The organism is Bordetella trematum (assembly GCF_900078335.1).
GTDB lineage: Bacteria > Pseudomonadota > Gammaproteobacteria > Burkholderiales > Burkholderiaceae_B > Bordetella > Bordetella trematum.
In genome coordinates, this window is sequence record NZ_FKBR01000009.1 from 237,225 (window position 1) to 293,626 (window position 56,402).

The window sequence follows — 56,402 nt, forward strand, 5'->3', positions numbered from 1 at the left end:
AGAAGAACGAAACTATAATGAAAGCGGGAAAGGGGGGTTACCGTCGTTCCACGCATCGAAAACAAGTCCGTCACGGCTCGCGCCCGCAAGAGACGGCAGGTGCGCATCCATCCAACATCACTTCAACACCTAGGGGATCATTCTAGGAAAGAGAGGCATGGAACTCAGTTCTGCTGCATTCTGGATCGCTTTGCTCCAGATTATTTGGGTCAATATTCTGCTGTCCGGCGACAACGCCGTCGTGATTGCGCTTGCTGCCCGTTCGCTACCCCCGCACCAACAGAAGCAGGCCATCTTCGTGGGCTCGGCGGCGGCCATCATCATGCGTATCGTGCTGACCCTCGTGGCGGCAAAACTGTTGCTGCTGCCCTGGCTGAAGCTGGTGGGCGCGCTGCTGCTGGTCTATATCGGCGTCACCCTGTTGATGCCCGAGAATGAAGACGAGGGGGCCGGCAAGGAAAACGGCGGTCTGTTCGCCGCCATCCGTACTATCATGATCGCCGATCTGGTGATGAGCCTGGACAACGTCGTGGCGGTTGCCGCTGCAGCCATGGGCGATACGACGCTGCTGGTGCTGGGCCTGGCGATCAGCATTCCGCTGGTTATCTTCGGCAGCACGCTGCTGCTCAAGGTCATCGAACGTTTTCCGGTCATTGTCTGGGTGGGCGCCGCGCTGCTGGGCTTCATTGCTGGCGAACTGCTGGTGGGTGATCCGGCATTGCAAGGGCCTGTCGAACGCATCGATACCGCGCTGGGGGTGACGCATCACCAGTTCGGCCTGATGTGCGGTGTGCTTGGCGCCATACTGGTGCTTGCCCTAGGAAAGTTTTTCATCAGCCGTCAGAAGGCTGACTGAAAGCTGAATTACAATCAGGGGTTGTGCCGCAACTTTCCCTCAGAAGGAAAGGGCGGCCGCCCTGGGCATCTCTCACGGGCGGCTTAGCGGTGGATTTGCTATCTATGCCTTTGGGAGTGACAAGTGCTTGAGTTTTTTCAGACCCTCAGCTGGGCTGCCGTCTTTCAGATCATCCTGATCGACATTCTGCTCGGTGGTGATAACGCGGTTGTGATCGCGCTGGCTTGCCGTAATCTGCCGCCCAAGCAGCGCATGCAAGGGATTCTCTGGGGGACGGCCGGCGCCATTATTCTGCGCGTGGTGCTGATCGCTTTCGCGCTGACCCTGCTCAATATTCCTTTCCTGAAGATCGTCGGTGGCGCGCTGCTGCTGTGGATCGGTATCAAGCTCATGGTGCCGGAAGACGACGGCCATGGAAACATCCAGGGCGGCGTGTCCATCATGGCAGCGGTCAAGACGATCATCGTGGCCGACTTCGTCATGAGCCTGGATAACGTCATCGCCATTGCCGGTGCGGCCCAGAACGCCCACGCCGATCACCAGATCGGCCTGGTGGTCTTCGGCCTGGTGGTCAGTGTGCCCATCATCATCTGGGGCAGCACCCTGGTGCTCAAGCTGATCGACCGCTTCCCGCTGGTGGTGATGTTCGGCGCCGCATTGCTGGGCTGGATTGCCGGTGGAATGCTGGTTACCGACGTGTTTGTCGTGAATCAAATTGGCGAACAGCCGCAGATGGTTAAAATTGCCGTGGAAGTCGTCGGTGCGCTGCTCGTCGTTGGCCTGGGCCACTGGCTGGCAAGTCGCAAGAAAAAAGCCTCCAAGGAAACCTCTAATGAGTCTGCGTAAGACTAAAGATCAGCAACAATCCGAATCCGGCCTGAGCCTTCTGCAAGGCCTGTTCATCCTGGCGCTCATCGGCGTGGTGGCTACGGTCGCCGCGTCGGCCTTCCTGTGACGGCACACGTGCCGTTGCCGCAGCGCCTGGTAATTGCTACCCGCGCCAGCCGGCTTGCCCTGTGGCAGGCCGAGCATGTGCGTGACCGCCTCCGCACGCTGTATCCGGCGTGCGAAGTCGAACTCCTGACCTTGACCACGCGGGGCGATCAGATCCTTGATCGCACCCTTTCCAAGGTCGGGGGCAAGGGTTTGTTCGTCAAAGAGCTGGAGCATGCATTGCTGGACGGCCGCGCCGACCTGGCAGTGCATTCGCTCAAGGATGTCCCGGTGGACATGCATGCGCCATTCGCGCTCAGCACCATCCTCGAGCGTGCAGATTGCCGCGATGCCTTCGTCTCCGGACGCTACGCGTCGCTGGACGAGCTGCCCGCAGGGGCCGTCGTGGGCACCTCCAGCCTGCGCCGGGAGGCGCAGATCCGTGCAGCCCGGCCCGAACTCGTCGTCAAACCCCTGCGCGGCAATCTCGACACCCGCCTGGGCAAGCTTGATGCGGGTGATTACGATGCCGTGGTGCTGGCAGCGGCCGGCCTGCAACGCCTGGGCCTGACGGAACGCATTCGCCAGTACCTCGAACCGTCGCAGAGCCTCCCGGCGGCCGGGCAGGGCGCGCTGGGTATCGAAATCCGCGATGACCGGCTCGATATGCAGGCCTGGCTGGCGCCGCTGGCCTGCGCCCATACGACGGCCTGCGTCAGCGCAGAGCGCGCCGTTTCGCGTACGCTGGGCGGTTCCTGTCAGGTGCCCCTGGCGGCGTTTGCCCAGCTTGAGGGCGAGCGCCTGCAGATCGACGCACTGGTCGCCAGTCCGGATGGCAAGCGCATGCTGCGTGCGTCACGTACGGGTTCGCCCGCCGATGCGGAGCGTCTCGGCATCGAGGCCGCTCAGGAATTGCTGAGCGCCGGCGCCGACGCCATCCTGGCGGAATTGCTGCAAGACCAGCCGGCGGGTTGACCGCCAGGAGGGCTCCATGAGCGCTCTTGTCATCCTCACGCGTCCGGCCGGGCGCAACGACGGGCTGGCCCACGCGCTGCGTGAGGCTGGCCGGTCCGTCTATGTCTGGCCGGCCTTGCGTATCGATCCGGTCGAGGTCGCCCCGTCTGCGGTGCCCAGCCCCGACGATTTCGACCTCGCGGTATTCGTATCCGGCAACGCCGCCCGCCTGTATTTGCGCCAGGCCTTTCCCGCGGGAGGGCAGTGGCCGGCATCCTGTGCGGCCGCGACCGTCGGCCCGGCCAGCGCACAGGCGCTCCGGGATAGCGGTTTTTTTGGCGCAGAAACAACACTTATTCATCCCGGCAGCCAAGCTGCCACCCATGATTCCGAAGCCCTCTGGCAGTGCCTGATGGCCCGTCCGTTGCCGCGTCGTGTGCTGATCCTGAGGGGCACGCAGGGGCGCAACTGGCTGGCCGACCGCCTGCGTGCGCATGGCGTCGAGGTGTTCATCCATGCGGTTTATGCGCGTCAGCCCCAGGCCTGGAGCGCGCAGCAAGTGGCCCAGGTACGTCATTGGGCTGCCACGCAGCAGCACCCCAACTGGTTGATCACCAGCGGTGAAAGCATCGATGCCATTGCCGCTCAGGCCGCCGGCGCCGGCGTGCTGGGCTGGATGCGGCAGTGCCGCTACCTCATCACCCATCCGGTATTGCGGCAGCGCCTGCATGGCGCATTGGGTGGCGATGGGCCGGTCGCAATGGTAAAAGAGTGCTTGCCTGTTGATGAGGCGATTTTCGAGGCTTTAGTTGCAGGGTAATTGGTCGCCTCATGCCATCAACGAATACAATCGCGTCATGACAGACAACACTTCATCTCGTGCGCCGGACACCCCGGCCAGTGGTTCGGCCGAGCATGCTTTTGCGGCTGAAACCGCCAAGCCCGCCAAGCCTGCCCGCAAGCGCGGTGGCTTGCCGGTAGCTTTCATCATCGTCCTGCTGATTGCGATCGGCCTGGGCGCCGCCCTGTGGGCGGCCCGACAGCAATCCGAAACCGCCAACAGAGAGATTGCCAGCCGTCTGGACAAACTGAGCGCCGAACTCGCGCAATCGCGCAGCGATGTCCGTGAGGCCTTGTCGCTGGCGCGTGCCCAGAGTGCCCAGGTGGCCGGGCTCGAGGCCAAGGTGCGCGAGGCGCAAAGCCAGTACAGCACCCTGCAACAGGCCATGGAGAACCTCAATGACGGCACCAGCGATCAGATGCTGGCCAATGACGTCGAGCGCCTCATCACCACGGCCAGCCAGCAGTTGCGTCTGGCCGGAAACGTCAATAACGCCATCGTTGCCCTCGAGAGCGCGCAGTCTCGCCTCGCACGCGCCGACCGGCCGCGTTTCGCCAGCCTTCAGCAGTCGATCGAGGTGGACCTGGATCGACTGCGTGCCGTGCATACCGTGGACATTCCAGCGGTATCCGGGCGTATCGAACGCCTGATGGCGCTGGTCAGCCGCGCCCCCTTGCTGGTGCCTGATGCCGCGGCCCGCAACAGCGTGCCGATGCCCGCGGCCACCGAGCCGCTGCCGGCAGCGCCCCCGGCCGCCGATGCGCTGCCGGCCGATGCCCCCTGGTGGGAGCGCTGGCGCACGGAAATCGGTTCCTGGCCTGGCCGCGCCGGCTCGGCGCTGGCCCATGAAATGGGCGATCTGATCCGCGTGCAGCGGGTCGACCAGCCGGCCGCCGTTCTGTTGTCGACCGACCAGGCCGCCGATCTGCGCTCGGTGCTGCGTCAACGCCTGCTGGCTGTGCAACTGGCCATGCTTATGCGCCAGCCCACGGTCTGGAAAAGCGAGCTCGACAGTGTCGCCGACGTCCTGAACACTTATTTCGATCCCAACTCGGCTGAAACCCGGGCGGCACAGGCGCTGACGCGCGAATTGCTGCAGACCGATATTGCCGTGCGGGTGCCCGACGTGGCGGACAGCCTGAACGGCATCGCCGCGCTGCGCGCCGCGGGCTTCAAGCCCGAAGAGCAGGACTGAGCCCATGCGTACCTGGTTCTGGACCCTGTTGCTGGCCTGCGTGGCCGTAGCCGTGGCTGTCATCCTGCGGGCGCATCCCGGCAATGTGCTGATCATGGTTGCGCCCTGGCGCATCGAGTTGTCGCTGACGCTGGCGGTTTCCTTGCTGGTGGCACTGTTCGTGGCCCTGTATGTCGGGTTGCGCCTGCTGGCCTGGCTGGTGGCGATTCCCGATCGTGTGCGGGCCTGGCGTGGCCGTCGTGCCCAGGCGCGTGATCACGAGCTGCTCGAGCGTGGCTGGATCAGCCTGCTCGAAGGCCGTTATTCGCATGCCGAGAAAGACATGGTCAAGTTGCTTGACCAGACCCGCGTGCGCAACCGTCGCGTACTGGCGGCATTGTCGGCGGCGCGTGCCAAGCATGGTCTTGGCGAATTCGACCGTCGCGATCAGATGCTTGACAGTGCCCGGGAGGCCGCTGGCGATGATGCGGGCCTGCAGGAGGCGACGGCCACTCTGGCGGCCGATATGCTGCTGGATCAAGGCCAGCCGGCGCGGGCACTCGAAGTTCTGGCGCCGCTGCAGGACGGCGGCGTGCGGCATCTGCACACCATGCGTCTGCAATTGCGCGCCGAAACGGCGTTGGGCCATCATGACAAGGTCTTTACCCTGGCGCGCGGCCTGCTGCGGCGTAACGCCCTGGACAAGGCCGAGGGCGAGCAATTGATCGACCGTGCTGCCGCGGCGCGTCTGCGCGCGGGCATGGCCGATGATCAATGGCGCGCCGTCTGGAAAGACCTGAAGGCCGATGAGCGCGTGTTGCCCCATGTTGCCCTGGCGGCGGCTGCCGCTTTCGAGGCGGCGGGTGAAGACAATGAGGCGGCGCGGGTGCTTGAGTCCGCCATTGCGGCCAAGTTCAACCCGGTGCTGGTGTCGGCCTACGCCCGCTGCGAGCCGGCCCAGGTGGCGCGCCGCCTGGCCAAGGCGGAAATCTGGGCTCAACAGCGTCCTGCCGATGCCGAGATGCTCACCGCGCTTGGTCTGCTATGCCTGAATGGCCAGTTGTGGGGGCAGGCGGAACGTTATCTGCAACGCAGCGCTGCGCGTCAGAATGACCCGCAGACGCATGCGCTGCTGGGCAGCCTTTATGACCGCCTCAATCGTCCTGCCGACGCAGCCAAGCATTGGCGCCTGGCCACGGCGGCACGCATTGCCTTGCCCATCCTGGCGCTGGATGCAGCGCTGCCGGCCGCCGATACGCAAGCTGATCCGCGCGGCCTGGATGCCGAGGGCGCCTTTGCCGACGGTGACGAGCCTGCGGTCTATGCCGCCATGGCGGGCGAGTCCGCCGCCGCAGACGCGGCGCTGGCCGAGGTGCCTGCGCCTTCGGCCGTGGATTATGTGCTGGACCCCGATGCCCGTAGTCCGGGCCTGGATGCGGCGCCGCCGCCTGCCGCCGACGTGCCGCTGCGTTCTGCCGTGGACATCGAAGAATACTTCGACAGCGCACCCATCCCCGTCGAGGTCTACGAGACGCCGGCCAGTGGCTATGCAACCTCGTCTTCCGACGAGAGCGATGATCCCAAGGCCGGGCAGACGTCGCCGGCTCGCGGCAAGGTTTGATGATTCTTTTTGGTTTCTACTCAGCAAGGTTTCTATATGAGTTTTGATCGCATCCCCGCCGGCAAGAACCTGCCGGAAGATTTCAACGTCATCATCGAAATCCCGATGAATGCCGACCCGGTCAAGTACGAGGTCGACAAGGAAAGCGACGCGATTTTCGTGGATCGCTTCATGCTGACGGCGATGCACTACCCGTGCAACTACGGCTACATTCCGCAGACCCTTTCGGAAGATGGTGATCCCGCCGACGTGCTGGTGATTTCGCCGTTCCCCATCCAGGTCGGCGCCGTCGTGCGTTGCCGCGCTCTGGGCGTGCTCGAAATGGACGACGAGTCGGGCGGCGATGCCAAGCTGCTGGCTGTGCCGGTTGAAAAGCTCTACCCCCCGTACCGCAACATCAAGTCGTACGAGGATCTGCCGGCCGAAGACGTCGCGCGCATCCAGCACTTCTTCGAGCACTACAAGGATCTCGAAAAGGGCAAGTGGGTCAAGGTCAAGGGCTGGCAGGGTGTCGAAGCTGCGCATCAGGAGATCGTGCGCAGCGTCGAACGCTACGCCAAGGAAGGCTGATTTTCTGCGCTGCCCGCGCGGGCAGCGCCTTCTGCACACGGCAGTCGCGGCCCGGGGTCGCCACTGCCGTGTTTCGTTTCCGCGCCGCCCATTCCGAGGGCCGGGCCACTGCGGTGCCGGCCGAAAAATCGGGATACACTCGCGCATTATTCGCCTTTTCCGCCGGCAGCGCCGGTAAAGTATTCGACGAGGTTTTCGGTCATGGAATATGTCATCCCCCCCATGGAAACGGTCGCTCTGCCGGTGGCTGGCAGCAACGCTGCATTTCCTGTTCGTCGTGTGTATTGCGTTGGGCGTAATTACGCCGAGCATGCCAAGGAAATGGGTTTCACGGGGCGCGAGGATCCGTTCTTCTTCAACAAGCCTGCCGATGCTGTCACGGTGGTGGCCGATGGCGATACGGGCGTGCTGCCGTACCCGCCGCGTACCTCCAATCTGCACTACGAAATGGAACTGGTCGTGGTGCTGAACAAGGGCGGGAAGAACCTCACGGTCGAGCAGGCGGGTGACTGTGTCTGGGGCTATGCGCTGGGCCTGGACATGACGCGCCGCGACCTGCAGGGCGAGGCGAAGAAACTTGGTCGTCCCTGGGAAGTGGGTAAAGGTTTTGATTTCTCCGCGCCGATGGGGCCGGTGCATCCGCGCAGCGTTGTCGGCACCCTCGAGAAAGGCGCGATCTGGCTGGACGTCAACGGCCAGCGCAAGCAATCCAGCGATATCGATCAGATGATCTGGAATATTCCGGAAAGCCTGGCCTATCTCTCGACCCTGTTCGAACTGCAGCCTGGCGATATCGTCTTCACGGGCACTCCCGAAGGCGTGGGCGCGGTGGTGCAGGGCGACGAGATCGTGGGCGGCGTCGAGGGCCTGGGCGAACTGCGCGTGCGCATCGCCTGAGGCAGGAGCGAGCTCATCATGCGTAACAAGCTAGTGCTTACAGCGTTTGTCGTGTTTGGCCTCGTGTTGCAGGGCTGCAATACGGTGGCTGGCATGGGCAAGGATGTGTCCCACGCCGGCAACGCCATTACCCAGGCTGCCGAGCGCTGATGTCCGGGCGGCAGGCAAAGCCTGAGCCAGTGATGAGGGCCCCGTTCAGGCTGTCTGCCGAAACAGCGGCCTGGCTCGAGGCCCGGGCCGAGGCCCTGGATCGGGGCGAGCTTGGCGGCCCGCCTGTGCTGGCCCGGCTGGCCGAGGCACAGGTGTTCGGCCTGGGCGTTGCTCCTGAATGGGGCGGCGCGCCAGGGACGGACATCGGTCATGCGATCGAGGCCATTGCTGACCTGGCGCGCCACTCCTTGACGGCCGCTTTCCTTGCCTGGGGGCAACGCGTCGTGATCGAGACCCTGCTGCGCAGTGGCAATGTGCCGCTGGCCCGCCGCTGGGTGCCGGACCTGATGGCCGCAAGGCTGGCAGGCGCCTCAGGCCTGTCCAATGTCATCAAGTCCTTGGGTGGTTTCGACCGCTTGCGCATCCAGGCGCGTGAAGGCGCAGGGGGCTGGCGACTTGACGGCCGCATCGATTGGATCACCAACGCCCAGCCGGACGCCTTTGTGGCGACGGCGGCCACGGCCTTGCCACAGGGGGGCGTGGCGCTGGTCGCTCTGCATCATGGCCTGCCTGGCCTGCAGCGCTCGGCGGACCTGCCGCTGTTGGGGCTGCGCGGCAGCGCAACCGCCCAGATCGATTTGCAGGATGTCCGGGTGGCTGAGGATCAGGTGTTGCAGGCGGACGCCCGGCAGATCCTGCCCGGCCTGCGTCCTCGATTGGTCGGGCTGCAATGCGGTCTGTCTTTGGGGCTGGCACGGGCTGCGCTGGATGTGGCGCAGCGCGCGGGGTTGCCTGGCAAGGGCTTGCAGCCGCTTTGCGATAAGCTGAACGAGCGCCTGGAGGGGAGTGCGTCGGCGCTGATCAACGGGGTGCGGCAGGACATGTTCGTCTCTCATCCTGCTGCGCTGTTTCGTCTGCGGATCGCCCTGGCCGAGATCGCCCAGCAAGCGGTCGAACTCGAGTTGCAGGCCACGGGCGGGGCTGCCTACCTGATGGCGCCGCACGGGGGCGGGTTTGCGCGCCGTTGGCGCGAGGCCGCCTTTCTGCCCATCGTCACGCCCAGCCTGGTCCAGCTCCGTGCGGAGCTGGCCAAGCTTGAGGCGGCAGCGCAGGGCTAGGGGCTATCCCTGTGCCGGTTTGTCCGAGCCGGTCGGGCAAACCCCCTCGATTGCGCACTTGAGCGCATCCTCAACGGTATCCAGCAGAACGAACTCCAGCTTCTCGCGCGCATGTGCCGGCACATCCTCAAGGTCGCGGGCATTGCGTCTGGGCAGCATCACGATGCGGATGCCCGCCCTTAGCGCAGCGAGGGTTTTCTCCTTGACCCCACCGATTGGCAGCACCATGCCGCGCAGGCTGATTTCTCCCGTCATGGCCACAGCCGGGCTGACTGCTTTGTCGCTCAATAGTGACACCAGGGCCACGAACATCGCCACTCCTGCGCTGGGCCCGTCCTTGGGCGTGGCGCCGGCCGGCACGTGGATGTGGATATCCTGCTTGTCCAGCGCGTCGCCCAGCCAGGTCTTGGCCAGCGTGAGGGCAGTCTGGCCCGATTCCTTCATGACATCACCCAGCTGGCCGGTCAGGATCAGGCGGCCGCTGCCAGGCGTCTTGCTGGCCTCGATGAACAGGATGTCGCCTCCCACCGGCGTCCAGGCCAGGCCGGTTGCCACGCCGGGCACGCTAGTGCGTTGCGCGACTTCGTTCTCGAAGCGTTGAGGCCCCAGGATGGCGGCCAGGTCGGCGCTGTCGATATGCACCTGCCCGGTTCGTCCTTCGGCGATCTGCATGGCGGCATGTCTGAACACCGCGCCGATTTCGCGCTCCAGGTTGCGCACGCCGGCTTCGCGCGTATAGTCGGCCACGATGGTGGCCAGCGCGGCGTCGGTGATGTCGGCCTGCGCTTCGCGCAGCCCGTTGGCCTCGCGCTGGCGCTGCACGAGGTAACGCCGGGCGATCTGGATCTTTTCTTCCTCGGTGTAGCCGGGCAGCGCAATGACTTCCATCCGGTCGCGCAGCGGTCCGGGGATGGTGTCCAGCGCGTTGGCCGTGCAGATGAACATGATATTGGACAGATCGAAATCCAGGGCCAGGTAGTTGTCGCGGAATTTCTGGTTCTGTTCCGGGTCCAGTACTTCGAGCAGGGCGCTGCCTGGATCTCCGTGAAAACCGCCGGCGCCCAGTTTGTCGATCTCGTCGAGCATCAGCACCAGGTTGTTGGTGCCGGCGCGTTTGATGGCCTGGATGATGTTGCCGGGCAGGGCCCCCAGATAGGTGCGGCGGTGGCCCCGGATCTCCGCCTCGTCGTGCACCCCGCCCAGCGCCACGCGCTGAAAGGCGCGATCGGTGGCGCGTGCGATGGATTGGCCCAGCGATGTCTTGCCGACGCCGGGCGGGCCGACGAAACACAGGATCGGGCTGCGTCCCTGGGGATTGAGCTTGCGCACCGCCAGGTACTCAAGGATGCGGCGTTTGATCTTTTCCAGGCCGTAGTGGTCCTCGTCGAGAATGGCGCGCGCCTGCGCCAGGTCGATAGGCGATGGCGTCTGTACACGCCAGGGCAGTTCAGTCAGCCATTCGAGATAGGTGCGCAGCATTGCGCTTTCGCTGCTGTTCTCGCCCATGCGCTGCAGGCGGGAGAATTCCTTGCGTGCATGGCGTGCCGCGTCATCGGGCATGCCAGCCGCATCGATGGCGGACTTGAGTTGCTCCAGTTCAGCTGCGGTGTCTTCGCTGTCACCCAACTCGCGCTGGATCTGGCGCAGTTGCTCGCGCAACACGGTTTCCCGTTGTTTCTCGTCAAACTGCGCGCGCGTGCGCTCGCCGATTTCCTTGGACAGGCGCAGCACCTCCAGGCGTTCGCCCAGCAGGGCGATCACCTTGTCCAGGCGCGGCACCAGATCGATCGTTTCCAGGATGGCCTGCTTGGCCTCCGGCTTGATATCGACCAGGTTGGTCACCATGTCGGCCAGCAGACCGGCCGAATCGATGCTCTGGATGACGGGCCCGAGCTCGGTGGGAACATTGGGCAACAGTTCGATCGCCGAGAGCGCCTGCTGCTTGAGTTGCAGCAGGCGGGCCTCGATCTCGCTGTCGCCGCTGTCGCTTGCCTCCAGGAGCTCGACGCGCGCCACCAGAAACGGCCAGCCATCGAGAAACTCCAGCACGCGGAAGCGGCTCTGTCCCTGGACCAGCAAGTGATGCGCGCCGTCCTGGCCGGTCATGTAGCGGGCGATGGGCCCCAGCGTGCCGATCTGGTGCAGATCGGCCGCAGCGACGACATCCTGCTGGGGATCACGTTGCAGCAAGAATCCCACGGGCTGTTCCGTCTTGACCGCCTGCTGGGCCGCCGCCACGGAAATCTGGCGGCGAACCGTCACTGGCGTCAGCACGCCGGGGAAAAGCACGACGTCACGCAAGGGAATGAGGATGCGGGCATCGTCGGGCAGCGCTCGCAGTTCGGTCATGGTGTTTCCCTCAGTTTGTTCAGGGTCAGAATCAGGCAGCCATCGGCCAGGCGCGGCTCGTCGGGTTCCAGCGTGTGCAGGGGCAGGCGGATACGGCGGCGGAACTGGCCGTAGGGGATCTCCAGGCGATGAATGTGGGCGTTGTAGCCGGCGGGGATCGGGCGCACGCCGCTGACGGTGATGCCGTCAGGGTCGAAGCTCACGACCACCTGATCGGCGCATACCCCGGGCAACGCCACGATTACCAGCAGCTGGCTGGCCGATTCGATGATGTCGACCGGGGGTTCCCAGGCGTGGGACGCGGCCTGGGCAGATTGCAGCATCTGGCGCTGCATGCGTTCTGCCTGGTGGAGCAGGGCCAGCGCATCGCCCCAGATCCACGATGAAAAATCGCGGGATTTCATTGGACTCGAGACCTCTTGGCAGGGTTCAAGCAAATGGCCGGGCTGATGCCTACAAGGCGCCGGACGCTGGTTTCAATATAACTCAGCCATTTCCGCGGCTGAACACCCTGCGCTCGTTCGAACCCTCGGCTGGTGCGAATTGCCGGCTTGCGATGGACTCTCCAGACTGGGTGCTCACCAATCCTCAGAGGAGCATGCCTCATGCAACAGGCAAAACGCCAATCCGGTCAGGCCATGACCGAATACATCATCGTCGTCGCCCTGGTGGCCGTGGCTGCCATCGCCGTCTACCAGTATTTCGGCCAGGTGCTGCGCTCGCAAACGGCAGCCATGGCGCGCGAACTGGCCGGCGAGGACGGCAATGCCCAGATCAAGCAGGCGCAGTCTGCGGCAAGCAAGGCGGCCGCGCAGGCCAAGGCGCGCAACCTGAAGTCCTTCGCCGGCAACGCAGGCGCCAAGTGAGTCCTTGCCCAGCATCCCGGTCGTGGCCCTTGCGGGTCGACGCAGGCCGGCAATGCGGGCAGGCGCTGGGTCTGGGCCTGGTGGTGCTGTCCGTGTTGCTGCTGGCCTGGGCCGGTGCTGCGCTCACCTCGCGCATGGCTGCGACCGGGTTGCGGCTGGGGCAGACGGCCGACGCCGTCGCCTACAGCGGCGCGCTGATGCAGGCCCGCCAACTGAACCTGCTGGCCTACATCCAGCGTGCGCAACTGGCCCACCAGGTTGCCATGGCCCATCTCACGACCCTGGTGGCCTGGCAGCAACTGGCCGCGACACAACGGCGTCGTCGCCTGCTGGGTAATCCGCCAGCCTTCCTGATCGGCAAGTTGTTCGGGCCGCAATTCGGCCTGGCCTATGGCGCGGGTCGTGGCGGTCAGGCGTCTGGTTCCTACAGCGTGGCTTCGCTGCAGGCCTCATTGAAACAGCATGATTCGGTGGTTCATCAGATCCTGGCCCAGGTTGCGCAACAGCAGTGGTCGGCCACCACGGCCCTGCGAGATGCTCACATGGCGCGCATCCTGCAAGCCAACTATCGCCTGCCCGATGGAACCGAAACCAAGGTGCCCGAGATGATGCTGCTGCACGATAGCTTTCCCCGCCTGTTGACGAGCCAATCCCCGGATCACCCTCAGGGCCTGCGGCGCCTCGCGCTGGCGGCGGCAGGCCGCTATCCCTTCCTGAGGGCTCGCGACATGACCCGCAGCAATGCCTGGATCGTGCAGCTGCGCTGCCCGAACCGGCGCCATCAGCTGCGCCGGCGTGGGCGGACCTTCCTGGACGAGCAGGGGAGGTGGGGCGCGTATGACACCTTGTCTTTTCATGCCTTGCGCAGCAATCGCTGGATCGGTTGCTATCTTCGCGAGTACCCCATGGGCTGGGCTGCCAACGGTGCAAGGGTCTGGCGTCAAGGGCGAGATTACGTCGCCAAGCCGCCGGAAGACTTTGCCTTGCTCGATTATTGGCAGTGGTTTCAGCAGCAATCGGGCCTGCTGGCCGGGGCTTGGCGCAACAATCCCTTGGCCAATTCCTACGCGCAGCGAGACGCGACGCGCCCGGGCGGTATGCGTGGCCTGCCCGAGGGCGTGGGGTTGGCAGGCGGCCGGCAAGCAGAGCCGCGGGCCACGTTGGCCGTGGTACTGCGCAATCAGGGCGGATACTCCGATCTGGGTCTGCCACCTGCCGGTTGGCTGCGCTTTGCCCGGCAAAACTGGTTTGCCGACGGGTTTCAGGAGCAATCCTCCCGGGCGGCTGCGGAAACCTATTTCTCCGCACCTCTTGCGGGCCGGAAAGCCGACCGCTCTGCGGTCGTCGCTTCGCTCTGGCAGCCTTATTGGCAGGCCCGGCTGATTCCCTGGCCCACGCCGCAGAAAACCCTTTCCGGGGGCCAGCCATGAAAGCCAGGCGCTTCACGTGGTTCCGCCAAGCCTGCCGCCGGGCGGGCAGGTTCGCCGAGCGTCTCCCAGGTTTGGTGCGCAGGCATGGCAAGCGGGGAGCCTTGCCGATTGATGCCGATATGCCGCCGCCCCGGCGTGCCTGCACGGCGCGTACGCCACCGGCAGCACATCAGACTCGTGCCTATCGGCAAAGTGGTCAGGCCCTGCCGGAAATGCTCCTTCTTACCACGCTGCTGCTTTCGCTCTGGATGGCGGTGGACTACCTGGCGCGCAGCCGCATGGCTGCCATGGAGGCCGCGCAGCTCAGCCGGCGATGGGCATTCGTGGATGCCCAGGGGGGCGACTTGCCTTCCGGTGACGACGTTCAATCCATCCAACGCTTGACGGCCTTGCCTTTTCAGGTCGCCGAGACAGGCGTCAGCCGGCAGGGCAGGCAATTGGCCTCGGATTGGTTGGCATTACCGGCAAGCTGGTCAGTGGTGCAGGCACGTGCGCAGGTCGCCGGGGCCGGCATTGTCCGCCATACGGCGTTGGCGGGCGGTTCGGGGGCCGTCGCGGACGCGGTGGCAACCCAGCTTCGACTGGGCCAGTCGGCGCTGGCTTGGCAAAACGTGGCCAGCGTTTCGCTCGCCCGAGCCCGCCAGGCCGATCTGGCTTTGCGCCCCCTGGACCGGCCCTGGGCCGGGCGCAAGCTCGATCCGGACTGGTTGATGCCGTGGGCTGGCCTGCCTGCGGCCAGCAGGGCCGATCGATGAGGCCGCCACCGTGGTTTGTCGGAGCCAGAGCATCCGGCTGGCGGCGAAGGGTGGGGTGGGGCGCCGCGATAGCGGGGATGGCGCTGCCCGGGGCGGGCTTTCCGGGCGAGAACGTGCCTTGGGCAGATATCCCGACCGAGGCCGCGCCAGGCGGCCCTGCCTGGCTGCAGGTCTCGCTGGCCCCAGGGGGTGCACTGGTGCTCTCGGGCCAGAGTCTGCCGTTGCCGCCAGCGCGTGCGTTGCCCGGCTTGCTGGAAACCCTGCCCGATCTGTCCACCTTGTTTTTGCTTCCCGATCAGTTGTTGCTGAGCCATCAAGCCGGCGACTGCCATGTGCTTGTGCGCGTGCGCGCCAGCGGGGCAGGCAGTGAACTGGGCGAGTCTCGTCTGTGCCCTGGCGCCCCCGTCGGTTCGCTTGACCTGGGTGAGCCGGCGCGCCGCTGGCAGGCCTATGCCGAAGACGGTGTATCGCTGTCGCTGTGGACCCTGCCCCTGGAAATCGAGGCGGCAGGCCGATGGCTGGACGAGCGCCTGCAAGCGCTTGGTTGGCAACGGCTTGATGCCGGGGCTGGGACTGGTCGGTGGCAGCGGAACACGCAGCATCTGGAGGCGTTTCTGACGTCATTGGCACAGGAGAGCGGCATGCTGTTGTTGAAGCAGGGCGTCGATGACTGACGAACAGCGGCGTTCACGGCTGGCCGGTCTGATGGCTTGGGTGTGCAGTCCTGCGGTGCGGCAGCGATGGTCGGGCGGCGTGGCGTGGTTGCTGGCCGGCGGTGCTGCCCTGGCGGCCGGCTGGACGGTGCAGCACTACCTGGACGGCAAGGAGCGGGAGCTGGTCGATCGCAATACGGTGGTGCTGATTCCGCGCCTGGTGGCCGCTGCCGATCTGGCCGCCGGGCAGGTGCTCACCGAGGCCGACCTCGCGCTGCGAGATCTGCCAGCGGCCTGGGCATCCTCGCGCGGGCTGGGCGCGGAGCAGGCCGATCTGTTGCTGGGGCTACGCCTGCGCGTTGCGGTCACGGCGGGTGATCCCTTGCTTCTGGATGATGTCCAGGCTGAGGCGCCGGCGATTGCCGCGCGCCTGGCGCCCGGCATGCGCGCCTTGACGCTGTCGCTGCGCGAGCTCTCTGAAGCGCCGCCAGCGCTGCAGGCGGGGGATCGCGTGGATCTTTACCTGTCCTTGCAACGGCAGGGAAGGCTGTTGACATTGCCGCTGCTGCAGAACGGCATGGTGGTCGCTCCTCCTGATTCCGAGCGAGCCCAGCTGGTGCTGCAGGCCAGCGCGCAGGACGCACTGCGAGTGATTGCCGCGCGCCAGATGGGAGCCCTCACCCTGACACTGCGGGCCGAACAGGAAGGTGCCTCGGCGGGGCCGGCCCAGGCGGTCGATGCGGCCGATGTCCTGGGCCTGCAGGTGCCCGTGATCGAAGAGGTGCCCGTGTTGTATGGCGATGCCGCCCAGGAGGGCACCGACAAGGAGGAACCGTGATGTATCGGACAGGGCTGCAATGGGCGTTTTGCATGGGGCTGGGTCTGACGGGTGCGGTCAGCGCAGCGCCAGTGGCGCTTGACATGGAGGAGGGCAGCACGCGTGTATTGCCGGCCGCCGGGGTCACCCGGATCGCGGTTGGCAGCGGCCAGGTGGCGCAAGCCCTTGCCGTCGACGGCAAGGAGGTCGTCGTGTTCGCCCGCAAGGAGGGCAGTTCCTCCCTGCACATCTGGACGCGATCAGGCGCGGTCAAGGCCTACTCCCTGCAGGTGCGGCCTGCCGGATTCGGGCGGATACGCGCCGAGGTCGAGCAACTGCTTGCCGGCCTGCCGCAGTTGCGCCTGAGCGTGGTGGGGCGTCATCTTGTCATTGAAGGCAGTAGCCTGTCCGATCAGGACAAGGCCCGGGTCGCCGCCATGGCGGCGCGTTACACCGAGGTGCTGGACCTGACGGGTGACGTCGGTTGGGAGCAGATGGTGCTGCTGGATGTGCAGGTGGTGGAGCTGCCGCGGGCGCGGTTGCTGGAGTTCGGCATGCGCTGGAGCAGCACGCCGATGGAAGGGGCGGTGGCGCAGCTGGGCGGGCGCTGGGCAGGGTTGCAGCTGCAGGGAGTCCGCGCGGCTCTGGATGCGCGGCTGCAGGCGCTGGCACAGACGGGCGAGGCTGTGTTCCTGGCGCGCCCCCGTCTGTTGGCACGCAGCGGCTCGCCGGCGACGTTTCTGGCCGGCGGAGAGTTGCCGTATGTCACGGCGGATGACAGTGGCCGCGGCACCACGGTCTTCAAACCCTATGGGGTGGCGCTGACCATCACGCCGCGGATCGACCCGCGCGGCACGATCCGGTCTCGTATCGAGGTCGAGTCCAGCAGTATCGACGCCACCGTGACAGTCCCGGCAGGGCCGGCCATGCGCACCCGCCGGGCATCAACCGAATTCAATGTCCCATCCGGGCAGACGCTGGTGCTGGGCGGATTCCTGGGGCGTGAACAGACCCGTCAGCGCCGTGGGCTTCCCTGGCTGAGCCGTATTCCGATCCTGGGCTTGCTGTTCGGTGAGCAAAGGGAGCAGACCCAGGAGACAGAGCTGCTGATCATCGTGACGCCCTATCTCGTGGGCCCGCAAGAGCCGGCCCTGCAGCGTCAGATCGCGCGCGGCCAGGCCGCTGTGCGGCAGGCATTTCCCGAGCCGCCCCGCTTGTTTGAAGATCCCGAGGCCCCAGCCGCGCTGGCCGACTGGGCCCAGCCCGGGTCTGCGGCCTCCCAGTGGGCACCTGCGCAGGCAAGGCCTGCGGCCTTGCCGCCGGCGCACGCAACCCTTGGGCACACGGAGCCATAATCGATGCGGCTGGAACTGACGCTGCACTTCGAGAACGGACAGGTAAGCCACTTCTCGTGTTGCCTGGAGCCGGGGGCTGTTGTCCTCATCGGCCGTGCCCGCCATTGTGAGCTGCCTATCGCGAGCTGGCGCGTGGCGCGTGAGCATGCCCGGCTGGCCTGGAGCGCGCAGGGCTGGATGCTCGAGGATCTGGGCAGCCTGGCCGGGACCTATGTCAACGGTCTGCGCATTGCCCGCCACGGCCCCTTGGGGCTGGCCGACCAGATCGTGATCGGGCCCTGCCGCTTGCGGCTGGCTGCAGTGGGCGCTGCCGCAGGGCAGGCCGGGGTAGTGACCGACGGGCCGTCGCCGACCTCCGCCCGTGTCGGCGCGAGTCCGGATGAGCGTGCGCCGCAAGGCGGGGGCCTTGCGGCCCCGCTGTGGCCGGCAGAGACGCAGATGCCGACGCCCCTGCCTGCAGAGGACGCGGCCGCCTTGCCGGAACACGCCGGGGCGGCTGCGCTGTCTGCCTGCCGGGTCGCCTTGCACGAGGCACTGATCCAGGCGTTGGATCTCAGGCGCAGGGATGTGTCGGCCATGAGTGACGGGGCCCTGCGGCAAGAGGCGGCCGCCAGCCTGGCGCAGATTCTGCGGGAGGGGCTGGTCCAGGTGCCGGCTTCGGTGGATCGTGATGAGCTCAGCCGGCTGGTGCTGGACGAGGCGGTGGGGCTGGGAGCCCTGGAGTCCTTGCTGGCTGAGCCGCAGATCAGCGAGATCATGGTCAACGGGCATGCACAGATCTACGTGGAGCGGGCTGGTCGCCTGGAAAGGCAGGTCGGCAGCTTCAGCAGCGAGCAGGCCTTGCGGCATGTGCTCGAGCGCATCGTGACGCCCATCGGCCGGCGTATCGATGAGGCTGCTCCCATGGTCGATGCGCGGCTGGCGGATGGTTCGCGGGTCAACGCCGTGATTCCGCCGATTGCCCTGCGCGGCACCTGCCTGACCATACGCAAGTTTCCGGCGCGCCATCTTGCCATGGAGGATCTGCTGGCGGCCGGGGCGCTGAGCCCCGACATGGCGCAGTATCTCGAGCGCAGCGTGCGTGAACGACGCAACGTCGTGATCTCCGGCGGCACGGGAGCCGGCAAGACCACCTTGCTCAACGTACTGTCCAATGCGATTCCGCTCGATGAGCGGGTGGTCACCATCGAGGACGCGGCCGAGCTGCGTCTGGCCCATGAACATCTGGTCGCGCTTGAGGCGCGGCCCGCCAACATGGAAGGCAAGGGGCGCGTCGAGATCCGTGATCTGGTGCGCAATGCCTTGCGCATGCGGCCGGACCGCATCGTGGTGGGTGAGTGCCGGGGGGGTGAAGCCTTTGACATGCTTACGGCGATGAATACCGGGCATGAGGGGTCGCTGACCACGCTGCATGCCAATTCGCCCCGCGATGCCCTGGCCCGGCTGGAGTCCATGGTGCTGATGGCGGGCCTGGACCTGCCGGTTGCAACCGTGCGGGAGTATGTGGCCGCCAGTGTCGACCTGATCGTGCAACAGGCGCGCGGCGCGGATGGCCGGCGCCGCGTGGTCGCCATCACTGAGGTGTGCGGCATGGAAAGCGGCACCATCCAGCTGCAGGACCTCTTTTGCTACCAGACCGATCAGGGGTTCGTGGCGCCGCATTGGCAGGGCTGGCCCGGAGCGTCTCCATGAGCATCCCGCTCACCCTCGCCTTGATACTGGCGCCGCTGTCGGCGGCGCTGATGGCCTGGCAACTGCTGGCGGTCCTGAGGCCGGCCTGGGCCCGCTACCGTGGCGCCTACCAGCAAGGGATGCGGCTGGGCTTGCAGGAGGTATTCGTGTTCGTAGACCCGCGTCAGCTGTGGGGGCTGGCGCTGGCGGGCGCCGTGTCGGCCGGCGGCGTGGCCGGTCTGCTGAGCGGGCAGTGGATGCTTGCCCTGTTGGTGGCGCTGTTGGCTTGGCATCTGCCCGGTTGGGGCCTGGCGAGGGCGCGGCGGCGTCGCCAGCAACGCCTGCTGGCGCAATTGCCGGGCGGCTTGTTGAGTCTGGCTGCCGCCCTGCGCGGCGGCGCCAGCCTGGCGGTGGGCCTGCGGCAGCTGGCGGATCTGGCGCAAGCGCCCCTGGCCCAGGAGGTTGGCCTGATGCTGAGGGAACAGCGCCTGGGCGTGTCTTTCGATGATGCGTTGAGCCGCTGGGAGGCGCGCGCCGGATTGCCCGAGCTGCATCTGGTGACTGCGGCTTTTCGCGTGGCGGGGAGTGCGGGCGGCAATCTCGCGCAAACCCTGGAGAGCATCGCTCAGGCCTTGCAGGAGCAACTGCGTGCGCAAGGGAAATTGCGCGCGCTGACCGCGCAGGGGAGGATGCAGGCCTGGGTCCTGAGCGCCATGCCAGCCGTCTTGGGCATGGTGCTGTACGCCTTGCGGCCCGAGTCGATGGCGGCTTTGTGGCGCACGGCGGCCGGCTGGGTGGTCCTGGCGTTAGTGGCCTTGTTGCAGGTGGTGGGGTGGTGGATGATACGGCGCATCCTTGCCGCCAGCGCCCCATGAGCACGGCTGCCTGGCTGGCGGCGCTGGGGGTCTTTGTGCTGGTTCTGAGAGTGGCGGCCACGTTGCGCAGCGCACGGCCCAAGCCAGAGGGCCTGTCCGCGGTGGAGCGGCTGGCCTGGCCATGGTTGAGTCGGCTCAGTCTGGCCCTGGAGCCGGCGCTGGGGTGGCATTGGCGCGACCGTCTGCGAATCTGGATGAGTCGCGGGCAATGGCCCGCCAGTCTGCCGGTAGCGTGGCTGGCCGCGCGTGGCTTGCTGGCTGGCGCGGTCGGGGCAGCGGCCGGGGCCGCATTGGCGCTCTGGATCGATGCGCCTGCGGGGCATGAGGCCAATGCCGTCGTGGCTGCCGGCAGCGGGCGCTGGGGGCTAGGCTTGGTGCTGGGAGCAGGCGTTGCGGTGGCTGCAGCAGTCTGGCAGATACGTGGGCGCATCCGGCGTCATCAGCGGGCTGTGGCCAGGCAGTTGCCGTTTCTGCTGGATGTGATGACCTTGTGCGTCGAGGCGGGGCAGAGCCTTGCCAATGCTTTGTATCTGGCCGCCCGCTATTGCCCCCCAGGCGCCCTGACTGCCGCATTGTTGCAGGCCTTGAGCGAACAGCGGGCCGGGCGCGCGCAACGCGAGGCCCTCATGGCTCTGGCCCAGCGGCTCGATGTGCCGGGCGTGCATGCCTGGGTGTCGGCGCTGGCGCAGGCCGATCGCTTGGGCGGCGCAGCAGGCCCGGTGCTGCGCGGCCTGTCGCGTCAGTTGCGTGACGAGGCCTATCAGCAGGCCGAGGAGCGCGCCATGCAGGCTCCGGTGAAGATGTTGTTCCCGTTGATGACCTGCATTTTTCCCTGCACCTTTCTGGTGCTGGCCTTTCCTCTGGCGGTGGATTTGTTTGCAGGAGGGGGCTGGTGAGTGGCTGCGGCAAGTGCGAAGCGGGTCAGGACGTATCGCGGCGGGACGGAGCGGCGCCGGATGAATGCGTTGCCAGGCCTTGCCGCGTGCGCCTGCTTGTCGCCTCCGGCGCATGGGGGCGTTTGCGCGGTTTGCTGGGCAGGAGGCGGCCGCTGGGCTTGCGTAGCGGCCTTTTTCTGTACCCGTGTCGGGCGGTGCACAGTTGTGCGATGGCCTATCCGATCGCGGTCTGGTTCATCGGGCCGGACGGGGGCGTGTTACGGGCCTGCCGCTTGTCCCCCTGGCGCTGGCTGTCATGCCCGCGGGCGGTGGCGGTAGTCGAGACCCACGAGCGTCTTCTGGCGGGCGGGGAGGGCTCCCGCTACCGGGTCGAGGAGCAGGCCCGGCGCTGCCTGGGCCGCATGCGGCGACAGATCAGCCGGGTTGCTGGCGATTGACTGAGACGTGGCAGGCCCGCATGGCTTGAGGCGCGGGCAGCAGTCGCAGACGGCAGGCGCAGCGTGGCGGTCTGCAGCGGGCCGCCACAGGCCGCCTGCGCAGCCTTGTGTTCAGGCCGAGGCGGGGTCGCTGTTGTCCAGCGCAGCCGCGTGGTCCTCGATGCCGAAGGTGGTGGTGTAGATCGGATAAAGGGTGCTGTAGAACACGGCGCCGGCGGCAAGCTGGACCGGCATCTGCAGGATGGTCACGATGGTGGCATCCAGCCCGATGGCGACCAGCAAGCTGGCGGCCAGGTCGATGCACAGGAAAACCAAGGCCCATACGACGCCATAGACCAGGAAGGCCCATTTGTTGCGCCAGCAGGCGATGGCCGAGAAGAACATCGCCTGGATCAGGCGCAGGTTGTGCCAAGCGACCAGCGCCGGCGCATGCCAGAACAGGGCTGCCACGATGACGTACAGCACGACAAAGATCAGCAGCGGGGTGCGCACCGCCTCCAGGAAGGGCATGATGTCCTGCTGGATCTGTACCAGGCGCAGCGCGGCCGAGAGCTCGCCCCAGAAGGGGATGAAGGCGACCAGCCCGGCCAGCAGGCCCAGGGCCGCATAGAGCAGGCCCATCAGGAAGAGCTTGCGGAAAACGCCGGGGCGCAGCAGGGGCCGGGGCCACATCGAGGGCACCATGATGCGGCCGGCCGAGATGTGTTTGCAGGCCTCAAGCGCCATCAGGGTGAAAACAGGCATCAATGCGACGAACAGCAGCGGCCCGACGAACTGTGCCCGTGTGGCAAATAAAACGAACAGGCTGAGAGCCATTGCCCAGAAGAACATCGGCATGGGTTGCTTGCCGAAGATCTTCAGGCCGTCTTTGACCCATTGCCAGCCATAGGACGCGGGTAGGGTTGCTGCTTGCATAGATTCCGTGAACTCTCTGGGGACAGATGGCATGCCTAGCGCCCATTATGCGGCGCTGGGCATTTAGGGCAAGGCGGGCAGGGCTGAACGGTGGCGTGCCTGCAACACTCTTTCAAAGTGGCGCGGGTCGTGCGGCTTGAGCGTCTGTGCCGGGCGGGGCAGATGGAAGTCGTACAGGCGCGACAGCCAGAACCGCAGGGCGGCAGCGCGCAGCATGCCGGGCCAGGCGCGGCGTTCGGCCTCCGTGAAGGGGCGCTCCCGGGCATAGGCCTGTAGCCAGGATTGCACCAGCTCGGGCACGAACTCGCCGCTGTCGCGCTCGATACACCAGTCATTGACGGCGACGGCGACGTCGAACAACCAGGTGTCCCAGCCGGCGAAGTAGAAATCGATGAAGCCGCCCATCAGCGGGTTGTCGAAGGTGCCTGCGAACAGGACGTTGTCGCGGAACAGGTCGCAATGCGCCGGGCCTTTGGGCAGCGTGGCGTAGTCTGGGCTGGCTGCGGCGGCCTGTTGGGCGGCCAGCTCGCAGGTGAGCAATTGCGCCTGCTCGGGCGTCAGGAAAGGCAGCACCTTGGGCGCGGTCTGCTCCCACCAGGGCAGGCCACGCAGATTGGGCTGGTGGATGCCGAAGTCGGCGGCTGCCTTGTGCACGCGCGCCAGGGTGGCGCCGGCCAGGGCGCAGTGCCCGGCGCCCGGCGCCGGTTCGTATCCGCCGGGCAGGCGGCTGACGATGGCGGTGGGCTTGCCGTGCAACCGGGTCAGGCGTGTGCCGTCATGCAGCGTCTGCGGCTGGGGCACGGGGATGCCGCGCTCGGCCAGATGGTGCATGAGTTCGATATAGAACGGCAGTTGCTCCTGTGTCAGCACTTCGAACAGCGTCAGCACATACTCGCCGCGCGTAGTGTGCAGAAAGAAGTTGCTGTTTTCGATGCCTGCGGTAATGCCGCGCAGAGAGATCAGCTCTCCAAGGTCGTAGCGGGTGAGCAGCGTGCGGGCGTCGTGGTCGGAGACAGGAGTGAAAACGGCCATTGATGAGCGGGAAAAGGAATTGCAGGAAGGGTGCCTGGCTCCCGCTGGAGCGCGGGGCGCTGCAATTTTAGACCAGTGCTCCGGGTCGTGCCGGGCACGCCGGCGGCGAGCGCCGTAAAATGGCAGGGACTTTCCCCATTGCCTTGAATCGAGCCGTCCTTGAATCCGCCTGACTGGCGACTTTGCGTCGCCCCCATGATCGATGTGACAGACCGCCATTGCCGTTTTTTCCATCGGCTGCTGGCGCCGCACGCCCGTTTGTATACCGAGATGATCACGACCGGCGCCCTGCAGCATGGCGATGTGGCTCGTCACCTGGACTTCGATCCCAGTGAGCATCCTGTGGCCCTGCAACTGGGCGGCAGCGAGCCGGCGGCGCTGGCGGCGGCGGCACGCCTGGGCCAGCAGTGGGGGTTTGATGAAATCAACCTGAACTGTGGCTGTCCTTCCGAGCGGGTGCAGAAAGGGGCATTTGGCGCCTGCCTGATGGCCGAGCCCGAGTTGGTGGCCGATTGCATCAAGGCCATGCAGGACGTCGTGGATGTGCCCGTGACGGTCAAGCATCGTCTGGGGCTGGACTACGACGAGTCGTATGGTTTTGTGCGCGACTTTGTCGGCAAGCTGTATGACACCGGCTGCCGCGTGTTCATCGTGCATGCGCGCAATGCCGTGCTCAAAGGGCTCACGCCCAAGGACAACCGCGAGATCCCGCCATTGCGCTACGACGTCGCGGCACAGCTCAAGCGCGACTTCCCCGATGCGGTGATGGTGCTCAATGGCGGTCTGGCCAACGCGGATCAGGCTTTGCGCGCCGGCGAGGGGTTCGAGGGCGTGATGCTGGGTCGCGCTGCCTGGCATACGCCGCGGGTATTGTCGGAGGTCTCGGCGAAACTCTGGCCGCAGACGGTTCTGCCGACCGATGCGCAGGTGGTGGATGCCATGGTGGGCTATACCTCCAGGCAGGTGGCGCGTGGCGTGCCCTTGCGGGTGATGCTCAGGCCCATGCTGGGGCTGGTGAATCAGCAGGTGGGGGCGCGCACCTGGCGGCGCTTGCTGTCGGACTCCACGCGGTTGAGGGCCAATGACCCTGCCGTGTTGTACGAAGCCTGGCGGGCCCTGCGCCCCGTCATGCGGCGCGACGGTTAGCCAAGGCGTCAGGCCCGGATGGGCTGCGAGGTCGCGCCGCCCTGCGGCGCGACCTCGGGCAGAGCGGGCTCAGGGGTTGCCGCTGGCGCTGTCCATGGGCCATTCGCGGATATAGGCCTTGAGCATGTTGTTTTCGAACTGCTGCGCGGCCACGATGGCCTGGGCCATGTCGTAGAAGGAGATCACACCCAGCAGCGTCGGGCCATCCATGACGGGGATGTAGCGTGCGTGCTTGTCCAGCATCAGGCGCTGGACTTCTTCGGCGCTGGTGTTGGGCGAGACGCTGACCGGCGCATCATCCATGATCGCGCGGATGGTGGTTTCGCCAACGTTGCCTTCGTTTTGATCCAGGTGGCGCATGATCTCGCGGAAGGTAAGCATGCCGGCGAGCATGCCGGACTCCATGATGACCAGCGAGCCGATATCCTGTTCGCTCATGGTGCTGATGGCCACGCTGACCTGGGTGTCCGGGGTGGCGGTGTAAAGGGTATTGCCCTTGACCCGCAGAATTTCACTGACTTTCAACATGATTGTTCCTCCCTGAGGCCGGGCCTCTATTTGCATGGTCTGTTGGTCCCTGTCTCCATTCGGACGCGCTATCGGGGCGACTGGTGGTTTTCCAGTGGCAGGACCGTGACAGAGGGCGTCTCGGGCGGGATGCCGGCAGGCGGCACGGGCTCGATGGCGTTATTTTGCGCCAGGCTGGCCAGTTGTTCCAGTTTGAGGGGCGAATTTCCATCACCCAGTCGTCTGGCCAGCTCGGCCAGGGCCGGATCACGGTGGACGCGGCGCTGGTCGCGATTGAAAAGAAACTGGTCATAGAGCGGGGACAGATCTGCGTGGGCCGGGTCACAGGCGAGCACCCATCTGCTGTCGGCCGTCAGCGCGATCAGGCCCAATTGCTGCAGTTGCTCCAGGACCGCGACAAGTTCCTGCTGGTTGAGCTGCAGTTCCTGGGCGAGGGCCTGCAGAGACAGGCCGGGCGGGCAGAGGCCGCGTGCGGCGAGCAGCTGCTGCAGTACCTGTATTGCGTCGACGAAGGGGGCGCCTGCGGCGCGGTTGATGTCCCAGCGCCCCAGACGGATGAGCGGTGCGCTGGCGGCGATGGCTGCCCCGAACAGCACGACCAGCCAGGACAGGTAGATCCACAGCAGGAAGATGGGCAGGGTCGCGAAAGCGCCGTAGATGATGGTGTAGGCGGGGAAGCCCGTCAGGTAGAACGTGAAGCCGGCCTTCATGAGTTCCAGCGCGATCGCGGTGAAGAAACCGCCTGCGAGCGCGTCGCGCCAGTACACCCGGCAATTGGGCACCACCACGAACAGTGCGGCGAAGCCCAGCCCGGTCAGCACCAGCGGCACGAAGGACACTGCGAGGCTGACCACCCCGGGAACGTCGCTGACCAGCCCCATCGATTCGCGCGCCACGAAGGAGGTCGCCCACAGACTGGCGCCGGTGGCGATCGGGCCAAGCGTGATGATGGCCCAGTAGATCAGGGCCCGCTGCGGCAGCGGGCGTTGCTTGCGTACATGCCAGATGTCGTTGAGCGTTTTGTCGATGGTCATGATCAGCAGCAGCGAGGTCACGACCAGGAAGGCGCCGCCGATCGCCGTCAGGCGCGAGGCCTGGCGTGCGAACTGGTTGAGGTACTCCATGATGTTGTCGGAGACCGCTGGCGGCATGAGATTGTTGGCCAGGAAGTCTTCCAGCGCGAGGCGGAAATCCTGGAACACCGGAAAGGCGGTGAACAGCGACAGCACGACCGCAAGCATCGGCACGATGGCCAGCACGGTCGTGAAGGTCAGGCTGGAGGCGACCTGCAGCAGCCGCTCTTCGTCGACCACGCTGCCGGCGAATCGAAAAGCCTGGGCTGCCCGGGAGATCCGGGAGCGTCGGCGAGGCTCGGGGCGGGGGCTTTCCCCGGCGGTATTGGCGTCAGGGTCCATCGGGGGATAATAGCAGCCTGACTGTCGAATTCGAACCCGATTTCCGCCGGCAGGGCCGGCGTTGCCGCCGTCGCATGCCTGTCGGACCCCGCAGGGAGGGCGCCCATGTTGCGCAAACTAGAAGACCTGGCGCTGGACAACAGCTTTGCCGCTTTGCCGGCGGATTTCTACACCCGCCTGCCGGCGCAGGCGCCTCAGGCGCCGCGCCTGTTGCACGCCAATGCTGCCGCGGCTGCGCTTATTGGCCTGGATCCGGCGCAGCTGCAGAGCGAGGCTTTTCTGGCGGTGGCCAGCGGTCAGCAGCCCTTGCCGGGCGGCGATACGCTGGCGGCTGTCTATAGCGGGCACCAGTTCGGGGTCTGGGCCGGCCAGCTTGGCGATGGCCGCGCCCATCTGTTGGGCGAGGTGCGCGGCCCGCAGGGCAACTGGGAGCTGCAGCTCAAGGGGGCCGGGCGCACGCCATATTCGCGTATGGGCGACGGCCGCGCCGTATTGCGCTCGTCGGTGCGCGAGTATCTTGCCAGCGAGGCCATGCATGGGCTGGGCATCCCGACCACCCGCGCACTGTCATTGGTGACTTCGCAAGAGCCGGTGATGCGTGAAACGCGGGAGACGGCTGCCATCGTATTGCGCATGGCACCCAGCTTCGTGCGTTTCGGCTCCTTCGAGCATTGGGCGTCGCTACGACGCACCGATCATCTGCGCACGCTGGTGGATTATGTCATCGACCGCTTCTACCCCGAGTGTCGCGATGCGGCGGGCGAGCACGGCGACGTGCTCGCCCTGCTGCGCGAGGTATCGCGTCGCACGGCGTCGTTGATGGCCGACTGGCAGGCGGTGGGTTTCTGCCATGGCGTGATGAATACCGACAATATGTCGATATTGGGCCTGACGCTGGATTACGGGCCTTTCGGTTTCATGGATGGGTTCGACCTCGGCCATATTTGCAATCATTCCGACTCGCAAGGGCGGTATTCCTGGAGCCGCCAGCCTTCAGTGGGCTTGTGGAATCTGTATCGGCTGGCGGGCAGCTTGCACGCGCTGGGGGTTGATGCCGATGACTTGCGCGCGGTGCTGCAGGAGTACGAGGCAACCTTCACGCAGGCTTTCCATGCGCGCATGGGGAGCAAGCTCGGTCTGTCGGGATGGCAGGAGGGCGATGAGGCGCTGGTGGATGATCTGTTGCGCCTGATGCATGGCAGCCGGGCGGACTTCACGCTGACCTTTCGCAGTCTGGCGGATGCGGTGCGCGGCGAGACCGGGGCCTTCACGCAACGCTTCATGGAGCCCGAGGCGGCGCAATCGTGGTGGCAGCGTCTGTCCGCCAGGCACGACGCCGATGGGCGGACAGGCGCGGCGCGCGCAGCAGCAATGGACCGCGTCAATCCGCTGTATGTGTTGCGCAATCACCTCGCCGAGCAGGCCATCCGGGCCGCAGCCGAGGGCGATGCCGGCGAGATCGAGCGTCTTCTGCAGGTGTTGAGCAAGCCCTGCGAGATCCAGCCGCATGCCGAGGCTTATGCCGCGCCCGCGCCGGATTGGGCGGCACACCTGGAGATCAGCTGTTCGTCCTGACCCCGTGATCTGTCGCTCCCCCATTTTGAGGAAAGGCCCTAAGCCCAGGTAGAATTTAGCAACATAATGTCAAATGATGATGCCGCGTGGGTGGCGGCGTCGATGATGCGGATCTGGGAGAACACATGCTGGCGGCAGACGGTTTATTGCGCATAGGGCTTCTGGAAGACGACGAGGATTTTCGTGACGAATTGGCGCTGGGCCTGGAAGGGTTCGGCTTCAAGGTCGTTTTCGTGCGGGGAGATTCGGCCTCCTTCTATGAGGCATTGCAGGCGCAGGCCTGCGACATCGTGATCCTCGATGCCAACGTGCCGGGCGACGATGGTTTCTCGGTGGCCACTCGCCTGCGGGCGCATGGCAATCTCGGGATCATCATGTTGACCGGGCGCGGCGCCCTGGAAGATCGGGTGCGTGGGCTGGAGGGGGGGGCCGACGCCTATCTGACCAAGCCGGTGGATCTGCTGGAGCTCAGTTCGGTGATCCGCAGCCTTGCCCGTCGCATGCGGCTGGCGCGGCCGGCGGCGGGCAGCCTCATGCCGACGCCGGTGGCTGCCTCGCCGCGCCCCTCAGCCCAATGGGCGTTGCAGGATGGCGGCTGGGTGCTCTCGGCGCCTGATGGCGCCACCTTGCACCTCAATGCCCAGGAACGGGCCTTCCTGATGACGCTGATGGAAAAGACCGGCGAGGCGGTCACGCGTCAGGTCCTGGCCGAGATCATCCAGCCCGAGAACCCGGATAACTTCGAGCCGCGGCGCGTCGATGTGATGGTCAGCCGTCTGCGCGCCAAGGCGCAGTCGGCCGGCCTCAAGTTGCCGGTGCTGTCGGTGCGTGGCCAAGGCTACGTGTTCGTGGCCTGAGCGCCGGGCGGCTACAGCGGATCTCCTTCGGCCGGCAGTCCGGCCAGCCCGGCTGCCGGCAGCGCAATCACAAAGCGCGCGCCCTGGCCGGGCTGAGCCTGCGCAGTCAGGCTGCCGCCCTGGCTGATGCAGATCTCGCGCGCCAGGTGCAGTCCCAGGCCGGTGCCGGGCGTCTCGCGGTGTTCCTCACGCCGGTAGTGCGGCTCGAATATCCGCTGCGTGTCTTCTTCGTTCAGCCCGGGCCCGTGGTCGCTGACGGCCAGCCAGGCCATGGTGCCATCTTGGCTGCTGCTCAGTCCGGCGTCGATCAGCACGGGCTGATTGGCCGGTGAATATTTGATGGCGTTCTGGATCAGATTGCGCAGCACCAGCGACGTCAGCAAGGGGTCGCACAGCACGGGCACGGCATCATCGGCACGCACGATCAGGGGATGGGCGGAATCCGGCTGCATGCTGTGGCACAGGTCGCGCGCCAACTCTCCCAACTCGACATTTTCCAGGCGTGGCGCCATGGCTTGATCAGCATTGCGTTCGGGGTCCAGCATCTGCTCCAGCATGGTCGTGATCCGTCCCACGGCCCGCCGGATCCGGGCCAGACGGCTGTCGACTTCCTGGCCGCTGCCGGCAAGGATGGTTTCCAGCGATTGGGCGGCGGCGCTGATGGTGGCGGCCGGCGTGCGCAATTCGTGCGACAGCAGCGCCTGGAACTGGCGCTGGGATTGCAGGGCGCCCGCCATCTCGGAGAGTCGCTGCGTGCTTTGATCCTGGCGCTTGCGTTGGCTGGGCGGCAGGTTGGCCGGCAGTGTCGGCAGCAGGGGGGCAGCGGGCCGGGGCGGCAGCGCTTCTGCCGGTTCATGCTCGCCGGCCAGCGCTTGCAGCACCGTAAACCCTAGCGACTGCGCCAGTGTGGCCAGCGTATCGTCGTGCACGTCGGTCGCATAGGGGATGACGTGCGCGGCCTGTGCGCTGCGCGCCAGGGTGGCGGCCAGTTGCCGATTGGCGGGGCTGTCGGGCAGGCTGTGCACGAAGGCACCTCCCACTTTGATGTAAACCACCGGCAGAAGATGCAGTTTCTCCAGCGCGGTCAGGTGCTCGCTCACGCGGTTGATGCCCACGCGGGCGCCGACGTCGGCCGTCAGGGCGCACAAGGCCCGGACATTGTCGTAATCATCGATCAGGCATTGTGCTTCGATCTGCAGGATCAGTTGGCGAGCCTGCGCAGGGCGGTCCTGCAACAGTCGGCACGCCCGGCTGAGAAACGAGCGGCTGGCCATGGAGGCGGGCGTGAGCGGCAGCATCATGACGCCCGGTTGCCGGCTGCGATCGTCCAGCGCCAGGCGCAGGGCCTGGATATCGCAGTCGATGGCCAGGCCCAGGCGCGCGGCCGCCGGCATGAAAGCGCTGGCCGGCAGCGCCTGGGGGCCGCCCAGGACCAGGCTGGCCTCATCCTGCACGCGCCGTCCGGTCTGGTCGTGGCGCGTCTGCACCTCGAGATAGAAGCGGTGCTCTTCCAGCGCGCCCGTGATGAGAGCCTGCCAGCGGTACTCGCCGTCGATGCGCGGCTCATCGTCGTGATTGGTCAGTTGCAGCGTGTCGCTGTTGCTGGCCTCGGCACGCATGAGGGCGTTGTCCAGGCGGGCCAGGATGGCGCCGACCTGCTCGCCGGTTTCATAGGCGCCCAGCGCAATGGCCCAGCGGCACCATTCCTGCTGGCGCAGCGGCAGGCGGCGCAGGCGCAATTCCCGGCGCACTTTTTCGGCCAGCAACAAGGCAGGTTGCGGGGCCAGATCGGGCAGCAGCGCCGCGAAGTCGGAGCCGTTCAGGCGGGCCAGCAGCGTGCGCGGCCCGCCGAGTTCGGTGATCAGGTGCTGCAGCTGGGCTGCCGTCAGACGCAGCCATTGGTCAGTGCCTTCGTGCAGCATGCTGCGGTTGATTTCGGCCATGTCGCGCTGGCGGAAGATCAGTACGTGGCCATGGGCGCGCGGGCTGTCATTGCGCAGGATTGCGCGGAACACATCAAAGAAAGTCTTGCGATTGGCCAGCCGCGTGATGGCGTCGCGGGTGGCCTCATTCTCCAGGGCGACGATGCGTTGCTGCAGGTGTTCGATGGCCTGCTCGTGTTGTTCGCGATTGGCGGCCAGGGCGTCCTGCAGGGGCTGCAGCTCGGCCACCGGATTCCGCGCGGGGGCATCTTCGCCGCGCGCCGTGCGCAACAGCATGTCAAAAGGGGCATGGCTTACGGTGCGGGACAGGCGGCGCAGAGACAGGGCGCCGGCCAGCGCGGCCAGCAGGAAAAGCAGAGTTTGGATCAGCCCTGCATGCAGCATGGCGGCAGGCGGATCCTGCGCGCTGTTGCCATAGACCAGGACCTCTCCCTGGCTGGCGCCGTCGGCGCTGCGGTAGGCGCTGCGCGCCAGGATCGGCATGCCGGGAGCCGGGGCGGCGCGTTCATTCCAGTAAGGGAAGCTGCGTGACGAAGTGTCGTCATCGATGCGCCGCGGCAGGGCGTCCTTCGCGGGAGGCGGCAGCCGCGCGAGCCAGTCCTGCGGCTGGCCCGGGTGCTGGCTGATGGCGAGAGCCAGCGAGGCGGCCGCCGCTTGGGCCCGTTGCTGCTGCAGGGCCGTGGCATTCTGTCGTTGCACCCAGACGTTGCTCAGTTGCGTTCCCAGCCACAGCAGACCAAGCAGAATCAGAAAGCCGAGCAGAAGGCGTCGCGATAGATGCATGTAGGCCTCACCCCGCTGGGGGGCAGTCGTCGATTGGGAGGGGGTTTGCTCTTTCGTACAACAGGAATCGAAAGATTACCGGCTGTACCGCCAATTGGCTAATTGGCTGGAACAAAAGAGTGAGGATTTAGGGACAAATACGCAGTCCTATTCTATCCAAATCATGCATAATCCCATTGATAACCTGTAATGGTTAAAGGTTGGGTCCGTGCCGCATAAACGGACGCTGTGCTCGCTGAATGAGGGGGCTCCGTGGGCTTGGATGACCTGGTGAGGCAGTGTCTGTCGCCGGGATTGGCGTTGCTCGCCATATGCGTAGTGTTCATGATCCGGGAATATCGGTTGCGCCGTCGACTGGCCCGGGATTCATCCACGCTTGCCTTGACGCCCGACAGCTTGCGCAGCCGGGCCAGCACCTCCATGCGGCGAGTCGGGCAGGGGGCGGTGTTCCTGGTGCAGCTGATACACCACCCGGCCTTGAGCGCCATGCTGGCCGTCAAGGATAATCGCGCGTTGCTGGCGATGGTGGCCGAACGTCTGCAACAGCAATCCGAAGACTTCATGGTGGCCCGTTACGCATCGGACTCCTTTCTGATCTGGGCGCCGGCCACCCAGGCATGGGAAATCGCCGAATTCGCGCCTCACATTCTTGAGCAGCTTTCCTGGCCTTACGAGTTGCGTGGCCAGCCGCTGATCGTCGATTTCCGGATGGCGGCGGCGGTCTATCCGGATCATGGCGACAGCTTCGACGAGCTGGAGCGCGGCGTGCAGATCGCCCTGATGCAACAGGAAGAAGACGGTCCGCACTGGAGTGTGTTCGAGCCGGCCATGCTGGAGCGGCAGCGCCATTATCAGGGCCTTGAACATGATCTGCGGGTGGCGCTTGCCTCCTCGTCGATGGATCAGTTCGAGGTGCACTACCAGCCCGTATTCGATACCCAGACCGGCAACATCGAGGGCTGTGAAGCCTTGTTGCGCTGGCAGCACCCTGTGCATGGCAACGTGTCGCCCGGCGTGGCGATTGCGCTGGCCGAGCGCACCGGGCTCATTGTTCCGCTGGGCGCCTGGGTGCTGGATACCGCTTGTGCGCGGGCCGTCACCTGGCCGGCGCATTGGCGTCTGCACGTCAATCTGTCCGTACGCCAGATGTATGCCGAAGAGCTGCCGATGCAGGTAGCGCATACGCTGGCCAACAGCCGCCTGGCACCGCACCGCCTGGTGCTGGAAATCACCGAATCCCTGTTCATCCTGCAATATGAGCGCCACGTTGCCACCTTGAACGGTCTGCGCGCGCGCGGCATACAGGTGGCGCTGGATGACTTCGGCGCCGGTTATTCCAGCCTGACGCATTTGCGGCGCCTGCCCATCGACTGGGTCAAGGTGGATCGCGGTTTCATTGCCGAGCTGGAATCGGATTCGGCCAGCCAGGAGGTGGTCAAGGCGCTGATGGGCATGTGCCGCGCGCTGGGCCTGCTGGTAGTGGCCGAAGGCATCGAGACCGAGGCGCAACGCGATATCCTGACCCGTCTGGGGTGCCGTTATATGCAGGGTTTTCTGCTCGGCCGCCCGGCGCCGGCGCATCAGATCCGGTGTCTGGCGGCATCGGTGTCATAATCCCGGCTGCCCCTTTCTCCGCTTTTTTGCAGATTTGCTATGTCCGGCAATACCTTAGGCTCTTTGTTCCGCGTTACCAATTTCGGCGAATCTCATGGCCCGGCCATCGGCTGCGTGGTGGATGGCTGTCCGCCCGGATTGCCCCTGGAGGCCGCCGATATCCAGCGCGAGCTGGACCGGCGTCGTCCAGGCACCTCGCGTCACGTCACGCAACGACAGGAGGCCGATCAGGTCGAGATCCTGTCGGGCGTCTATGAGGGCGTGACCACCGGGACCCCGATCGGTCTGTTGATCCGCAATACCGACGCGCGCAGCAAAGACTATTCCAATATCACCGACACCTTCCGGCCCGGGCATGCGGACTTCGCCTACTGGAGCAAATTCGGTCAGCGCGATCCGCGTGGCGGCGGGCGCTCTTCGGCGCGCCTGACCGCGCCGACCGTAGCGGCGGGCGCCATTGCCAAGAAATGGCTGGCGCAGCAACATGGCACGCAGGTGCGCGGCTACATGAGCCAGCTGGGGGAAATCGAGATTCCCTTCGAGTCCTGGGATGCGGTGCCGGAGAATCCGTTCTATGCGCCCAATGCCGGCATCGTGCCGCAACTGGAAGCCTATATGGATCAGCTGCGCCGCGATGGCGACTCGATCGGCGCGCGCATCGAGGTCGTGGCCGAAGGCCTGCCGGCGGGTTGGGGTACGCCCATCTATGACCGGCTGGACGCCGATATCGCCCACGCCATGATGGGTCTGAACGCGGTCAAGGGCGTGTCGCTGGGCGTGGGTTTCGGCTGCATCGCGCAGCGCGGCTCCGAACATGGCGACGAGATCACGCCGGGGGGCTTTCTGTCGAACAACGCCGGCGGCGTGCTGGGTGGTATCTCCACCGGCCAGCCCGTCACGGTGTCGCTGGCCATCAAGCCGACCTCCAGCATCCGGGTCGAGCGCCGCTCGGTCAATCGCGCGGGCGAGCCCGTGATGGTGCAGACGCTGGGCCGGCATGATCCTTGCGTGGGCATACGCGCCACGCCGATCGCCGAGGCCCTGCTGGCCCTGGTGCTGATCGATCATGCGCTGCTGCATCGCGGGCAATGCGGGGGCTGAGGTCGCAACATCATGTCCAGGATGCTTGCCCGGATTCCTGCGTACTTGCTGGCTGCTGCGCTGGCCGGTTGTGCCGGGATCAGTACGACGCAATCCGGTGCGGTCGGCGTCGACCGCAAGCAGTATGTGTCCGGGCTGGTGCCGCAGGCCCAGCTTGAACAGGAGGCGCGCAAACAGTACCAGGCGGTGCTGAATCAGGCGCGCAGCCAGGGCAGGCTGGACCGCGATGCGGCCCAGCTCCAGCGCATCAAGTCCATTACCCAACGCCTGGTCGCGCAGGTGCCGGTGTTTCGCGGCGATGCCCGCGACTGGGACTGGGAAGTTCACCTGATCAGCGAGGACGAGGTGAACGCCTGGTGCATGCCGGGTGGCAAGATGGCGGTCTATTCAGGGCTGATCCAGCGCATCCAGCCGACGGATGATGAACTGGCCGCAGTACTGGGGCACGAGATCGCGCATGCCTTGCGCGAACATGCGCGCGAGCGGGTTTCCCAGCAGATGGCCGCGCAGCTCGGACTGACCGTGCTGTCCATCCTCACGGGCTCGCAACGGGCCACGGACCTCGGGTCCAACCTCAGCCAGGTAATGTTTACGCTGCCCAACAGTCGTTCGCACGAGAGCGAGGCCGACCTGATCGGGGTGGAGCTGGCCGCGCGGGCGGGCTATGACCCGCGTGCCGCTGTCACGCTGTGGCAGAAAATGGGTGCGGCTCAGGGTGCGCAGGCGCCTCCCGAGTTCCTTTCCACCCATCCCTCGGCCGCCACGCGTATTGGCGATCTGCAACAGGCGGCGCAGCGCGTCATGCCGCTATACGAGCAGTCGCGGCGCTGACGCCGCGTAGCCAGGAGGCCTGAGGGCCGCACAGCCGTGCGCGGTTGCGGCTCTGATCCGAATCCCTTGTTTCCTTCCGTTTTCCGCCGCCAGGTGGCGCTTCGTGGCGCACGGCGGCGGCGTTTGTCGTGTGTTTTCTTGTCCGGCACAGGATGGCCGGTGTTTCGAGGTTGTTATGTTGTGGCATTTGCTGGCCCCTGCGCTGGCACCCCTGCTGGGGCTGTTCATCGTCTGCATCGGCAGCGGTTTTCTTTCTTCCCTGACGACGTTGCGCCTGGATGCGGACGGTGTGTCGGCCACGATGATCGGCGCGGTGTCTTCCGCGTATTTCATCGGTCTGGCCCTGGGAGCCTTGTTCAACGACCGCCTGACTGTGCGCATCGGGCATATCCGCGCCTACAGCAGTTTTGCCTCCATGATCGCGGTCACGGCATTGCTGCAGGGGCTGGTTTCGGATCCGTGGGCATGGTTCTTTTTCCGCTTGCTGGGCGGGTGGGCCACGGTCGGGGTGTTTCTGGTGGTCGAGAGCTGGTTGCTGATGGCAGCCGACTCGGCCATGCGCGGGCGCTTGCTGGCGTTCTACATGATCGCGCTGTATGGCTCGGGGGTGGCCGGGCAGGCGGCGCTGGGCGCCATCGCCGGCTGGGGTGAGGCCGCGCCCTTCATGGTGGCTGGCATGCTGGCCTCGCTGTCGGTGTTGCCGATGGTGATCCTGCCGCGAGGCGGCCCGGTGGTCGAGCGGGTCGAGCCCCTGTCGCCGCGCAATCTGCTGCGGCTGACGCCCACCGGGGTCGTGGGTTGCTTCGGGTCCGGGCTGGCGATCGCCGCGGTGTATACCTTGCTGCCGCTGTATCTGCAGCGCATCGGCATGGAGATCGGCGAGGTTGGCGCCATGATGGCCTGGACCATCCTGGGGGCGATGGTGCTGCAATACCCGGTGGGGCGTTGGTCGGACCGGCATGATCGCCAGCGCGTGCTGATCGCGCTGGGGCTGGCCTGCACGGTGCTCTCGGCCATCATTCTGATGCTGCCGGCCGGCTCGTCCTGGCTGGCAGGCATGCTGTTTCTGTTGGGCGGCGGCATTTTCGCGGTATATCCGGTGGCGGTCAGCCATGCGGCCGACCGGGCGCCGGCCGGTGCGCTGGTACGCATGATCCAGGGTCTGTTGCTGATCAACTCGCTGGGCTCGGTGGTGAGCCCGTTGATGATCTCGCCCATGATGAGCGAACTGGGGCCGGGCGGACTGTTCTGGGCTTTTGTCCTGATCAATGCGGGCATGGTGTTGTTGTTCCTGCGCCGCCGCCAGGAACGCCCGGCCCCGGTCCCGGTGGCGCCGTTCGCGGCGGCCTCGCAGATGACGCCGACCGGCGTGGAACTGCGCGTCACCGAGGATCTGGTGCAGGGCGCGCTCGATCACGAGGCGGCCGAGGATTTGTCTGGCCTGGTGCCTCCCCCGGCGGGGGCGGCGCCTTCCGAAACCTGAGATGGGTGGCGGCGTACGGTGCAGGGGGGTAGTGCTTGTACTAGGATAATTGCTTAAGTTGTACTAGCTTTATCGCATGGGCATAATCGCTGCATGCCGCCGGATCTTGTGATCGAAAGCGGTTCGCCTACCTTCAGAGCGCACTCATGGCCCAGACTCTTTACGACAAACTCTGGAACGACCACGTCGTTCATCAAGAGGCAGACGGTACCTGTCTGCTCTATATCGACCGCCACCTGCTGCACGAGGTGACCAGCCCGCAGGCCTTCGAGGGCCTGTCGCTTGCCGGGCGCAAGCCCTGGCGCGTCGCTGCCAACCTGGCGGTGGCCGATCACAACGTGCCGACCCTCAACCGCGCGCAGGGAATCGAAGACCCGATCTCGCGCCTGCAGGTCGACACGCTGGACGCGAACTGCGACAAGTACGGCATTACCGAATTCCGCATGAATGACCTGCGCCAGGGCATCGTGCACGTGATCGGGCCGGAGCAGGGCGCGACCCTGCCCGGCATGACGGTGGTCTGCGGCGACTCGCACACCAGCACGCACGGCGCGATGGGCGCGCTGGCATTCGGCATCGGCACGTCCGAAGTCGAGCACGTGCTGGCGACGCAGACGCTCTTGATGAAAAAAGCCAAGAGCATGCTGATCAATGTCGAGGGCGAATTGTCTTTCGGCTGCACCGCCAAGGATGTGGTGCTGCACATCATCGGCATCATCGGCACGGCAGGCGGCACCGGCCACGCCATCGAGTTCGCCGGCAGCGCCATCCGCGGGCTGTCGATGGAAGGGCGCATGACGGTCTGTAATATGGCCATCGAGGCCGGCGCGCGTTCCGGCATGGTGGCCGTCGACGACAAGACCATCGACTATTTCCGCGGCCGCCCGTTCTCGCCGGTGGGCGCGGCCTGGGATCAGGCCGTGGCGTACTGGCGCACCCTGCATTCCGATCCGGGCGCCAAGTTCGATCAGGTGATCCAGGTCCGGGCCGAAGACATCAAGCCGCAGGTCACCTGGGGCACGTCGCCCGAGATGGTGTTGCCGGTCGACAGCCGCGTACCCGATCCCGACCGCGAGAAAGACGACGTCAAGCGCAGCGGCATGGAGCGCGCGCTGGAGTACATGGGCCTCAAGCCCAACACGCCCCTGACCGACATCCGCATCGACCGGGTGTTCATCGGCTCGTGCACCAACTCGCGTATCGAAGACCTGCGCGAAGCCGCAGCGGTGGCGCGCGGCAAACGCGTGGCCTCCAATGTGCGCCAGGCCATGGTGGTGCCGGGTTCGGGCCTGGTCAAGCAACAGGCCGAGCGCGAAGGGCTGGACAAGATCTTCATCGACGCCGGCTTCGAGTGGCGCGAGCCGGGGTGCTCCATGTGTCTGGCCATGAACGCCGACCGCCTGGAGCCGGGCGAGCGTTGCGCCTCGACCTCCAATCGCAACTTCGAAGGTCGCCAGGGCCAGGGCGGGCGCACCCACCTGGTCAGCCCGGCCATGGCTGCCGCCGCTGCGGTGGCGGGTCATTTCGTCGACGTGCGCAGCTATCGCTGAGCAGGGGAATCACATGCAAGCATTTACCTTTCACGAAGGCCTGGTCGCGCCGCTGGATCGCGAGAACGTCGACACCGACCTCATCATCCCGAAGCAGTTCCTGAAGTCGATCAAGCGCTCGGGTTTCGGTCCCAACCTGTTCGATGAGCTGCGCTACCTGGATCATGGCGAGCCGGGCATGGATAACAGCAAGCGTCCGCTGAACCCGGACTTCGTGCTGAACCAGCCGCGCTACCAGGAGGCCTCGGTGTTGCTGGCGCGCAAGAACTTCGGCTGCGGCTCCAGCCGCGAGCACGCGCCCTGGGCTTTGCAACAGTATGGTTTTCGCGCCATCATCGCGCCGTCGTACGCCGATATCTTCTTCAACAACAGTTTCAAGAACGGCCTGTTGCCCATCATCCTGAACGAGCTCGAAGTCGCGCGCCTGTTCGATGAGGTCAAGGCTTTTCCGGGCTACAAGCTCAAGATCGATCTGGAGCGCCAGGTGGTGATCGGCGCCGACGGTCGCGAACTGGGTTTCGAGATCGACGAGTTCCGCAAGTACTGCCTGCTCAACGGCTTTGACGATATCGGTCTGACGCTGCGCCAGGCCGACAAGATCCGGGCCTTCGAGGCCGAGCGCCTGGCGCGTCACCCGTGGCTGGAAAGCCGCCCGGTGGCCTGATCCGCGACGGACCTTCCATCAGCCATACCTTTCCGGGCATCGTGTGATGCCCGGCACTTATTCGATACACAGGAATTGCCATGACTCAGACTATCGCCGTCCTGCCGGGCGACGGCATCGGCCCGGAAATCGTTGAACAGGCGGTGCGCGTGCTCAAGGCCCTGGACCTGCCGCTGGAGCTGGTCGAGGCCAAGGTGGGCGGGGCTGCCTTCGACGAGTTCGAGCATCCGCTGCCGCCGGCCACGCTGGAGCTGGCCAAGCGCTCGCGCGCGGTGCTGTTTGGCGCCGTGGGCGACTGGAAGTACGACAGCCTGCCGCGCGAGTTCCGCCCCGAGCAGGCCATCCTGGGTCTGCGCAAGGCCCTGCAGCTGTTCGCCAACCTGCGTCCGGCCATCCTGTATCCGGAGCTGGCCGGCGCTTCGTCGCTGAAGCCGGAAATCGTGTCCGGCCTGGATATCCTCATCATCCGTGAACTGACCGGCGATATTTACTTTGGCACGCCGCGCGGCGTGCGCAGTGCGCCGGACGGCGCCTTCGCCGGCGAGCGCGAGGGCTTCGACACCATGCGCTATGCCGAGTCCGAGGTGCGTCGCATCGCGCGCGTGGGCTTCGAGACCGCCCGCAAGCGCGGCAAGAAGCTGTGCAGCGTGGACAAGGCCAACGTGCTGGAGACGTCGCAGTTCTGGCGCGATCTGGTCATCGAGACGGCGCGCGATTACCCGGACGTGGAGTTGTCGCATATGTATGTCGACAACGCCGCCATGCAGCTGGTGCGCAACCCGCGCCAGTTCGACGTGATCGTCACCGGCAACCTGTTCGGTGACATCCTGTCCGATGAAGCTGCCATGCTGACCGGCTCCATCGGCATGCTGCCCTCGGCCTCGCTCAATGCCGATGGCCAGGGTCTGTACGAGCCCAGCCATGGCTCGGCGCCTGACATCGCCGGCCAGAACCTGGCCAATCCGCTGGCCACCATCCTGTCGGCCGCCATGCTGCTGCGCTATTCGCTCGATCAGGCGGCTCAGGCGGATCGGATCGAGGCCGCAGTGCGCAAGGTGCTGGCCGATGGCCTGCGTACGCCCGACCTGTACGAGGAAGGCACCACCAAGGTGAGCACCTCGCAGATGGGCGATGCCGTGCTCAAGGCGCTGGCCTGAGTGCTTCCCGCCAGCCGGATGCCCGGCATCGCGGCTGGCGGACCCATATTGTTTGAATGCGTTGCAGCATCGCGGCGCGCATTCTGATAAATTCTTGCCCTTACCCCGTTTTTTTACTCCAGACCCCTAAAGAGCCCTGAAATGACGCAAGCCGTAGGCCTCGTCGGTTGGCGCGGAATGGTCGGTTCTGTCCTCATGCAGCGTATGCGTGAAGAGAACGACTTCGCACTGATCGATCCCGTGTTCTTCTCCACCAGCAATGCCGGTGGTGCCGCGCCCACTTGGGCCGATGGCGCCGGCCCGCTGCAAGATGCAAACGATATCGAGGCCCTCAAAAAACTGCCGATTATCGTGACCGCGCAGGGCGGCGATTACACCAGCGCGGTGTATCCCAAGCTGCGCGCGGCAGGCTGGAACGGCATCTGGATCGACGCGGCCAGCACCCTGCGCATGGCCGATGACGCCATCATCGTGCTGGATCCGGTCAACCGTCCGGTGATCGACGCCGCCCTGAAGCGCGGCGTGCGTAATTTCGTGGGCGGCAACTGCACCGTCAGCTGCATGCTGATGGGCCTGGCCGGCCTGTTCAACAACGACCTGGTCGACTGGATGACCTCCATGACCTACCAGGCTGCCTCGGGCGGCGGCGCGCAGCACATGCGCGAGCTGCTGACCCAGTTCGGCCTGCTGAACGAGGCGGTCCGCCCCTTGCTGGACAACCCCGCTGCGGCCATCCTGGATATCGATCGTGGCATCCTGGCCAAGCAAAAGGATCCGGGCCTGCCGCGTGAGCACTTCGGCGTGCCGCTGGGCGGCAACCTGATTCCCTGGATCGACAAGGACCTGGGCAACGGGATGTCGCGCGAAGAGTGGAAGGCCGAGGCCGAGACCAACAAGATCCTGGGTCGCGGCGAAGCCTTCGGCACCGCTCCCACGCCGATCGACGGTCTGTGCGTGCGCATCGGCGCCATGCGCTGCCACAGTCAGGCGCTGACCATCAAGCTCAAGCGCGATGTGCCGCTGGACGAAATCGAGGACATGATCGCCGCCGGCACGCAGTGGGCCAAGGTCGTGCCCAATACCCGCGAAGCCACGGTCGAGCAGCTGACGCCGGTGGCTGTCACGGGGACGCTGGATATTCCCGTCGGCCGTCTGCGCAAGTTGTCCATGGGCTCGCAGTATCTGGGCGCCTTCACCGTGGGCGACCAGCTGCTGTGGGGCGCGGCCGAGCCGTTGCGCCGCATGCTGCGCATTGCGCTGTCCGAGGCTTGAGGCGAGCTCCGCCTCTGCAATCGAAAGGCACCGGAAGGTGCCTTTCTTTTTTCGGCGCAGTCCGGCTGTTTGCCTCGCGCCTGGCAAGGCAGAGCCAGGAATCGGTTTGGTTTATCAATCGGGCCCGATCCATTACACTTTTCACCAGCCTTGCCTTGGTTCAGAACACGGAGTCCCCCCTTATGCGTTCGTCCTCGCGCCACTCGCGGCCCCGTTGCTTTGCATTGAATCCCCGCCGTCAGATGCTGGCGCTGGCCTTGGTGGCGGGTCTTGCGCCGGGCGTCTGGACGGATGCGCAGGCCGCGCGTCTGGGCCATGCCCGCGTGGTGTCGGCCCCGGGCGAGCCCTTGAGGATCGCCTTGCCGGTGCTGGATATCACGCCGGATGAAGCGCAGGGCCTGCAGTGGTCGCTGGCCGAGCCCGACGCCTGGCAGAGCGCCGGCCTGACGCCGCCGGCGCCGTTGGCCACGCTGCGCCTGCAGGAGCAGCCGCAGTCGGATCCCAGTCGCCGGCAATTGATCCTGAGCGCGCCTGAACCCCTGCAGCAACCCTCCGCCGATGTGTTGCTGGCGCTGCGCACGCCTGCCGGACAGCGTCTGCTGCAGGTGACGGTGATGGTGCCGCGCAGCGAGCTGAACGTGCGGCCGGCGCAACTGGGGCGTGCGGCCGCCGCCCCGACCAGTGTGCCCGCCGGCGCCAGCATCCGGGTGCGGCAGGGCGATACGCTGTACGGCATCGCGCAGCGCAACCAGGTGGCAGGGGCCAATATTCATCAGATGCTGGTGGCCTTGTGGCGCGCCAATCCGAATGCCTTCAGCGGCGACAACATGAGCCGCCTGAAGGCGGGCGCGCGCCTGACCCTGCCGGATGCGCAGACGGTCCGCGCCATCGACCCGGCCGAGGCGCGTCGGATCTATATCGAACATGTCGAGGCCTATGCACGCTATCGCGCCGGCCTGGGGCAGGCCGCGGGCGGCGCGCGCGTGGCTGGCGGGTCGGCTGCCGCCGGCAAGGTTTCGGGCGCGGATACGCCGGCTGGCGCCAGTCTGGAGTCGGCCCAGGACAGGCTGCGCCTGTCTGGCGCGGCGGGCAACGATGCCCGAGGCGATGCGCGTACGTCGCAGGCGCGCGAGCTGGCCGATGCCAGCGGTCGCGTGGGCGAATTGGAGTCCAACGTACAGGCCTTGAAAGAAGCCGGGCAGGGCGCCAGCGCGCCGGTCGGCAGCGATGGCGAGCGCGCCGCAGCCGGTCAGGCTGCCGGCGCCGCTGCGGCGGCCATGGCGGGTGCATCGCCCGGTTCGGCCGGCGCGCCTGCGAATGAAGCGGCGACGGCATCTTCGGACTCCGGTTCGGCGGCCGGCACTGCCAAGGCCGCGACGGCCGCCGGCGGCGCCGCAGCAGGCCCGGCGCCGGCTGGCGGCGCTGCAGCGGCTGCCGGCGGTGTTGCCGCCGCAGGCAGCGCGACAGCCGGCCCGTCACGCGCGGCAACCGTGCCCGGTGCCGCCGAAAGCGCCGCCGATGCCCGGCCGGCCAAGGCGCCGGCATCCCAAGGCGCCGAAAGCAGCCTGCCGGCCTGGCTGGCCAATAATCTGCTGATCATCGTTACGGGCATCCTGGCCTTGCTGGTCCTGATCATTGCCTTTGCGCTGCGCCGTGCGGGGCAGCGTCGCGGCGACGACACCGAGAACAGCGACGACACGGATGAGCCCGAGGACACCGACGACGGCGATGATCCGCCGCGTGCCGGCCCCGCCCTGGACGAGGCCGCGCTGGCCAGGCGCCTGGAGTCCATCAACCTGGATCTGGATGCGCCGTCTTCGGACACGGCGCGTCGACCCTGACAATATTTTTTCATGACGCGAATTGCATTGGGGCTGTCTTATGACGGCTCAGCCTGGCAGGGTTGGCAGACTCAGCCGCACGGACAGACCGTGCAAGACACGCTGGAGGCCGCCTTGGGGCAGTTCGCCGGCACGGGCCAGCCCCTGGCCACGACTTGCGCCGGGCGCACCGATACCGGTGTGCATGCCGCGATGCAGGTGGTGCATCTGGACACCGACCTGCAGCGTCGTGACGAATCCTGGGTGCGCGGGGTCAACGCCTTTCTGCCGCCCAGTATCAGCGTGCATTGGGCTCAGCCTGTCAGCGAGGCGTTCCACGCCCGCTTCGCGGCCGAGTCGCGCAGTTACGTCTATCTGTTGTGGCGTGGCCGCGTCCGTCCCGCGCTCTGGGCGGGGCGGGCCGGTTGGTGTTTCCAGCCGCTGGATGTGGCAGCGATGCAGCAGGCGGCGCAGGCATTGCTGGGCGAGCATGACTTTTCCAGCTTTCGCTCGTCGCAGTGCCAGGCGAAGCACCCGGTGCGCACCTTGCAACGGCTGGACATCGTCGAGAGAGGCCCGTTTCTGGTCTTCTCGCTGACGGCCAATGCCTTCCTGCACCATATGGTGCGCAACATCATGGGCGCGCTGTTGCAGATCGGGCAGGGGCGCGAGCCGGTGGCGTGGATGGCCGAGGTGCTGGGGGCGCGCGATCGTCGCCAGGCTGCCCCCACCTTTGCGCCTGATGGCCTCTACCTGGCTTCGGTGGCGTATCCGGCGACCTTCGGCCTGCCCGGCCTGGACAGCGCCGCCGGACAGTTGGCGCCGTTTCTGGCGGAATGATCCAGGGCAGCGTTTTTTTTCTTTTTCTCGACGCTGTCTCTGCCCCCCTGCAAGGCGCGAGAGGCGGGCCGCTGCCATCGCGCGCCCCTGGGGGGCGTTAGAATCCTCGCTGGCGCGCCGGCGCGACCATCGCGGATGGCAGGACGCCCGGCGGGGCATCAATACCGATGGCGGCGCTGCAGGACAGCATCCCGGCGCCGCTATGACATGACATGCTGCAAGGAGTGGAAATGGCAGTCCGAACCCGCGTGAAAATATGCGGCCTGACGCGCGAGGCCGATATCGACCAGGCGGTGCAGGCCGGCGCCGATGCCATCGGCTTTGTGTGTTTCGCGGGCAGCAAGCGCTATGTCGATCCGGCACGCGCGGCCGAGTTGCGCCGGCGTGTGCCGGCTTTCGTGAGCGTGGTGGCGCTCTTCGTCAATCCGACGCCGCAAGCGGTCAGGCAGGTGCAGCAGGACGTCGCCCCCGACCTCCTGCAGTTCCATGGCGACGAGAGTCCTTCGGAATGCCGCCGTTATGGGCAGCGCTATCTGCGTGCGTTCCGGGTCGGCGCGCCCGGCCTGGACAGCGCCACCTCGCTGGCTGCGGCATGCGCCGATTACGACGATGCGGCCGGCTGGCTGTTCGACAGCTACAGCGCGGGCTTTGGCGGCAGCGGACAGGGCTTTGACCACCGTCTGCTGGCCGATGTGCTGCGCGACCCTCGGGCCCGCCCCCTGGTGCTGGCTGGCGGTCTGCACGCAGACAATCTGGGCGGTGCGCTCGCGCAGGTGCGACCCTGGGCCGTCGATGTCAGCAGCGGCGTGGAAAGCGCGCCGGGCCTGAAAGACGCGGCCAAGCTCGCCGCTTTCTTCGATGGCATAAAAAAATTCGACCACGACTTGCACATCTGAAAAAACCTCTATATAATTCTTTTTCTTCGCTGCACGAACACAGCAACGCAAACAAAGCCACACGGCAGCGTTTGAAAACTGCAGGATTCGTCAGGCGCTGAAGGCGGTTAGCTCAGATGGTTAGAGCGCTACGTTGACATCGTAGAGGTCGTTGGTTCGATTCCAATACCGCCTACCAGATACCTTGCAAGTGCTGCCAAGCACGGCAAAGAAAACCCCCGGATTGATTATCCGGGGGTTTTTTCATTTCCGGGCGCCGGTCATGGTTGATGACCACGATTGCTGATGTCGGACCAAGATATCAATCCCTTTTCATGCCTTCCGCGGGCCTATGAAAGCACCCGCTGCCTCCTATAATCCGCATTTTGTCGGATAGCATTGCGGTAAATGCGCGGGGGCCCCGGGGGATCATGAGTTCGGAAAGTCTGTATGCCCACCTTGCGTCAAAGGTGAATCTGCGAAAGCTGGTGACATCACTCGCTTTGCTGAGCGCCCTGGTCGCAGTGTTGAATACTTTCGTCGCTTCGTATCGGGTGCAGCGGCATCAATTGATGCATGCGACCCTGGAGGCCAATCGTACCTATGCGGCCAAGCTGGCCCAGAGTACCGACAGCTTTCTGAAGTCGGCCTTGCGCGAATTGCAGGTCAGTGCAGGCGTCATCGCGGGTTTGATCAGCGATGAGGAGGCCTTGCAGAAAGAGGCGCACCGCGTACGGTTGCAGAATGAGAGTTTCAATTCTGTGGTGGTGGTCGATGATACCGGCCTGGTCCTGGCCACCTCGCCCGATGTGCTGAACATCCGGGGCAAGCAGCTGGTATCCGCTGCCAATGAACAGGCCCTGCGCCAGCGCGCGCCAATGATCAGCGATCCTTTTGTTTCCTTGGCGGGCAATTATCTGATCAATATCTCGCAGCCTATCGTGTCCGAAGAAGGACATTATCTCGGCTATGTGAGCGGCACCATTTATCTCAAGGAGGAGAACGTCCTCGGCTCCCTGTTGGGCGAGCATTATTACCAGGACGGCTCTTCGCTGTACGTGGTGGATCGCAGCGGACGCATTCTCTACCATCCGGACCGCCGGCGCATCGGTGAGCGGGTTGCGGGGAACATGGCCATTCAGTCGGTCATGCGCGGCGAGTCGGGCGCGCAGCAGATCCTGAACAGCCAGGGGGTCGAGATGCTGGCAGGGTATGCCCATGTGCCGGCCAATGGCTGGGGCATCATCAGCCAACGGCCGCTGGCCTCGACGCTCGCCCCCTTGAGCGGCCTGATGCGGGATGTGCTGCTGCATACCACCCCGTTGGCCTTGATTTCCCTGATCGTGATCTGGCTGTGCGCGCGCGAGATTTCCCGCCCGCTCTGGTTGCTGGCGCGTTATGTGCGCGGTAGCGACACCGGTGGCGCCTTGGGGAGGGTGGCCAGCGTGCGGCCGTGGTATTTCGAGGTGGCCAGCCTGAAGCAGGCGGTGCTCTCCAGCCTGTTTGCCTCGCAGGCCAAGATAGAACGCCTGTCCAGGGACAGTTCGACCGATCCGCTGACAGGGGTGCTCAATCGGCGCGGCCTGGACGAACGATATGGCCTGCTGCGGGCGGCACAACTGCCAGGAGCATTGCTGGCCCTGGACCTGGATCGTTTCAAGCGCATCAACGACACCTTCGGACATGACACCGGCGATCTGGTGCTCAAGGCCTTTGCCGACATCCTGCAAATGACTTCGCGCGAGGCCGATGTGGTGGCGCGGGTGGGCGGCGAAGAGTTCGTGGTTCTGCTGCCGGGGGCCGATCTGAGTGTCGCCTTGTCAGCGGCCGAGCGGATCCGAGAGCGCGTGGCGGCCCATGACATGCCGGCTTCGGTGGGGCAGGTGACGGTGTCCATCGGCGTGACCGTCTGGCCGGCGGGCATCCATGCGCTGCGCGAACTGCAGATTCAGGCGGACAAGGCGCTCTACGAAGCCAAGGATTCGGGCCGCAACTGCGTGCGGGCGTATACGTCCGCCTAGCGCAGGGCGGCCTCGAGCGTCTGGCGCAGTTGCCGGGCTGCCGGGTCGGTCAGGTGGTGGCGATCGCGATAGAGGGTCTGGCCGTCGCGGGCGACCACGCAGCCCTGTGCGTCGCACAGCAGGTCTGCCGGATCCAGCAATTGGAAACCATAGCGGGCCTGCAGCCTGCGCAATACGGTTTCAACCTGCTGCTGGCGCGCCCGATGCTGCGCCAGCGCAGGTCCGGTGGCGGCTGCGCCTGCATGGCTGATGCTCTGCAGCGTTTGCGTCAATGGCGTCTTGTCAGAGTCCAGTTCCGGCACGTCGAGCAGGATGCTGATCTGCCGGCCCGGGCGCGCCAGGCGATCCAGCGTGCGCGTCAGGCCAGCCTCCAGAATGGACTCGCCCGCCTGCCGCGCCACACCCTCCATTTCCTTGAAGCTGTCGTCGGCATCGACCCAATAGCCCGCCAGGACGATGCGATCGATGTCGGATCGCGCGAGATAGTCGATCGCGGCTTCGGTGATGGCGCGGCATTCCGGGCGAGTCGGAGGGATGGCATCCAGCAAGGGCGTACAGCTCGAGTAGGTCAGGGCGATGCCGGGCAGGTCAAGTTCGTGCGCCAGCTGGTCGGCGCCGGCGGTCCACATGCGGGCGTGCGAGTCACCCAGCAGCGCAAAGACGGCAGGCCCTTCGCCAGCGGGCCCCAGGGTGCATCCTCCTTGGCCGGCGCGTACCTGCGCCGGATCGGGTCGTCCTTCGCACGCAATCCCTGGCGCCCGGGTCATGTCGCGATCCAGTTGCTGCAGGGCCGGCGGCAGGATCTGCGCCCAGGGCCGCCCGGTGGTGGCGATGCGCTGGGTGAGCGCGCCTGCGCCAAAGCACAGCAACAGCGCAAGTACCGCCACACCCAGCACGCGATTGTCCGGCAGGCCCGGACGCCCGTGGCGCAGGGGCTGTTCGATGAAGCGCCAGGACAACCACGACACCAGCAGGATGAGCGCCAGCAGCACAGCCAGGGGCAGGGCCGGCATGCCATACGCCTGCCAGCCGGCCGAACGCAGCATGACCAGCAGCGGCCAGTGCCACAGGTACATCGAATAGGAAAGCAGGCCGATGAATACCAGGGGCCGCCAGGCCAGCAAGCGGCTGACGGCGCTGGGTCGCGAGCCGCTGCCGGCATAGATGATCAGCAGCGCGCCTACGCTTGGCAGCGCGGCGTGCAGGCCGGGGAAAGGCGTGCGGGCGGTGTACAGGAAGATCGCCCATAGAATCATCGCCAGGCCGCTTGCACCGGCCAGCTCCGCTACCCAGGGGCGGGCGGGTCGCCCGCCGCCGGCTGCGACGCGACAGGCCAGCAGGCCGCCCAGCAAGAGCTCCCAGGCACGCGGCGGCAGGGTGTAGAAAGCCGCCGCCGGATCGCGCGCCATCAGCCACAGGCTGCAGGCTGCGCTGGCGATGGCAAGCAGCAGCAATAGCGCCTGCGGGCTGCGTGCGCGCGCTTTCCAGTGCCACAGCGCCAGCAGTGCAGGGATGATGAGGTAGAACTGTTCTTCGACAGCCAGCGACTATGTGTGCAACAGCGGCTGAGTGGCCAGGGCGTTCTGTTGCCAGTAGTCGTTTTGCGTATGCCAGAACAGGTGATTGGAAAAAAAGTAGGCGATCTTCTCCGTTGCCCGGCCGGCCTCGCGCAGTTCGCCCGGCAGCAGCAGGAAGAAACCCGCCACCAGGGTGACCAGCACCATCGCCAGCAGTGCGGGGAAGATGCGCCGTACGCGGCGGGTATAGAAATGGCGCAGCGAAAACCGATCTTGGGCGAAATCCGCCAGCAACAGGCGCGTGATGAGGTAGCCCGAGATCACCAGGAATACGTCCACGCCAACGAAGCCGCCGCTGAAGGCCTGCACATCGGCATGAAACAGCACTACGGGGACAACGGCGAGGGCACGCAGGCCGTCAACATCCGGGCGGTACTTCATGGCATCGCTGTAAAGGAACGGGAGCGCGCAAGTATAGCGGGGCAGATGCGGATTCAGGGTGCCGGCCGCCAGGGGGGATGGGGCTGGAAGGCCGCCTTGAGCAAGGCGATGAAGTGGCGCGTGCGCGCCGAGGCTACCTTCGACTGGGGCACCAGCGCCATGATGTCGGCATTGGCGGGCTGGTGCTGCGGCAACAGTTCGACCAGACGGCCGTCGGCAAGGCTGTCGTGCACATCCCATTCCGAACGGATCATCACGCCCTTGCCCGCCAGGCACCACTGGTGGATGACTTCGCCATCATTGCTTTCCATGGCAGCCCGCACACGCACCGTCTGCGGCGCGCTGCGCACGCCGCCGTTGTGAAAACGCCAGAGCGTGACATCTTCGTCGTTCTCGCGCAGCACCAGGCAATCGTGCGCAGCGAGATCGGCCGGCTTTGCCGGCTGCCCGACGCGTTTGAGATAGGCGGGCGCGGCGCACAGAATGCGACGATTCGGGGCGATGCGATGCGAGATCCAGCGCGAATCCGGGATCTCGCCGATGCTGATGAGCAGATCGAAGGCATCGCGGCCGTGTACCGGCAGTTGCGGCAGCATCAGGTTGTCGGAAAGATAAAGCTGGGCCTGCACATTGGGATGCTGCTCGCGGAACTGTGCCATCAGGGGAGCCAGATGGCGCCGCCCGAAACCCAGCGGGCCGTGCACCTTGAGCTTGCCGGCCACGACCTGGCTGCGGGCCCGCAGCGCCTCTTCAATGGCCTGCATCTGGCCCAGCACGCCGATGGCGTGTTGCGCCAGCAGATGGCCTTCATGGGTCAGCTGCAGGCGGCGCGTGGTGCGCAGCGCCAGCCGCACTCCCAGGCGCGCCTCCAGCTGGTTGAGCCGCTTGGTGACCGCCGGCGGCGTGATGTTCTCGGCGCGCGCCAGGGCCGCCAGACTGCCGTGGCGATCCAGTTCGAGCATGAATCGCAAGTCGTCGATATCGAGTTTCACGCGTCTGTTATTTACCAATTGGTTAATTAAGAAATTCTATTCCATTAACCAACTCGGCGGCCTCGGTGCCTACACTGAGGGTTCTCTGATTTCTGTCCGCCCAGCCATGACACGCCAATACGATTTCGTTCTGTTTGATCTCCTGACCGCCTTGCTGGATTCCTGGACCCTGTGGAACGAGGTGGCCGGCAGTGAGCAGGCCGGCCGCGACTGGCGCGCCGCCTATCTGCGGCGCACCTACGCCTGCGGGGCCTATCGGCCTTATGAAACCCTGGTGCGCGAAGCCGCCCGGGAAACCGGCCTGCCGCCCGGCATGGCCGACGCGCTGGATGCGCGCTGGGGTGAACTCAAACCCTGGGACGGTGTGGTCGACGTGCTGCATAGTCTGCGTGCCACGCACAAGCTGGGCGTGGTGACCAACTGCTCGGAGCGCCTGGGCCGGCTGGCTGCCGATATTCCCGGCGTGCCATTCGATGTGGTGATCACCTCCGAACAGGCCGGTTTCTACAAGCCTGACCCGCGTCCCTACCAGATGGCCCTGGATGCGCTGGGCGCGCCTGTCTCGAAAACCCTGTTCGTGGCCGGTTCCGGTTATGACCTGTTTGGCACCTCGGCGGTGGGCATGGACACCTTCTGGCACAACCGCGTGGGCCTGAGCCTGCCGGCAGGCGCCCCGGCGGCGCTGGCCGAGTCGCCCCAGATCGCACCGCTGTTGGAGATCGCCGCCCGCCGCTAGGGCGACACCCGCCATACGGACCCCCGCCCACCCGCTTTACGTTTTCAGGAACTGCTATGAAACTTGCCGCCCTGGCGGGCGCGTTGACCGCGTTCGCCCTTGCCGCGCCGCACTCACAGGCGCAGACCTGGCCGCAAAGGCCCATCACGCTCATCATGCCTTTTCCCGCCGGCGGGCCCAGCGATGCGCTGGCGCGCGCCGTGGCGGCCAAGATGGCGGGGGCGCTGAAGACTTCCATCGTGGTCGAGAACGTCGGCGGGGCGGGCGGCTCCATCGGGTTGCAGCGCGTGGCGCGCAGTGCGCCCGATGGCTACACCATTGGCTTTGGCACGGTGGGGACGCACGCGGCCAACATGCTGCTGTACGCCAAGCCGGCCTACGATGCCCGTGGCGATTTCTCTCCTCTGGGGCAGATCGGCTCGGCGCCGACCGTACTGCTGGTCAAGCAGGGTTTGCCGGTCAAGAGCTTCGACGAATTCGCCGCCTACCTGAAAGCGCATGCGGGCGAGATGTCGTATGGCAGTGCCGGTGTCGGTTCGATTTCGCATCTGGCCTGCCTGATGTTGCTGACCGATCTGAAGGCCGATGTGGTGCACGTCCCCTACAAGGGGGTTGCGCCCGCCATGACCGGCCTGATGGGCGGGGAAACGGATTTCATGTGCGACCAGACCACGACCGTGTTGCCTCAGGTCGCGGGTGGGCGTGTGCGCGCCATCGCCATGCTGACCCGCGAACCGTTTGACGGGCTGCCCGGCGTGGTGCCGGCCCAGGCCAGCGGCCTGACCGCTATCGATTTCCGTTCCTGGAATGGTCTGTTCGCGCCTCGCGGCACGCCGGCGCAGATCGTGCAGCAGTTCAACACAGCCATCAACGATGTGCTGGCCGATCCCGAGCTGGTGCGCCAGATGGGCGAGGTCGGCGTCGAGTTTCCCGAGCGCCAGGCCAATACCCCGGAGCAGCTCGCGCAACAGGTGGATCAGGCGCTGCAAAGCCTCACGCCGCTGCTGCAGGGCGAACGCGCACAACCTCATTGAAAGCAGGAATCTTATGCAATTCGAATCTCTGGAAACCCCCGCCTTGTTGCTGGACCAGACCCGCATGGCACGCAATATTGCGCGGCTGCGTGAGCGTCTGGCGCCGATGGGCGTGACGCTGCGCCCGCATGTCAAAACCAACAAGTCCGCTGATGTCACCCGTGAGCTGGGCGGGCCTGCCCATCCGATCACCGTGTCCACGCTCAAGGAGGCCGAGTACTTCCTGGCTCACGGCTGGCGCGACATTCTCTACGCCGTGGGGGTGGTGCCCTCGAAGTTGCCGCATATCGACCGCCTGGTGGCGGGCGGTGCGCGTCTGAGCATCGTGCTCGATAACGTGGAAGCCGCCTGCGCAGTGGCGCAATATTGCCAGGAGCACGCCCTGTTTCTGCCGGTGCTGATCGAGATCGACACCGACGGCCATCGCTCGGGAGTCGCCCCCGAAGATCCATTGTTGCTGGATATCGCGGCCCAATTGCCGGGCACCCCGAGTAGCGGCGCCTGGCTGGCCGGCGTGATGACCCATGCCGGCGAGTCGTACAACTGCCGCAGCCAGGCCGCCATCGAAGCCTGCGCCGAACAGGAGCGGGCTGGCGCGGTGCGGGCGGCTGCGCGGCTGCGCGAAGCCGGATACGAGGCGCCGGTGGTCAGCGTGGGCAGCACGCCGACGGCCCACTTTGCGCGCAGCCTGGAGGGTGTGACCGAAGTGCGCGCGGGGGTCTACGTGTTCTTTGATCTCGTCATGCATGGATTGGGCGTGTGCGCCCTCGACGACATTGCCCTGTCGGTGCTGTGCACGGTCATTGGCCATCAGCGCGAGAAGGGATGGTTGATCACTGATGCGGGCTGGATGGCGATGTCGCGCGACCGGGGCACATCGCGCCAAGCGGTGGATCAGGGTTACGGTCTGGTCTGCGATGTAGACGGCGAGCCCCTGGGCGAGCTCATCGTGGCCGACGCCAACCAGGAGCATGGCGTGATCCGCCATCGCAGCGACCCGCAGGCCACGCCCATGCTGCCCATCGGCACCCTGTTGCGCATTCTGCCCAACCACGCTTGCGCGACCGGTGCGCAGCATGACGCCTACCATGTGTTGCGAGGCCCGGATCACACGGTGCATGCCCGTTGGCCGCGTCTGAATGGCTGGGGCGCGCTATGAGCGCGGCCCTTGTCCTGACGCCCGCCGTGGCTGGCCTGGCCGCGCCGCGGGGGCATTATTCGCATGTTGCGTCCGGCGCCGGCATGGCCTACGTCTCAGGGCAACTGCCCCTGGATGCGCAGGGCGTGCCGCAAGCGGATCTGTCTCTGGAGGCGCAGGCGCGTCTGGCGCTGGCCAACGTGCAGGCGGCGCTGGCAGCTTGCGCCTGCGGCTGGCATGATGTGCTGAAGGTAACGGTGTATCTGGCCGGCGTGGAGCATTGGCCGCAATTCGACGCGGTCTATCGCGAAGCGCTGGGCAAGGCACGCCCGGCGCGTGCCGTGGTGCCGGTGCCCGCCCTGCATTATGGTGTGCTGGTGGAAATCGAGGCCGTGGCGGTGTTGCCAGCCTGAGCCGGCGGGCCTCAGGCGGCGCTGGTGGCCTGAGGCAAATCGGGCGAGTGCGTCGCCTGCATGGCCAGCCAGGTTTCAAAGCCTCCCTGCAGGTGGCGGGCGTTCACGAAGCCCAGGCGACGCAGGCGGTGCGCGGCGCGCGCCGCAGTGGCGTCATGGGGGCAGGCGCAAAGCGTCACGATGCAGGTGGTGCGTGGCCATTGCCGCACCAGACGCGGCAACTGCGCCAGGGTCACCAACTGGGCGCCAGGGATGGTGCCCAGCTCGGCCACCAGGGCCGGGCTGCGCAGGTCCAGCACTTGTGGCTTGCGGGCGTCGCTGACCAGTTCGCGCCAGTGTTCCTGGGTAATCGAAGGCATGGCCGCCAGGCGCAGGAAGGCGTGACGATGCCAGAGTTTCCAGGCCAGCCATAGAAGCAGCAGGCTCATGGCGGCCAGGCCCAGGACGGGCGCATGGCTCTCCAGCAGCGCGAGCGCTTCGTCGACCTGCGTTCGCAGCAGCCAGCCGGCCAGCAGGGCACTGCCGGCCCACAAGGCTGCGCCCCCGCCGGCAGCCAGGGTGAATCGCGCCAACGGCATGCGCAGCACGCCCGCCATGGGGGCGGCCACCGCGGAGAAGCCGGGGATGAACTTGGCGAACAGCAGCGACCAGGCGCCCCAGCGGCCGAAGCGATCGGCCGTCTGCGTGACACAGCTGCCCGGATTGATGGACAGCTTGCACATCCAGGCCAGCACGCGATAACCGAAGCGCCGGCCTATGCCATACCAGAGACGGTCGGCCAGCATGGCCGCCAGCAGCGCGATCGCCATCAGCACCAGCAGTTGGGGGGCGCCGGCAGCCAGGCTGCCCGCCAGTAACAAGGTGGGCAGCACCGGAATGGGCAGGCCCATCTGCTGCAGCAGCACATTGGCAAAGACCACGCCCGGGGCGTAGAAGGTGAGGGCGGCGCGAATCGCCGCAGCGTCAAAATCCATACAGTGGCGGCCGCGTGGGCCGATAGCGGGCAGTATCGGGCCAGGGCCGGATGAACCTCCTGCCCTGGCCGACATTTTACTGCGCCACCCGGCGAGCCGCCCTCATACCCCTGCGCGCCGTGTGCCGGGAAGGGGCCTCAGGCGTTGACGTCGACCACCACGCGCCCGCGCACCTGGCCCGCCAGCAGGGCTTGCGACACCGGTATGGTCTCGCCCAGGCCGATGGTCGGCCCGGTCAGGCGCGCCAGTTTGTCCTTCTTCAGTTCGGTGGCCAGGCGCTGCCAGGCTAGCTCGCGCTGCTCCGGGGGGCAGAGCATGCAGTTGATGCCCAGCAGGCTGATGCCGCGCAGGATGAATGGCGCAACCGAGCCGGGGAAATCCATGCCCTGGGCCAGCCCGCAGGCGGCCACAACGCCGCCGTCGTGCAGGGTGGCGCAGACATTGGCCAGCGTGTGGCTGCCGACCGAATCGATCGCCCCCGCCCAACGGGCCGTGCCCAAGGGCCGGCCGGGCTGGTTCAGGGTGTTGCGATCGACAATCTCGGCGGCGCCCAGCGCCTGGAGATAGGCGGCCTCCTGGGGGCGGCCGGTCGCCGCCGCGACCCGGTAGCCCAGGGTGGAGAGCAGGGAGACCGCCACGCTGCCCACGCCGCCGGCCGCGCCGGTGACCAGGATGTCGCCATGTTGCGGCGTCAGGCCCTGACGCTCCAGCGCCATGACCGCGAGCATGGCGGTATAGCCGGCCGTGCCGATGGCCATGGCCTCATGCAGGTTCAGTTCCGGCGGCAGGTGCACCAGGCCGTCAGCCGGGACGACGGCTTGCTGGGCCAGGCCGCCCCATCGGCTCTCGCCCAGCCCCCAGCCGGTGATCAGCACTTTGTCTGCGGCCTGAAAGCGTGGGTCGGAGCTGTCCTGCACGGTGCCGGCCAGGTCGATGCCCGGCACCAGCGGAAAGTGCCGCAGGATGGGCGCGCGCCCGGTGATGGCCAGCGCATCCTTGTAGTTCAGGGTGGAATAGGCCACCTTGATGCGCACGCCTTCGGCAGGCAGGCGGTCCTCGGTCACGGTCTGCAGGCTGCTGCGGTAGCCGGCGTCGTCTTTCTCGGTCAGTATGGCTTGAAACATGTCGGATCCAGAAAAGAGAGGCTGAGATTCATTCGCGCAACGGGGCAAAGCGCGGCGCCAGCCCGGCCCGGTGACTGCCGTCGGCCGCGGTGGTGAAAACGGCGCGCGACTGGTTGTGCGGGTGCAGCGGCGCTTCGCTCAAGGACAGCACCGGGCTGACGCAGGCATCCAGCGGTTCGAATACGGCGCTCCAGTGCGCGCGTGTCCGGGCGAGGAAGCACTGCGTGAAGCGCTGGCGCAGCGCATCCCAGTTCGCCGGGTCATCGCGCGAGGGCAGGGCGGCTTCGTCCAGGCCCAGCGCCTGCACGAACACCCGGTAAAACTGCGGTTCGATGGCGCCCACCGCCATGTAGCCGCCGCAAGCGGTTTGATAAACACTGTACCAGGGGGTGCCGCCGTCCAGCATGTTGACCCCGCGCTGATCGCGCCAGCTTCCCTGGGCCAGTCGTTCATAGACCACGCCGCTCTGACGTACGGCGCCATCCAGCATGGCGGCATCGACCACGCAACCCTGGCCGCTGCTGCGGGCGCGCAGCAGCGCCGCCAGCAGTCCGATCACCATGAAAGTGCCGCCGCCGCCGTAGTCTCCCACCAGGTTCAGCGGGATGGTGGGTGGCCCATCCCTGGGGCCGATCGCATGCAGGGCGCCGGACAGGGCGATGTAGTTGATGTCATGACCGGCGCGCAGCGCCAGCGGGCCGTCCTGGCCCCAACCCGTGACGCGCACATAGACCAGCCGCGGATTGAGGGCATGGCAGTCCGCCGGCCCCAGGCCCAGCCTTTCCATGACGCCAGGCCGCATGCCTTCGATCAGCACGTCGTGCTCGGCGATGAGGGCGCGCACCTGTGCCTGGTCGGCGCCGGACTTCAGATCCAGATGGACGTCCCGTCGGCCGCGCTCGCTGAGCGTGTCGGCAGCCTTGGACGGCTGGCCCGCTTGCGGCCGGCAGACGCGGGTGATCTGGGCTGCCATGTCGGCCAGCAGGCTCACGCCCCAGGGCACCGGGCCGATGGCGGAGAATTCCAGCACTTTCAGCCCGGCCAGCGGGCCTGCGGCCGGGGTGGTTTGCAAGGGGGCGAGACTCATCACAACACTCCTTCGGATTGCAGGCGCTGGAATTCTTCGGCGCTCATGCCGAGCTGCTCCAGGTAGATCTCTGCATTGTGCTGGCCCACCGCCGGGGCCGGTTCGACCTTGCGTTGCGGCGTGTGGCTGAAGCGTGGCACCACGCCCTGCATGCGGATCGGCCCCAGGGTGGGGTGGTCGACCGACACGATGTTCTCGCGCGCAGCATAGTGCGGGTGCTCGACGATATCGGCGATCGTCAGGGCGATGGCATAGGGCACGCCCTGCGCATCGAGGGCGTCGCAGACGGTTTGCAGCGGTGTCTCG

At 66.2% G+C, this 56,402-nt stretch carries 52 protein-coding genes, 1 tRNA gene and 1 pseudogene (1 of these 54 only partly in view); 40 read left to right on the top strand and 14 right to left on the bottom strand.

Annotated features, from left to right (window positions below):
- The first annotated feature begins 157 nt into the window (after positions 1-157).
- The 11 genes from A7V84_RS03805 (at position 158) to A7V84_RS03850 (ending at position 9,114) form a co-directional block, all read left to right on the top strand.
- The gene (locus A7V84_RS03805; RefSeq protein ID WP_025512505.1) at positions 158-856 is read left to right on the top strand and encodes a TerC family protein; all 699 of its coding nucleotides are present in this window, start codon (positions 158-160) and stop codon (positions 854-856) included.
- Positions 857-979: 123 nt separating this feature from the next.
- A complete protein-coding gene (locus A7V84_RS03810; RefSeq protein ID WP_025512503.1) occupies positions 980-1,702 on the top strand; it encodes a TerC family protein in 723 nt (240 codons plus the stop codon).
- Positions 1,689-1,811, top strand: a complete 123-nt coding sequence (locus A7V84_RS21745) for a hypothetical protein (RefSeq protein ID WP_025512502.1) — start codon at positions 1,689-1,691, stop codon at positions 1,809-1,811. Before A7V84_RS03810 ends, A7V84_RS21745 begins: the two co-directional genes overlap by 14 nt.
- Before the next feature lie 8 nt (positions 1,812-1,819).
- Positions 1,820-2,764, top strand: a complete 945-nt coding sequence (gene hemC / locus A7V84_RS03815; protein ID WP_025512500.1) for a hydroxymethylbilane synthase — start codon at positions 1,820-1,822, stop codon at positions 2,762-2,764.
- Positions 2,765-2,780: 16 nt separating this feature from the next.
- Entirely contained in the window at positions 2,781-3,563 is a 783-nt protein-coding gene (locus A7V84_RS03820; protein WP_025512499.1) for a uroporphyrinogen-III synthase, read from the top strand.
- A gap of 37 nt (positions 3,564-3,600) precedes the next feature.
- Complete coding sequence (locus A7V84_RS03825) at positions 3,601-4,779, top strand: uroporphyrinogen-III C-methyltransferase (protein ID WP_025512498.1); 1,179 nt, start codon at positions 3,601-3,603, stop codon at positions 4,777-4,779.
- A 4-nt stretch (positions 4,780-4,783) separates the two neighbouring features.
- Positions 4,784-6,379 (top strand): heme biosynthesis HemY N-terminal domain-containing protein, encoded by a 1,596-nt coding sequence (locus A7V84_RS03830; RefSeq protein ID WP_063492469.1) that lies wholly within the window; start codon positions 4,784-4,786, stop codon positions 6,377-6,379.
- Between the two features lie 36 nt (positions 6,380-6,415).
- The gene (gene ppa / locus A7V84_RS03835) at positions 6,416-6,949 is read left to right on the top strand and encodes an inorganic diphosphatase (RefSeq protein WP_025512496.1); all 534 of its coding nucleotides are present in this window, start codon (positions 6,416-6,418) and stop codon (positions 6,947-6,949) included.
- A gap of 201 nt (positions 6,950-7,150) precedes the next feature.
- Positions 7,151-7,846 carry a fumarylacetoacetate hydrolase family protein gene (locus A7V84_RS03840; RefSeq protein ID WP_025512494.1) on the top strand — a complete coding sequence of 232 codons (696 nt, stop codon included), beginning with the start codon at positions 7,151-7,153 and terminating at the stop codon, positions 7,844-7,846.
- A gap of 18 nt (positions 7,847-7,864) precedes the next feature.
- A complete protein-coding gene (locus A7V84_RS03845; RefSeq protein WP_025512493.1) occupies positions 7,865-7,996 on the top strand; it encodes an entericidin A/B family lipoprotein in 132 nt (43 codons plus the stop codon).
- Between the two features lie 32 nt (positions 7,997-8,028).
- Positions 8,029-9,114 (top strand): acyl-CoA dehydrogenase family protein, encoded by a 1,086-nt coding sequence (locus A7V84_RS03850; protein WP_033534447.1) that lies wholly within the window; start codon positions 8,029-8,031, stop codon positions 9,112-9,114.
- Positions 9,115-9,117: 3 nt separating this feature from the next.
- On the opposite strand, the gene lon is transcribed toward A7V84_RS03850, so the two are convergent.
- Positions 9,118-11,463: an endopeptidase La gene (gene lon, locus A7V84_RS03855; RefSeq protein ID WP_063492468.1), complete on the bottom strand. Its 2,346-nt coding sequence runs from the start codon at positions 11,461-11,463 to the stop codon at positions 9,118-9,120.
- Entirely contained in the window at positions 11,460-11,867 is a 408-nt protein-coding gene (locus A7V84_RS03860) for an Hsp20/alpha crystallin family protein (RefSeq protein ID WP_025512489.1), read from the bottom strand. Before A7V84_RS03860 ends, lon begins: the two co-directional genes overlap by 4 nt.
- Before the next feature lie 201 nt (positions 11,868-12,068).
- Between A7V84_RS03860 and A7V84_RS03865 the strand changes: the two genes are divergently transcribed.
- The 9 genes from A7V84_RS03865 (at position 12,069) to A7V84_RS03905 (ending at position 20,781) form a co-directional block, all read left to right on the top strand.
- Complete coding sequence (locus tag A7V84_RS03865) at positions 12,069-12,329, top strand: hypothetical protein (RefSeq protein WP_025512487.1); 261 nt, start codon at positions 12,069-12,071, stop codon at positions 12,327-12,329.
- A 29-nt stretch (positions 12,330-12,358) separates the two neighbouring features.
- Positions 12,359-13,759: a pilus assembly protein gene (locus A7V84_RS03870; RefSeq protein WP_115638869.1), complete on the top strand. Its 1,401-nt coding sequence runs from the start codon at positions 12,359-12,361 to the stop codon at positions 13,757-13,759.
- A 212-nt stretch (positions 13,760-13,971) separates the two neighbouring features.
- Positions 13,972-14,514 carry a hypothetical protein gene (locus A7V84_RS03875; protein ID WP_033534446.1) on the top strand — a complete coding sequence of 181 codons (543 nt, stop codon included), beginning with the start codon at positions 13,972-13,974 and terminating at the stop codon, positions 14,512-14,514.
- Positions 14,515-14,591: 77 nt separating this feature from the next.
- Positions 14,592-15,188, top strand: coding sequence for a hypothetical protein (locus tag A7V84_RS03880; protein WP_063492467.1), 597 nt, complete (start codon positions 14,592-14,594; stop codon positions 15,186-15,188).
- Positions 15,181-16,005: a Flp pilus assembly protein CpaB gene (gene cpaB, locus A7V84_RS03885; RefSeq protein ID WP_025512482.1), complete on the top strand. Its 825-nt coding sequence runs from the start codon at positions 15,181-15,183 to the stop codon at positions 16,003-16,005. Before A7V84_RS03880 ends, cpaB begins: the two co-directional genes overlap by 8 nt.
- Positions 16,005-17,339, top strand: a complete 1,335-nt coding sequence (locus tag A7V84_RS03890) for a type II and III secretion system protein family protein (protein ID WP_063492466.1) — start codon at positions 16,005-16,007, stop codon at positions 17,337-17,339. Before cpaB ends, A7V84_RS03890 begins: the two co-directional genes overlap by 1 nt.
- A gap of 3 nt (positions 17,340-17,342) precedes the next feature.
- Positions 17,343-19,031, top strand: coding sequence for an ATPase, T2SS/T4P/T4SS family (locus A7V84_RS03895; protein ID WP_063492465.1), 1,689 nt, complete (start codon positions 17,343-17,345; stop codon positions 19,029-19,031).
- On the top strand, positions 19,028-19,885 hold the full coding sequence (locus tag A7V84_RS03900) for a type II secretion system F family protein (RefSeq protein WP_063492464.1): 858 nt from the start codon (positions 19,028-19,030) through the stop codon (positions 19,883-19,885). Before A7V84_RS03895 ends, A7V84_RS03900 begins: the two co-directional genes overlap by 4 nt.
- Positions 19,882-20,781: a type II secretion system F family protein gene (locus A7V84_RS03905; protein WP_082833046.1), complete on the top strand. Its 900-nt coding sequence runs from the start codon at positions 19,882-19,884 to the stop codon at positions 20,779-20,781. The genes A7V84_RS03900 and A7V84_RS03905 overlap by 4 nt, the downstream gene beginning before the upstream one ends.
- Positions 20,782-21,329: 548 nt before the next feature.
- Here the strand turns inward: A7V84_RS03905 and A7V84_RS03915 are convergent.
- Positions 21,330-22,133, bottom strand: a complete 804-nt coding sequence (locus A7V84_RS03915; protein ID WP_063492462.1) for a BPSS1780 family membrane protein — start codon at positions 22,131-22,133, stop codon at positions 21,330-21,332.
- Positions 22,134-22,196: 63 nt separating this feature from the next.
- Positions 22,197-23,165 (bottom strand): homoserine kinase, encoded by a 969-nt coding sequence (locus A7V84_RS03920; RefSeq protein ID WP_025512473.1) that lies wholly within the window; start codon positions 23,163-23,165, stop codon positions 22,197-22,199.
- 195 nt (positions 23,166-23,360) lie between these two features.
- Here A7V84_RS03920 and dusA point away from each other — a divergent pair, with 195 nt between their 5' ends.
- Positions 23,361-24,311, top strand: coding sequence for a tRNA dihydrouridine(20/20a) synthase DusA (gene dusA / locus A7V84_RS03925; protein WP_033534442.1), 951 nt, complete (start codon positions 23,361-23,363; stop codon positions 24,309-24,311).
- Between the two features lie 69 nt (positions 24,312-24,380).
- Here dusA and A7V84_RS03930 read toward each other — a convergent pair whose 3' ends face one another.
- Complete coding sequence (locus tag A7V84_RS03930; protein ID WP_025512470.1) at positions 24,381-24,839, bottom strand: CBS domain-containing protein; 459 nt, start codon at positions 24,837-24,839, stop codon at positions 24,381-24,383.
- Positions 24,840-24,907: 68 nt separating this feature from the next.
- Positions 24,908-26,254: a YihY family inner membrane protein gene (locus tag A7V84_RS03935; RefSeq protein WP_025512468.1), complete on the bottom strand. Its 1,347-nt coding sequence runs from the start codon at positions 26,252-26,254 to the stop codon at positions 24,908-24,910.
- A 105-nt stretch (positions 26,255-26,359) separates the two neighbouring features.
- Here A7V84_RS03935 and A7V84_RS03940 point away from each other — a divergent pair, with 105 nt between their 5' ends.
- Both A7V84_RS03940 and A7V84_RS03945 read left to right on the top strand, forming a co-directional pair.
- A complete protein-coding gene (locus A7V84_RS03940) occupies positions 26,360-27,829 on the top strand; it encodes a protein adenylyltransferase SelO (RefSeq protein WP_063492461.1) in 1,470 nt (489 codons plus the stop codon).
- Positions 27,830-27,954: 125 nt separating this feature from the next.
- The gene (locus tag A7V84_RS03945; protein WP_025512465.1) at positions 27,955-28,686 is read left to right on the top strand and encodes a response regulator transcription factor; all 732 of its coding nucleotides are present in this window, start codon (positions 27,955-27,957) and stop codon (positions 28,684-28,686) included.
- Positions 28,687-28,697: 11 nt separating this feature from the next.
- Here A7V84_RS03945 and A7V84_RS03950 read toward each other — a convergent pair whose 3' ends face one another.
- Positions 28,698-31,412 (bottom strand): EAL domain-containing protein, encoded by a 2,715-nt coding sequence (locus tag A7V84_RS03950; RefSeq protein WP_025512464.1) that lies wholly within the window; start codon positions 31,410-31,412, stop codon positions 28,698-28,700.
- Positions 31,413-31,664: 252 nt separating this feature from the next.
- Here A7V84_RS03950 and A7V84_RS03955 point away from each other — a divergent pair, with 252 nt between their 5' ends.
- The 13 genes from A7V84_RS03955 (at position 31,665) to A7V84_RS04015 (ending at position 46,640) form a co-directional block, all read left to right on the top strand.
- Entirely contained in the window at positions 31,665-33,026 is a 1,362-nt protein-coding gene (locus tag A7V84_RS03955; protein ID WP_025512463.1) for a putative bifunctional diguanylate cyclase/phosphodiesterase, read from the top strand.
- A 39-nt stretch (positions 33,027-33,065) separates the two neighbouring features.
- On the top strand, positions 33,066-34,127 hold the full coding sequence (gene aroC / locus A7V84_RS03960) for a chorismate synthase (protein ID WP_025512462.1): 1,062 nt from the start codon (positions 33,066-33,068) through the stop codon (positions 34,125-34,127).
- 21 nt (positions 34,128-34,148) lie between these two features.
- Positions 34,149-34,958, top strand: coding sequence for a M48 family metallopeptidase (locus A7V84_RS03965; RefSeq protein ID WP_101604953.1), 810 nt, complete (start codon positions 34,149-34,151; stop codon positions 34,956-34,958).
- Between the two features lie 175 nt (positions 34,959-35,133).
- Entirely contained in the window at positions 35,134-36,441 is a 1,308-nt protein-coding gene (locus A7V84_RS03970; RefSeq protein WP_063492460.1) for an MFS transporter, read from the top strand.
- A gap of 146 nt (positions 36,442-36,587) precedes the next feature.
- Positions 36,588-37,991: a 3-isopropylmalate dehydratase large subunit gene (gene leuC / locus A7V84_RS03975; RefSeq protein ID WP_025512458.1), complete on the top strand. Its 1,404-nt coding sequence runs from the start codon at positions 36,588-36,590 to the stop codon at positions 37,989-37,991.
- A 13-nt stretch (positions 37,992-38,004) separates the two neighbouring features.
- Positions 38,005-38,655, top strand: coding sequence for a 3-isopropylmalate dehydratase small subunit (gene leuD, locus A7V84_RS03980; RefSeq protein ID WP_063492459.1), 651 nt, complete (start codon positions 38,005-38,007; stop codon positions 38,653-38,655).
- 80 nt (positions 38,656-38,735) lie between these two features.
- A complete protein-coding gene (gene leuB / locus A7V84_RS03985) occupies positions 38,736-39,812 on the top strand; it encodes a 3-isopropylmalate dehydrogenase (RefSeq protein WP_025512455.1) in 1,077 nt (358 codons plus the stop codon).
- Between the two features lie 141 nt (positions 39,813-39,953).
- Positions 39,954-41,084, top strand: a complete 1,131-nt coding sequence (gene asd / locus A7V84_RS03990) for an aspartate-semialdehyde dehydrogenase (RefSeq protein WP_025512454.1) — start codon at positions 39,954-39,956, stop codon at positions 41,082-41,084.
- A gap of 224 nt (positions 41,085-41,308) precedes the next feature.
- Complete coding sequence (locus A7V84_RS03995) at positions 41,309-42,925, top strand: type IV pilus assembly protein FimV (protein ID WP_231940081.1); 1,617 nt, start codon at positions 41,309-41,311, stop codon at positions 42,923-42,925.
- A 12-nt stretch (positions 42,926-42,937) separates the two neighbouring features.
- Positions 42,938-43,744, top strand: coding sequence for a tRNA pseudouridine(38-40) synthase TruA (truA, locus tag A7V84_RS04000; RefSeq protein ID WP_025512452.1), 807 nt, complete (start codon positions 42,938-42,940; stop codon positions 43,742-43,744).
- Positions 43,745-43,974: 230 nt separating this feature from the next.
- On the top strand, positions 43,975-44,640 hold the full coding sequence (locus A7V84_RS04005; protein WP_063492457.1) for a phosphoribosylanthranilate isomerase: 666 nt from the start codon (positions 43,975-43,977) through the stop codon (positions 44,638-44,640).
- A 101-nt stretch (positions 44,641-44,741) separates the two neighbouring features.
- A tRNA-Val gene (locus tag A7V84_RS04010) sits at positions 44,742-44,818 on the top strand.
- A gap of 289 nt (positions 44,819-45,107) precedes the next feature.
- Positions 45,108-46,640 (top strand): GGDEF domain-containing protein, encoded by a 1,533-nt coding sequence (locus tag A7V84_RS04015; protein WP_231886788.1) that lies wholly within the window; start codon positions 45,108-45,110, stop codon positions 46,638-46,640.
- Here the strand turns inward: A7V84_RS04015 and A7V84_RS21615 are convergent.
- The 3 genes and pseudogenes from A7V84_RS21615 to A7V84_RS04030 all read right to left on the bottom strand — a co-directional run bounded on the left by A7V84_RS21615 (position 46,637) and on the right by A7V84_RS04030 (position 49,590).
- The gene (locus A7V84_RS21615) at positions 46,637-47,407 is read right to left on the bottom strand and encodes an SGNH hydrolase domain-containing protein (protein WP_231940199.1); all 771 of its coding nucleotides are present in this window, start codon (positions 47,405-47,407) and stop codon (positions 46,637-46,639) included. The two genes, A7V84_RS04015 and A7V84_RS21615, sit on opposite strands and share 4 nt — an antisense overlap.
- Positions 47,408-47,602: 195 nt before the next feature.
- Positions 47,603-48,598, bottom strand: a pseudogene (locus tag A7V84_RS21620) (acyltransferase family protein); the annotation flags it as partial.
- 53 nt (positions 48,599-48,651) lie between these two features.
- Positions 48,652-49,590: a LysR family transcriptional regulator gene (locus tag A7V84_RS04030; protein ID WP_231940079.1), complete on the bottom strand. Its 939-nt coding sequence runs from the start codon at positions 49,588-49,590 to the stop codon at positions 48,652-48,654.
- Positions 49,591-49,696: 106 nt separating this feature from the next.
- Here A7V84_RS04030 and A7V84_RS04035 point away from each other — a divergent pair, with 106 nt between their 5' ends.
- Genes A7V84_RS04035 through A7V84_RS04050 form a run of 4 tightly spaced genes read left to right on the top strand, consistent with a single transcriptional unit; the run spans position 49,697 to position 52,911 of the window.
- Positions 49,697-50,326, top strand: a complete 630-nt coding sequence (locus tag A7V84_RS04035; RefSeq protein ID WP_033534433.1) for an HAD family hydrolase — start codon at positions 49,697-49,699, stop codon at positions 50,324-50,326.
- A gap of 56 nt (positions 50,327-50,382) precedes the next feature.
- Positions 50,383-51,360: a Bug family tripartite tricarboxylate transporter substrate binding protein gene (locus A7V84_RS04040; protein ID WP_033534432.1), complete on the top strand. Its 978-nt coding sequence runs from the start codon at positions 50,383-50,385 to the stop codon at positions 51,358-51,360.
- Between the two features lie 13 nt (positions 51,361-51,373).
- Positions 51,374-52,519, top strand: coding sequence for an alanine racemase (locus tag A7V84_RS04045; RefSeq protein WP_025512440.1), 1,146 nt, complete (start codon positions 51,374-51,376; stop codon positions 52,517-52,519).
- Positions 52,516-52,911 (top strand): RidA family protein, encoded by a 396-nt coding sequence (locus tag A7V84_RS04050; RefSeq protein ID WP_025512439.1) that lies wholly within the window; start codon positions 52,516-52,518, stop codon positions 52,909-52,911. The genes A7V84_RS04045 and A7V84_RS04050 overlap by 4 nt, the downstream gene beginning before the upstream one ends.
- Before the next feature lie 11 nt (positions 52,912-52,922).
- Here the strand turns inward: A7V84_RS04050 and A7V84_RS04055 are convergent, their stop codons facing one another.
- From A7V84_RS04055 to A7V84_RS04070, 4 genes are all read right to left on the bottom strand, one after another.
- The gene (locus tag A7V84_RS04055) at positions 52,923-53,885 is read right to left on the bottom strand and encodes a VTT domain-containing protein (RefSeq protein WP_063492454.1); all 963 of its coding nucleotides are present in this window, start codon (positions 53,883-53,885) and stop codon (positions 52,923-52,925) included.
- 137 nt (positions 53,886-54,022) lie between these two features.
- Entirely contained in the window at positions 54,023-55,009 is a 987-nt protein-coding gene (acuI, locus tag A7V84_RS04060; protein WP_025512437.1) for an acrylyl-CoA reductase (NADPH), read from the bottom strand.
- Positions 55,010-55,037: 28 nt separating this feature from the next.
- A complete protein-coding gene (locus tag A7V84_RS04065; protein ID WP_025512435.1) occupies positions 55,038-56,096 on the bottom strand; it encodes a CaiB/BaiF CoA transferase family protein in 1,059 nt (352 codons plus the stop codon).
- On the bottom strand, positions 56,096-56,402 hold the 3' end of the coding sequence (locus tag A7V84_RS04070) for a CaiB/BaiF CoA transferase family protein (protein ID WP_025512434.1). 929 nt of this gene lie beyond the right edge of the window; only the last 307 of its 1,236 coding nucleotides appear in the window; the start codon falls outside the window, past its right edge; it ends in the stop codon at positions 56,096-56,098. Before A7V84_RS04070 ends, A7V84_RS04065 begins: the two co-directional genes overlap by 1 nt.

Coding starts and splice junctions, on each gene's coding strand:
- A7V84_RS03805 (WP_025512505.1), top strand. CDS start 158: ATGGAACTCAGTTCTGCTGCATTCTGGATCGCTTTGCTCCAGATTATT.
- A7V84_RS21745 (WP_025512502.1), top strand. CDS start 1,689: ATGAGTCTGCGTAAGACTAAAGATCAGCAACAATCCGAATCCGGCCTG.
- A7V84_RS03820 (WP_025512499.1), top strand. CDS start 2,781: ATGAGCGCTCTTGTCATCCTCACGCGTCCGGCCGGGCGCAACGACGGG.
- A7V84_RS03825 (WP_025512498.1), top strand. CDS start 3,601: ATGACAGACAACACTTCATCTCGTGCGCCGGACACCCCGGCCAGTGGT.
- A7V84_RS03830 (WP_063492469.1), top strand. CDS start 4,784: ATGCGTACCTGGTTCTGGACCCTGTTGCTGGCCTGCGTGGCCGTAGCC.
- ppa (WP_025512496.1), top strand. CDS start 6,416: ATGAGTTTTGATCGCATCCCCGCCGGCAAGAACCTGCCGGAAGATTTC.
- A7V84_RS03840 (WP_025512494.1), top strand. CDS start 7,151: ATGGAATATGTCATCCCCCCCATGGAAACGGTCGCTCTGCCGGTGGCT.
- A7V84_RS03845 (WP_025512493.1), top strand. CDS start 7,865: ATGCGTAACAAGCTAGTGCTTACAGCGTTTGTCGTGTTTGGCCTCGTG.
- A7V84_RS03850 (WP_033534447.1), top strand. CDS start 8,029: ATGAGGGCCCCGTTCAGGCTGTCTGCCGAAACAGCGGCCTGGCTCGAG.
- lon (WP_063492468.1), bottom strand. CDS start 11,463: ATGACCGAACTGCGAGCGCTGCCCGACGATGCCCGCATCCTCATTCCC.
- A7V84_RS03860 (WP_025512489.1), bottom strand. CDS start 11,867: ATGAAATCCCGCGATTTTTCATCGTGGATCTGGGGCGATGCGCTGGCC.
- A7V84_RS03865 (WP_025512487.1), top strand. CDS start 12,069: ATGCAACAGGCAAAACGCCAATCCGGTCAGGCCATGACCGAATACATC.
- A7V84_RS03875 (WP_033534446.1), top strand. CDS start 13,972: ATGCTCCTTCTTACCACGCTGCTGCTTTCGCTCTGGATGGCGGTGGAC.
- A7V84_RS03880 (WP_063492467.1), top strand. CDS start 14,592: ATGGCGCTGCCCGGGGCGGGCTTTCCGGGCGAGAACGTGCCTTGGGCA.
- cpaB (WP_025512482.1), top strand. CDS start 15,181: ATGACTGACGAACAGCGGCGTTCACGGCTGGCCGGTCTGATGGCTTGG.
- A7V84_RS03890 (WP_063492466.1), top strand. CDS start 16,005: ATGTATCGGACAGGGCTGCAATGGGCGTTTTGCATGGGGCTGGGTCTG.
- A7V84_RS03895 (WP_063492465.1), top strand. CDS start 17,343: ATGCGGCTGGAACTGACGCTGCACTTCGAGAACGGACAGGTAAGCCAC.
- A7V84_RS03900 (WP_063492464.1), top strand. CDS start 19,028: ATGAGCATCCCGCTCACCCTCGCCTTGATACTGGCGCCGCTGTCGGCG.
- A7V84_RS03905 (WP_082833046.1), top strand. CDS start 19,882: ATGAGCACGGCTGCCTGGCTGGCGGCGCTGGGGGTCTTTGTGCTGGTT.
- A7V84_RS03915 (WP_063492462.1), bottom strand. CDS start 22,133: ATGCAAGCAGCAACCCTACCCGCGTCCTATGGCTGGCAATGGGTCAAA.
- A7V84_RS03920 (WP_025512473.1), bottom strand. CDS start 23,165: ATGGCCGTTTTCACTCCTGTCTCCGACCACGACGCCCGCACGCTGCTC.
- dusA (WP_033534442.1), top strand. CDS start 23,361: ATGATCGATGTGACAGACCGCCATTGCCGTTTTTTCCATCGGCTGCTG.
- A7V84_RS03930 (WP_025512470.1), bottom strand. CDS start 24,839: ATGTTGAAAGTCAGTGAAATTCTGCGGGTCAAGGGCAATACCCTTTAC.
- A7V84_RS03935 (WP_025512468.1), bottom strand. CDS start 26,254: ATGGACCCTGACGCCAATACCGCCGGGGAAAGCCCCCGCCCCGAGCCT.
- A7V84_RS03940 (WP_063492461.1), top strand. CDS start 26,360: ATGTTGCGCAAACTAGAAGACCTGGCGCTGGACAACAGCTTTGCCGCT.
- A7V84_RS03945 (WP_025512465.1), top strand. CDS start 27,955: ATGCTGGCGGCAGACGGTTTATTGCGCATAGGGCTTCTGGAAGACGAC.
- A7V84_RS03950 (WP_025512464.1), bottom strand. CDS start 31,412: ATGCATCTATCGCGACGCCTTCTGCTCGGCTTTCTGATTCTGCTTGGT.
- aroC (WP_025512462.1), top strand. CDS start 33,066: ATGTCCGGCAATACCTTAGGCTCTTTGTTCCGCGTTACCAATTTCGGC.
- A7V84_RS03965 (WP_101604953.1), top strand. CDS start 34,149: ATGCTTGCCCGGATTCCTGCGTACTTGCTGGCTGCTGCGCTGGCCGGT.
- A7V84_RS03970 (WP_063492460.1), top strand. CDS start 35,134: ATGTTGTGGCATTTGCTGGCCCCTGCGCTGGCACCCCTGCTGGGGCTG.
- leuC (WP_025512458.1), top strand. CDS start 36,588: ATGGCCCAGACTCTTTACGACAAACTCTGGAACGACCACGTCGTTCAT.
- leuD (WP_063492459.1), top strand. CDS start 38,005: ATGCAAGCATTTACCTTTCACGAAGGCCTGGTCGCGCCGCTGGATCGC.
- leuB (WP_025512455.1), top strand. CDS start 38,736: ATGACTCAGACTATCGCCGTCCTGCCGGGCGACGGCATCGGCCCGGAA.
- asd (WP_025512454.1), top strand. CDS start 39,954: ATGACGCAAGCCGTAGGCCTCGTCGGTTGGCGCGGAATGGTCGGTTCT.
- truA (WP_025512452.1), top strand. CDS start 42,938: ATGACGCGAATTGCATTGGGGCTGTCTTATGACGGCTCAGCCTGGCAG.
- A7V84_RS04005 (WP_063492457.1), top strand. CDS start 43,975: ATGGCAGTCCGAACCCGCGTGAAAATATGCGGCCTGACGCGCGAGGCC.
- A7V84_RS21615 (WP_231940199.1), bottom strand. CDS start 47,407: ATGACCCGGGCGCCAGGGATTGCGTGCGAAGGACGACCCGATCCGGCG.
- A7V84_RS04035 (WP_033534433.1), top strand. CDS start 49,697: ATGACACGCCAATACGATTTCGTTCTGTTTGATCTCCTGACCGCCTTG.
- A7V84_RS04040 (WP_033534432.1), top strand. CDS start 50,383: ATGAAACTTGCCGCCCTGGCGGGCGCGTTGACCGCGTTCGCCCTTGCC.
- A7V84_RS04045 (WP_025512440.1), top strand. CDS start 51,374: ATGCAATTCGAATCTCTGGAAACCCCCGCCTTGTTGCTGGACCAGACC.
- A7V84_RS04050 (WP_025512439.1), top strand. CDS start 52,516: ATGAGCGCGGCCCTTGTCCTGACGCCCGCCGTGGCTGGCCTGGCCGCG.
- A7V84_RS04055 (WP_063492454.1), bottom strand. CDS start 53,885: ATGGATTTTGACGCTGCGGCGATTCGCGCCGCCCTCACCTTCTACGCC.
- acuI (WP_025512437.1), bottom strand. CDS start 55,009: ATGTTTCAAGCCATACTGACCGAGAAAGACGACGCCGGCTACCGCAGC.
- A7V84_RS04065 (WP_025512435.1), bottom strand. CDS start 56,096: ATGAGTCTCGCCCCCTTGCAAACCACCCCGGCCGCAGGCCCGCTGGCC.